The sequence below is a fragment of the Pinisolibacter aquiterrae genome (genome assembly GCF_019160155.1).
Lineage (GTDB): Bacteria > Pseudomonadota > Alphaproteobacteria > Rhizobiales > Ancalomicrobiaceae > Pinisolibacter > Pinisolibacter aquiterrae.
Genome location: NZ_JAFNIH010000021.1, coordinates 1 through 45532, shown reverse-complemented (window position 1 = coordinate 45532; position 45532 = coordinate 1). Strand labels below are relative to the sequence as shown.

Below are 45532 nucleotides of genomic sequence, written 5' to 3'. Positions count from 1 at the left end.
ACAACACCCTCCGCCCCCATTCGAGCCTCGGCGGCCTCGCGCCGTCGGTGTTCGCCACCCGGTCCGATCAGGGCCAGATCACCGCCGGACCAAACTTATGACCGGCAGGAAAATGGGGAGCACGTCAATCAGCTTGTGGGGCGTGGTGCGTTTCCTACGATTGATATGCCCGACACGTCCTTCCCGGATACGATGATCGCTCTGCGAGGAGTGTGGTCGCGCCTCGACCCGGCTTACCTCTCCGCTCTGTGGGCAACCGCCTTCATGCGTGCGCAGATCGAAGGAGCGGCACGAACGACGAACGGGACCTTCAAGATCAGCCAAGAAGCGATCTCCAAATTCCGGGTCCTTCTTCCCCCCTTGCCCCTCCAAACCGCCTTCGCCGAACAGGTGACCCGCATCGAGGCCGTCGCCCGAGCCCTCGATGCCGCCGCCGCCAAGGCCGAGGCGATGGCCGCAGCGCTTTCCGCCGAGGTGTTCGGATGACCGCACTCGTTCAACCCACCGACACGATCCCCGACTATCAGAGCCTGATGCTGCCGGTCCTGCGGGCGGCCGTGGGCGGCGAGGTCCGGATCGGCGAAGTCGTCGCCCGGCTCGCCGACGCCCTCGCCCTCAGCGAAGCCGCACGGACGCAGTCGATCCCCTCCGGCGGCCAGACGCTCTTCGGCAACCGGGTGCACTGGGCCAAGACCTATCTCGCCAAGGCCGGTCTCGTGGAGAACACCCGGCGCGGCCACTTCCGCATCACGCCGCGCGGGACCGACGTCCTCGCCACCGATCCGGAGCGGATCGACAACCAGTTCCTCGGGCGCTTCGCCGAGTTCCGCCAATTCGTCGCCGCCCCGACCGAGACCGGCACCGCAGAAGCCCCGGCCGCTCCGACCGCCACGGCGGATCAGACGCCCGACGAGGTGATGCGCGCCGCGCACCGGCGCATCGAGATGGCGCTCGCCAAGGATCTCGTCGATCGCGTCCGTACCGCCCCACCCGAATTCTTCGAGCGCCTGATCGTCAAGCTCCTCCTCGCCATGGGTTACGGCGGCTCGGCCGAACAGGCGGGCCGTTCGCTGGGGCGCAGCGGCGACGGTGGCGTCGACGGCGTCATCGATCAGGATGCCCTCGGGCTCGATCGCGTCTACATCCAGGCCAAGCGCTACGCCGAAGGCAACACCGTCGGCGCCGGGGCGATCCGCGACTTCTTCGGCAGCCTCGACCGCCACAAGGCGACCAAGGGCCTGTTCGTCACCACCTCGACCTTCACCGCCGACGCCCGCCAGACCGCCGAATACCTGAGCAAGCGCATCGTCCTCGTCGACAGCGACCAACTCGCCACCCTCATGGTCCGCTGGAACATCGGCTGCCGGATCGAGGAGACCCTGCACCTGAAGCGGCTCGACGAAGACTTCTTCGAGTGAGGTGGTCCGGGCGGGAACCGGACGGCGGTCTCGTGCAACCGGGTGCAATGCGCCCGATCCGGGTGAAAGGTCGACGGCGAGTCGACCCGTCGGGAGGAAGACGTGCAGCCAATCCTCTTGAGTCGGTTCCGCGAGTTGCTCCTGCTTCGCGGAGAGACGGCCAAGCTCGCGCCGGAGACCCTCCTGGCCTCGAACGGGCGGGATGAACTCTTCTATGTCCCCTTCGAGTACGTGAACCGATCCGCGCGCCTCGTCATCGTCGGCATCACCCCCGGGCCGAACCAGATCGCCGAAGCCTATAAAGCCGTCCGAGCACAACTTCGCGTAGGAGCCGACGAAGATACCGTTCTGCGTGAAACCAAGCGCATCGGCTCATTCGGCTCCCCAACGATGAGACCCAACCTCGTCAAGATGCTCGATGCGATGGGCTTTTCCGAGCTGCTGGGTCTCCGATCGTCCGCGGCGCTCTGGGAGGAGGCCTTCGTCGTGAACGTCAGATGGAAGGCATCGCCAAGGCGAAGCGCGAGGGCAAGTACAAGGGGCGTCGCCGGCTTTTGGTATCAGAGGACGTTGCTCGACTAGCCGCCGAGGGACATGGCCCGACTGCCATTGCGAAGACGCTCGGTATCGGTGTTGCGACCGTTCACCGCCGCATTGCGGAGCAGCGCACGGGAACCCGTTGTTCCGCGTAGTAATATTCCCTCGAGGCTGTTGATTTCGGGCCCGCCGCCAAGGCTGCAGTCCAACCTGCGCGGACGTCCGTGCAACTGGTTGCACCGCCGCTCGTTTTGACTTGCCGGAATGACCACGACGCGTCCGGCACCCGTCGATCGGCTGCCATTGGCGTCCGAGGGAGGCGCCGCCGGTCTCGGCATCTGCACCTGTGGCCGGTTCGGTGACTGCTTCGGACGCTTGTCGTCGGTCGGAAAATCGGTCACGACGGTGACGGGGCAGAGACCGGAGGCAAGGCGAGACGTGGCGGAGACGCTCGGGTACGACATCCTGCTCGTCGACGACGACGGTGAGATCCGCCGCCTCGTCTCGAAGCTGTTGCGGGAGGACGGCCACCGGGTCACCTCGGTCGGATCCGCCGTGGAGATGCGCGAGGCGATCGCGCGTTGCACGCCCGATCTCGTCCTGCTCGACGTCATGCTGCCCGGCACGGACGGGCTCACGCTGTGCCGCGAGCTGCGCGCCTCCTCGTCCCTGCCGATCATCATGCTCACCGCCAAGGGTGACGACGTCGATCGCATCGTCGGGCTCGAGATGGGCGCCGACGACTATCTCGCCAAGCCGTTCCATCCGCGCGAGCTCCTCGCCCGCATCCGCGCCGTGCTGCGCCGGGCGCGGCCGAGCGAGGGCGGGGGCGCGAAGACCGGACGCGAGATCCGGTTCGCCGGCTGGTGTCTCGACACGGCGCGGCGCGAACTCACCGACCCGCGCGGCGTCGTCATCGATCTGTCGACCGGCGAGTACGACCTGCTCCTCACCTTCCTGGAGACGCCACATCGGGTGCTGAGCCGCGAGCTGCTGCTCGACGCCACCCGAAACCGCGACGCCGAACCGTTCGATCGGGCGATCGACGTCCAGGTGAGCCGGCTACGGCGCAAACTCGAGACCGCCGGCGAGGTGATCAAGACCGTGCGCGGCGCCGGCTATCTGTTCGTTCCCGACGTCGAACGCACGTGAGGGGCTCCATGCGCGCCTTCGCCTCGAGCCTCGCCGCCCGCACCATGCTGGTGTTGTTCCTCGGCATCGGCGCCGTGCATCTCCTCAGCCTGTGGACCTATCGCCATGCCCTCGACCGCGAGGCGGCGACGGCGGACGTGACCCGTCTCGCCGATCGCCTGTTGACCATCCGTCGCGCCGTGATGCGGGTCGTGCCGAGCGAGCGCGAGGCGGTGGCGCACGATCTCTCCGGCGGGCCGATCGATGCCCACTGGAGCCGCAGCGAACACGCGGTCGCCGGCGGGCCGGGCAGCGGCGAACTCGCCGGTCTCGCCGAGCGCTTGGCGACCCTCGGTGACGACCTCGCGCCCGGCGACGTGGTGGTCGGCGCCAACCGCGACCGTCACGACGACCCCCATCTCGCCGCCGTCTCGCTCGCCCTGCCCGATCGGACGTGGATCAACTTTTCGCTGGTCGAGCAGGCGTCCCGCCACGAGGACGGTCACGGCACACTGCTGTCGACCTCGCTGATGGCGCTCGGGGCGATGGTGCTGTCGATGCTGCTGGTGCGTTGGCTGACCCGGCCGCTCCTCGGCTTCGTCGACGCCGCCCGCCACATCTATCGCGGCGGCGAGGCGGTGTCGGTGCCCGAGGACGGACCGACCGAGATCCGCACCCTGGCCGTCGCCTTCAACGAGATGCAGCGGCGGATCAAGCGGATGATCGACGACCGCACCCATGCGCTCGCTGCCGTCAGCCACGATCTGCGCACCCCGATCACCCGCCTCAGGCTGCGCCTCGGCGAGGTGGAGAGCGCGGCGACGCGGGGCGCGATCTCCGGCGATCTCGACGAGATGGAGCGGATGATCGACCAGACGCTCGCCTATCTCTCCGGCGACCGCGACGACGAACAGGTGAAGCCGGTCGACGTCGCCGCCATCCTCGCGACGCTGGTCGACGACCAGACCGACGCCGGCCGCGACGTCGTCCTCGACGGCGACCACGGTGTGGTGGTCGAGGGCCGGCGGCTGGGACTGAAGCGCGCCTTCGCCAATCTCCTCGACAACGCGGTGAAATACGGCGGCCGAGCCGAGATCCGCGTCGCGGCGGAGGCGGGTGGCGTCACCGTCACCATCGCCGACCACGGCCCGGGCATTCCGGCAGCCGATCGCGCCCGGGTGCTCGATCCCTTCGTGCGGCTGGAGCCGTCGCGCAACCGCGACACCGGCGGTTGGGGCCTCGGCCTCGCCATCGCCCGCCGCATCGTCGACAGCCACGGCGGCTCGCTCGAACTCGCCGACAACCCGCCCACCGGCCTCCTGGTGCGCGTCCATCTGCCGGCGGGAAGCTCCCGGCCGGGCTGAAACAATTTGTTACGGAACTGAAATCCTGCGACGGGTGCCATCGGGCAGGGTCACGGTCGGGACACTCCGCATCGGAACCGACATGCACCGCAGCCTCGCCTTCGCCTCGTTCGCCCTCGCCCTCGCCCTCCTCGCCGCTCCTGCGGCCCGAGCCCACGACGGGCACGATCACGGCGCCCCGCCGCCGCCGATCTCGACCACGGTGGCGCCACGCGCCGACGCCTCTTCCGACGATCTCGAGATGGTCGTGGTGGCGCGCGCCGGGGCGCTGGAGATCCTGATCGACCACTTCCGCGACAACCAGCCGGTGACCGACGCGATCGTCGAGGTCGACGGGCCGGCGGGGCTCGTCAAGGCGACGGCCGAGGGCGGCGTCTATCGCCTCCCCGCGCCCTGGGCCGAGCCGGGCCGGACGATCGATCTCGCGGTGACCGTGCAGGCCGGCGACATCGTCGACGTGCTGACGACGACGCTGACTCTGCCGCCGGTCGCGGCGAAGCCGGCCGCCGGATCGGTGGTCATGCCGGCGCGGGCGAGCGACGGCGGACCGGCGGGTGTCGGTGATGTGCTCGGCGGGTGGGGCCTGGCGCTCGCCGGCTTCGCGGCAGGGCTCGCCTTCGCCGGTGCCTTCGGACGGCGCAGGATCGCCACCGCCGCCCTCGCCGGGCTCTTCCTCCTCGGGATCGCGCCGGGATCGCCGGTCGAGGCGGACGAGGCGCGCGATCTCGCCCAACGTCTGCCCGACGGCACGCTGTTCGTGCCGAAGTCGAGCCAGCGCATCCTCGGCCTGCGCACCCTCTTCACCGAGATCGCCGATCACCCGACGACGGTGGAACTGCCCGGCCGGGTCATCCCCGATCCTGACGGATCGGGCGTCGTCCAATCGTCGCTCGCGGGGCGGCTGAAGCCGCCGCCGGGCGGGTTCCCGCGGCTCGGCACGACGGTCGCGGCGGGCGACGTCCTCGCCTATGTCGAGCCGGCGGTGGCGGCGGCCGACGTCACCACCCAGCACCAGCAGGCGCGCGAACTCGACCAGCAGATCGCCCTGATGACGCAACGGCTCGAACGCTATCGCCAGATCACCAACTCGATCGCCCGCGCCCAGATCGAGGACACCGAGGTCGAGCTGACCGGACTGAAGGCGCGCCGCGCCAACCTCGAAAAGCGCGAGCGCGCCTCGGAGGCGCTGGTCGCGCCGGTCTCGGGGGTGGTCGCGGCGCTGGCCGCCACCACCGGGCAGATCGCCGAGCCCAACACCGTCGTCTTCCGCATCGTCGATCCCCGCCGCTTCTGGGTCGAGGCGCTGGCCTATGAGGCGCATGTCTTCGCCGCACGGGCGACCGGCCGGCCGTCGGGCGGCGAGAGCTTCCCGCTCACCTTCGTCGGCAGCGGCCTCTCCGACCGCGCCCAGGCGGTGCCGGTGCATTTCGCGGTCGACGGCGAGGCCAAGGGGCTGCGTGCCGGACAACTCCTCACCGTGTCGGCGAGGCTCTCCGAGACGCGTGGCGGCATCGCGGTGCCGCGCTCCGCGGTGTTGCGCGGCTCGAACGGGCGATCGCTGGTGTGGGAGCACACCAACCCGGAGCGCTTCGTGCCGCGCGAGGTCCGCGTCGAGCCGCTCGACGGCGAGCGCGTGCTGATCGTCGCCGGGGTCGAAGCCGGACGGCGGATCGTCACCGGCGGTGCCGAACTCCTCAATCAGATCCGGTGAGGCGGCATGTTCCAGTTCCTCGTCTCGCAGTCGCTGAAGAACCGGATCTTCGTCGTGGCGATCGCCGCGGCGCTGGTCGTGTGGGGCGCGCTCACCGCCACCCGGCTGCCGGTCGACGTCTTCCCCGATCTCAACCGGCCGACGGTCACCATCATGACCGAGGCCGAGGGGCTGGCGCCCCCCGAGGTCGAGCAGCTCGTCACCTGGCCGATCGAGACGCAGATGAACGGCCTGCCCGGCGTCTCGCGCGTCCGCTCGGTGTCGGGGGTGGGGCTCTCCATCGTCTACGTCGAGTTCGACTGGTCGACCGAGATCTTCCGCAACCGCCAACAGGTCGCCGAGAAGCTGACGCTCGTCCAGGCGCAGCTGCCGACCGGCGTCGTGCCGCAGATGGGCCCGGTCGCCTCGATCATGGGCCAGATCGTGCTGATCGCCGTCACCGGCAGCGACGCGGTCTCGCCGATGGAGCTGCGCGAGACCGCCGACTTCGTCCTCAGGCCGCGGCTCCTCACCATCCCCGGCGTCGCCCAGGTCATCCCGATCGGCGGTGAGGTGCGGCAGTTCCGCGTCTCGCCCGATGCGGCGGCGATGCGGGCGCTCGGCGTCGACCTCGAGCAGATCGAGAAGGCGGTCGCCCGCTTCGGCTCCAACACCGGCGGCGGCTTCACCGACCAGTACAGCCGCGAGTTCCTGATCCGCGCCATCGGACGCACCAAGAGCCTCGCCGATCTCGGCGGCCTCGTCGTCGCCACCGTCGACGGCCGGCCGGTGACGCTCGAACAGGTCGCCACCGTCGATCACGCCGCGAAGCTGAAGCGCGGCGAGGCCGGGTTCATGGGGCGGTCGAGCGTCATCGTCTCGGTGGAAAAGCAGCCGGGCGTCGACACGGTGCGGCTGACCCGCGACATCGAGGCGGCGCTCGCCGATCTCGCCCCGGCCCTCCCGGCGGGGATCACGGCGAAGGACCTCTTGTTCCGGCAGGCGAACTTCATCGAGGCGTCGATCGGCAATGTCGAGAAGGTGCTTCTGGAGGCGGTCGTCGTCGTCGCCTTCGTCCTCTTCGCCTTCCTGCTCAACGTGCGGACCACGGCGATCTCGCTCACCGCCGTGCCGGTGTCGATCCTGGTGACGGCGATCGTCTTCCACCTCGCCGGCCTCACCATCAACACCATGACACTGGGCGGCCTCGCCATCGCCGTCGGCGAGCTGGTCGACGACGCGGTGGTCGACGTCGAGAACATCTTCCGCCGCCTGCGCGAGAACCGCGAAGCGGGCAATCCGCGCTCGATCTTCGACGTGGTGGTCGACGCCAGCCGCGAGGTGCGCTCCGGCATCGTCTACGCCACCATGATCATCGTGCTGGTCTTCGTGCCGCTGTTCTCGCTCGACGGCATCGAGGGCCGGCTGTTCGCGCCGCTCGGTCAGGCCTATGTGGTGTCGATCGCCGCCAGTCTCCTGGTCTCGATCACTCTGACGCCGGTGATGGCCTATTGGCTGCTGCCGGGGATGAAGCGGCTCGATCATTCGGACGGCGCCCTGGTGCGCGTCCTCAAACGGGCGAACGCCCGGGCGCTCGCCTTCGTCTTCGCCCGGCCGGCGCTGCCGCTCGCCGGCGCCGGGCTCGGCGTCGTCCTCGCCGTGGTCGCCGCGACGCAGCTGCCGCGCACCTTCCTGCCGCCCTTCAACGAGGGCACGCTGACCATCAACCTCCTCTTCGATCCCGGCATCTCGCTCGCCGAGAGCCACCGCGTCGGCCTCGTCGCCGAGCGGCTGATCATGGAGGTGCCGGAGGTCAAGCTGGTCGGCCGGCGCACCGGCCGGGCCGAGCTCGACGAACACGCCGAGGGCGTCCACTCCTCGGAGGTCGAGGTCGATCTCCATCCCGGCGGCCGCTCGAAGGACGAGATCGCCGCCGACATCCGCGCCCGCCTCGCGGTGCTGCCCGTCGCCACCAACGTCGGCCAACCGATCTCGCACCGCCTCGACCACATGCTCTCCGGCGTGCGCGCCCAGATCGCGCTGAAGATCTTCGGCGAGGATCTCGACACGATGCGCGCCGTCGCCGCCGAGTTCCGCGAGAAGCTCGCGACCGTCCCCGGCGTCGTCGATCTCCAGGTCGAGAAGCAGGTGCGCATCCCGCAGCTCGAGGTGATCGTCGACTACCGCCGCGCCGCCCTGCACGGGCTGCAGCCGGCGGCCGTCACCGACCAGCTCGAGCGCCTCTCCAACGGCCGCCTCGTCAGCCGCATCGTCGACGGCAATCGCCGCTTCGACGTGGTGGTGCGGCTCGAGGACGACCGGCGCACGACGCAGGCGCTCGGCGACATGCTGATCGAGACCCCCGAGGGCTGGATCCCGCTGCGCCAGATCGCCGACGTGGTCGAGACCGACGGCCCCAACCAGATCCTGCGCGAGAACGGCCATCGCCGGGTCGTCGTCTTCGCCAACACCGCCGGTGGCGCCGACATGGGCGAGGTGATCGGCCGCATCCGCGCCATCGTCGCCGCGACGCGCCTGCCCGAAGGCCTCTCCACCGGGCTCGACGGCACGTTCCGGGCGCAGGAGGAGAGCATGCGCAAGATCGGCCTCCTGTCGATCGTGTCGCTGGTGATGGTGGTCGCCATCCTGTGGAGCCGCTACCGCTCGGCGGTCTTCGTCGGCGTGATCATGGCGAGCGTGCCGCTCGCCCTCATCGGCTCGGTGGCGGCGCTGTGGTTCGCCGGGCAACCGCTGTCGGTCGCCTCGATGATCGGCTTCGTGACGCTCACCGGCATCGCCACCCGCAACGGCATCCTCAAGATCAGCCACATCCTCAATCTGGCGATCCACGAGGGCCTGCCCTTCGGGCCGGAGCTGGTGACGCGCGGCTCGCTCGAACGGCTGACGCCGGTCTTGATGACCGCGCTCTCCGCCGGCGTGGCGCTGCTGCCGCTGATGATCGACGCCCACGCGCCGGGCAAGGAGATCCTCCACCCGGTCGCCGTCACCATCTTCGGCGGCCTCGTCACGGCGACCGCGCTCGACACGCTGGTGACGCCGGTGCTGGTCCTTCTCTTCGGCCGCCGCTCGCTCGAGCGCGCCGTCGCCGAGGCCCGCGCCCAGACCGTGCCGACCGACGCCCTCACCACCCCCACCCGGCCGATCGAGGCCTATTGACCCATCACCGAGGCATCCATGATCCGTCCGTCGACCCTCCTCGCCGCTCTCGCCCTCGCCGCCCTCCTCACCGCAGGCCCGGCCGCCGCCCATCAGCCGCGCCTCGGCCCGCACGGCGGCGCGCTGGTCGACGCGGGAAGCGGACACCACGCCGAACTCGTCGCCGACGGCACCACAACGGTCGCCGTCCATCTCTCCGACATGTCGGATGCGGCGGTGGCGACGACGGGCTTCAAGGCGGAGGCGATCCTCGTCGTCGACGGAAAGCCGGTGCGCTTCGCGCTCGACCCGGCCGAACCGTCGCGCCTCGTCGGCACCGCGCCGGTGCCGGTTCCGAAGGGCGTCAAGGGTGCCGTCCGCATCACCGCACCGGACGGCGCGACCGCGCAGGCGAAGTTCTGAACCCGGACCATCGCGACCGGCGCAATGCGCCGGCCGCTCGCGAAAGGCACGAACCATGATCGAAAGACGCCGCTTCCTCACCCTCATCGGCGGCCTCGCCGTCGCCGCCACCCCGCTCGCCGCGGTCGGCCCGGCGCGGGCGCGACCGGCGATGCGGGTCCACCGCGATCCGAGCTGCGGCTGCTGCGAGGCCTGGGTCGCCCACATGCGCGGCTCGGGCTTCGACGCCCGCATCGAGGCCGCCGCCGACATCGACGCGGTCAAACGCCGCCTCGGCGTGCCGGACGCGCTCGCCTCCTGCCACACCGCCGAGATCGACGGCTACGTCGTCGAAGGCCACGTGCCGGCGGCGGCGATCGAACGCCTCCTCGCCGAGCGGCCGGCCTTCCGCGGTCTCGCCGTCCCCGGCATGCCGATCGGCTCACCCGGCATGGAGACCCCCGGCATGGCGCCCGAGCCGTTCCAGGTCATCGCCTTCGCCGCGAACGGCCGGACGTCCGTCTTCGCCGACTTCCCGCGCGGCTGGGGCGGCTGAGGCGTCCGGCCGCCCGCGCCCGTCCCTCGTCTCCCCCGCCTCCTCGGAGTACCGCCATGACCCTCATCCCTTCGCCCCTCTCGCTCGATCGCCGCCGACTTCTCGTCGGGTCGTCGGCACTGCTCCTCGGCGGACTCGGCGGGCTCGGCCGCGCCCGGGCCGCCGCGCCGCTCCTCACCGTCGGGTCGCGCACGCTCGAGGTGAAGGGAAAGGCGGCGACGGTCTTCGGCCTCACCGGGCCGAACGGACAGCCGGGGCTGGTGGCCCGCGAAGGCGAGCGCTTCGCCGGCGAAGTGGTGAATGCCACCGGCGGGCCGCTGATCATGCACTGGCACGGCCAGGTCTTCGCCGCCTTCGACCAGGACCGCGCGCGCCCCGGCGGCGGCGAGACCCCTGTCGGCGGCCGTGACGTCCACGACTTCCTCCTCACCCCCGGCACCCACTGGATGCATTCGCACCAGATGACCGAGCAGCGCCTGCTCGCCGCGCCGATGGTGACGATCGAGAAGGACGCCGGCGACGTGCAGAACGTGGTCGTCATGCTGCACGACTTCGCCTTCCGCGCACCGGAGGAGATCCTCGCCGAGCTCGGTGGCGGCGGCAGCGCTCATGGCGCCCATGGCGCGGCGGCAGCCCCGGTACAGGACCCGCATGCCGGCCATGGGGCCGCGCCGACCCCGGCGCCGCGATCCGGGGCGATGCCCGGCATGCCGATGGGACAGATGAACGGTCACGCCATGCACGGCCCCGGCGCCATGCCGGGGATGGGACCGGGCATGATGCAGGGGATGGGCCCGGGCGCGATGATGGGCATGATGGGCGCCGCCCCGCATGCCAACGACGTTCGCTACGACGCCCATCTCGCCAACGACCGCACCCTCGACGATCCGCAGGTGGTGCGCGTCGAGCGCGGCGGCCGGGTGCGGCTGCGCCTCGTCAACGGCGCCACGGCGACGGCCTATTTCGTCGACACCGGTGGCCTCGCCGCCGAATGCGTCGCGGTCGACGGCTCACCCTGCCGGCCCCTCGCCGGCACCCGCTTCCCGCTCGCGCAAGGCCAACGCATCGATCTCGTGGTCACCGTGCCGCGCGAGGGCGGCGCCTTCCCGATCCTGGCGCAGGTCGAGGCCGACCGGGCGCTGACCGGCATCGTGCTGGCGACGGCGGGCGCCGAGGTGAAGCGTCTCGGCGACACGGCCGAGACCGCCGCCGCGCACGCCGACCTCTCGCTCGACCAGCGTCTCGTCGCGGCCCGTCCGCTCGCCGTCCGTCCAGCCGATCGCACCTTCCACCTGATGCTCGGCGAGGCGCCCGGCTATCGCTGGACGCTCAACGGCGCGGTGCACGGCGAACACACGCCGCTCGAGGCCAAGGTCGGCGAGCGCATCGAGATCATGTTCATGAACCCCACCTCGATGATGCATCCGATGCATCTGCACGGACATCATTTCCAGGTGGTCGGCAGCCGTGGCGGCCGCTTCGCCGGGCCGATGCGCGATACGGTGATCGTGCCGCCGCACACGCCGGTGGTGGTGGCCGTCGACCTCGACAAGCCGGGCGACTGGTTCCTCCACTGCCACCACCTCTACCACATGGCCACCGGCATGATGACCGAGCTGAAGGTGAGGTGACCGCCGGGTTCGAAGATCGGTGATCACGCTGTGCTCGCGGCAGCCCGATGGCGGGCTGCGAGCCGCAGCGTAGGCTCGCTCGGCTCTGCGATCCTCCGACTCGGGTGTCGTGGTGGTGGTGGGGATGGCGGACGTGCCGAGGACGGCGTGTCATGCAATCGCGGCATGCCCCCTTGTCGAAGCCGTTGGAACGGCCGACCGTCGTCGGCTTGGTCCGCGCCTCCCACATCGAAGGCCCGCGGGTCGGACGTGCCAAGGCGCGCGAAAAACGAACGGGCCGAGCGAGGCTCACGCATCGATCGGCCCGAGGTGGGAGTGGTCGCCGGTGGACGTCTCGCCGCCCGCCGGTCAGGGCGTTCGATCACTTGTCGAAGATCAGATGCAGCGGTTCGCGCACCTGCGAATGGCGGACCTGAGCGTTGTCGAAGAAGGCGACGCCGAAGCCGTAGACCTTGGTGAGGTCGTTGAACTGCACGTCGAACTTCGAGGCGGTGGTCAGCGGACGCTCGATCAGGATCGTCCACTTGCCGGCCTTCCACTTGGCCGAGGTCTTGATGACGCCGCGGTCACCCGTGAAGGGCTCGACCAGGATCGAGGCGACCTCGTCGCCGGCGACGTACTTCGAGTCGTCGAAGGGTGCCTTGTCGGCCTCGCGCAGCCAGTAGGTGCCGCCCTTGTTGGCCGCCTGCCCGGACTTGTTCATGAATTGCGGCTTGCCGTCGACGAGCTTGATGTCGGCATAGCCGCCGCCGGTCTTGGCGTCGGACTTGCGGCCGGCTTCCGGCGATTTCTGCGGGTCGAAGCGGGTGCTGTCGAGATACTGGTTGTCGATCTGGCCGAGGAAGCCGCCGCGGACGTACTTCAGGTGCCAGATGTCGCCGAGCTCACCCTCGTCCTCGGTGTACTTGTTGCCGTAGGACTTGCCCGGTTCACCGGCATGGCACGCTGCCTGGCAGCCGAACTTCTCGTCGAAGCCGAAGATCGACTTGTCGATGTTCCAGATGATGGCGAGTTTGTCCTCGTAGAACTTGTTGTTGTCGCCGCCCTTGTCGTCCGGATCGGTGAGCTTCTTCCACGAACCGTCGGCTTGTTTGACGTAGGGGCTACGGCGCACCGACAGGGTCGGATCGTCGTAGACGAGGCGCAGATAGACCGCCTTGTCGTCATAGGCCGCCTGGACGGTGCCGCCGGTCTCGCCGAGATTGTCCTTGAAGTTCACGCCCTTCTGCGCCTTCACGGCAGTGGCCGGCGCCTTCTCCCACACACCGCTGGCGACGTCGGCGTCGAGCACCGGGGCGGCGGTGGCCTTGATCGCATGGACGGGCACGGGCTTCAGCGGAACCTTCTTCTCTTCTTGCGCCAGGGCGGTGCCGGCGAGGAGCGACAGGGGGAGCACGAGGGCGGCGGTGCGCAGCAGGGTCTTCATGGGTCGCAGTCCTTCTGTTCGGGTGCGCGGCGAGGATCACTCTTCGTGCCAGCCCGTGATCATCATCTTGAAGAGCGAGGTGGGTCGGACACCGGTGGTGCCGAGGTAGATGTGCGCCAACATGAACAGGATCACGGCGGCGCCGGCGAGGTAGTGGAGCATCGCCACCGGCAGGAGGCCGTCGAGACCGAAGATCTTCGCCGGGGCGAGATCGGGAAAGAGGAAGACGACGCCGGTCAGGATCACCACCGGGACGACCACATACATGATCACCCAGTAGACGATGGCCTGGAGAGCATTGAAGTTGGCTTCCTCGGTCGGCGGATAGGGATGGGGCGCGCCCCAGAAGATGCCCCATCCGTAGAAGACGATCTGCTTCCAGCAGCGGGCGAGGACGCCCGGCGGCTTCGGCACGTATTGCCACCAGTTGCCGGTGACGATGTTGGCCAGCACGAAGAAGCCATAGGCGACGAGCAACGCCACGCCGGCGATGTCGTGGATCTTCGCGGCGAGGCTGAAGGGCACGAGATGGAGCCCCGGATCGGCGAAGTGCAGGCTCGCCCCGGTCACCGCCAGCACGATCATCAGCGTCGCGTTGGTCCAATGCCAGATCCGCAGCCACGGCGGCAGGAGATAGATGCGATGGCTCATGACGCCCTCCTGCGGCGGAAGAAGGCCATGACGATCCGCACGGCGCCGTGGCCGAGGAGGCCGAGGACGGTGAGGCCGAAGAGACCGATCACGGCGCGATCGATCAGCGGATGGCGGGTGGCGCCGACCACATAGGCCGAGCCGAGCACGGAAGCGTTGGCGAAGCCGAGATCGCTGCCGACGTTGGTGGCGGCGAAGCGATAGAGCCGCGTGGCCAGCACCGAGTCCTGCGAATGGCAGGTGACGCAGGCCTTCTCCGCCTTGTCCTTGGCCAGGATCTCGTGGGAGGTGGCGAGGCTCTTCACCGGCGACATCGGCGTGTGGCACTCGATGCAGCGCACCGCCGACCAGTGCAGCCGGGGGTTGGGCAGCCAGTCGTGGGTGGCGTAGAGATCGGGCCGGACCTTCTTGGTCGGCAACGCCGCCGAGATGGCGCCATAGCGCAGATCGGAGTTGTGGCAGTCGACGCACATGGCGTTGTCCTGGGCCACGATCTTGCGCGGATCACCGACCTTCGCCGCCACCTTGTAGACGTGGGGGTCGTGGCAGGTCTGGCAGGTGAAGCGGTCCGCCAGGTTCTTGGCGTGGACCGAGTCCTTGAACTGGGTCTCGACCCTCAGCGCCTTGGTGGCGTGGCATTCGCCGCACTCGCTGATCGACTTCTTCGCTTCCGGCGCGTGCGGGAAGGCGACGTAGCCCTGTCCGTGACAGACCTTGCACTCCATGCCGGTGTGGTTGGAACCGTCGAACTGCTTCGGATCGTGGAGAAACTTCGCCAATTCCGCGAGGTTCATGTCGGCGCGCGGCGGGTTCTTCAGGCCGGCTTCGGTGTGGCAGACGTAACACTCGGCGTTCGACTTGCGGATCTTCTCGATCAGGGCGGGATCGGTCGGCGCCGCGCCCTTGACGTCGGCGGCCGTCGCCGCTCCCGGTGCGGTCGCCAGCATAGCGAAGGCGGCAAAGAGCGATTTCGAGGCGGGCCTCATGAGGCGTTCCCCCTTCCGGTCGAAGGGAGAACCGCAAAACCCGGGCCAGTCGGCAAGAATTTCGGAAGTCGCTGTTTCGCGCCGGTTTCCGGGCGCCGCGCCGGGCGTCCCCGAGGCGCTGGGGTGTCACGATTTCGCGACAGGTGTCGTCAATCGATGACGATGCCCCAGCGCTTCATGCGAACGTAGAGGTTCTGCCGCGGGATGCCGGAGAGGCGTGCCGCTTCCGAGACGTTGCCACCGGCCGCGACGAAAAGGCGACGCAGGTAGTCCTGCTCGAAGTCCTCGCGGGCGTCGCGATAGGCGGCGACCTCGCGCCCGCCCGCCCCGGTGCCGGCCGCCGCGGCGGCGGCGGGCACGGCCGCCGGCTCGATCACCGCGGCGACGTGCGAGACGTCGATCGGCCCGCCCGGATGCAGCGCCACCAGCCGCTCGACCGCGTGCTTCAGCTGGCGCACGTTGCCCGGCCACGGCTGGGCCTCGAGCAACCGCAGCGCCTCCGGCGACCACGGGCCGACCACACGGCCGAACTTCGCCTGGAAATGCTCGAGGAAATGGGTGGCGAGCAGCACCACGTCGCCGGCGCGTTCGCGCAGCGGCGGCGGGCGCAGCACCACCACGTTGATGCGGTAGAAGAGGTCCTCGCGGAAGGCGCCGGTCGCCACCAGCCCGGCGAGCGGCCGGTTGGTGGCGGCGATCAGCCGGAAGTCGCTTCGCCGTCGCTCGGTCGAGCCGACGCGCGAGAAGCAGCCGTCCTGGAGGACGCGCAAGAGCGCCGACTGCAGCTTGGGGCTCATGTCGGCGATCTCGTCGAGGAAGAGCGAGCCCCCGTCGGCCTTCTCGATGGTGCCGGCGGTGGTCTTCGCGGCGCCGGTGAAGGCCCCCTTCTCGTAGCCGAAGAGCAGGCCCTCGAGCAGGCTCTCGGGCAGCGCCCCGCAGTTCACGTCGAGATAGGGGCCGGGCGCCCGCCGGCTCTCGGCGTGGATCAGCCGGGCGACGACGTCCTTGCCGGTGCCGCTCTCGCCCTCGAGCAGGACGGTGGTGTCGAGCGTCGCCACTTGCCGGATCTGGTCGACGAGGCGGGCCATCGCCGGTGATCCGGCGATCAGCCTCGGCCCGGCGACGGCCGCCCGCAGCCGATCGATCTCGCGATAGGCGCGGTCCATCTCCAGCGCCTTGTCGATGACGCGCTCCAGGTCGTCGAGATCCTCGAACGGCTTGGTGCGGTAGTCGAAGAGCCCCTCGCGCACCGCCCGCATCGCGTCCTGCACGTCGGCGTGGCCGGTGATCATGATCGCCACCAGTCGCGGCCGCTGGGCGCGGAATTCGCGCAAGAGGTCGAGGCCGTCGGCGTCGGGCAGGCGTTGATCCATCAGGATCAGATTGAAGTCGTCGCTCGCGAAGGCGGCGCGCGCCTCCGCCCCGGTCTCGGCGAGGCGGAGCACTGCGCAGCGCTCGCGCAAGAGCCCGTCGAACAGGGTCCGGGTGAAGTGGTCGTCGTCGACGACGAGAATCCTGGGCTGCGTCATGCGGGCGTTCCGTCCGGCGCTTTCGGGGCGGCAGAGACCGCCTCCGGCAACCACAGAGCAAGAGCCGCACCACCTTGCCGCCGGTTGGCGGCGCCGACCTCGCCCTCGTGCAGCAGCACGATGTGTTGGACCACCGCGAGGCCGAGGCCGGTGCCCTCCTTGCGGGTGGTGAAGAACGGCGTGAACAGCCGGCGCATCGCATCTTCGGAGATCCCCGGCCCGTCGTCCTCGACGGTGAAGCGCCAGCCGGCGCGTCCATCGGCATGGGTGGCCGGCGCCAGAGAGATTCGGACCCACCCGCGTTCGCCGGTCGCCTGCGCGGCGTTGGTGAGCAGGTTGAAGATCGCATGGCCGAGGAGGTTGGGATCGACCACCGCGATCGCCGGCGCCTCCGGCATGTCGCGCTCGACCGAGACCTTGCGGCCGATGCTCTGGTTGAAGAGGGCGAGCGCCTCGTCGGCGACGGTCCTGAGGTCGGTCGACCGGCTGTCGAAGCGGGTCACCCGAGTGAAGTCGAGCATGCGCTTGACGAAGGCGGAGCAGTTCTGCCCGGCCTTGCGGATCTCGCCGAGCATCTCCCTGACCCGATCCGGCTTGTCGATCGAGCGCTCGGCGAGCTGCGCCATGTTGACGACCCCGACCAACGGGTTGTTCAGCTGGTGGGCGATCTCGCCGACCATCGTGCCCATCGCCGAGAGCTTCTCCAACTGGACGATGCGCTGGTGTTCGTCGGAGATCGTCAGCAGGCGACGCTCCAGCTCGTGCTGGCGCCGATAGGCGGCCTCGACGCCGGCGAGCGCCCGGTTGAAGGAGAAGAACACGCCGGCCCCGGCGGCGAGGCTCGCCAGCGTGGCGAGGATCATCCAGTTGGTGAAGGTCGCCTGGGCGCGGCTGCGATCGGCGAAGATCGCCAACACGCCGACCACCCGCCCCGAGGCATCCGCCAGCGGCGCCGTCGCCATCGACAGCGGCCCGTCCGGCGACTGGACGGTACGGATCGATCCGTCGCGCAGCAGGTCCGGGAAGAGCGCCCGTTCTGCGGCGAGCACCTCCCGCGGCGACTGCGACACCAGCACGTGGTCGCCGACCTCGACGAGGCTCGCCGGCTGGCCGGGCATGCGCCGCCCCTGCCGCCACGGCGCCGGTTCGGTCGTGCCGCGGCGGATCAGGGCGTAGAGATGGACGCCGAGCGACAGGCCGGTGTCGGCGAGCAACGGGCCGATCTCCTCGCCGAGCTCGATGAGCCCGATGGTCTCGCCGTCATGCCGCCAGGGCGTCACCGACCGCAGGGTCAGCGTGCCGAAGGCGCCGAGTTCGATGCCGGAACTCGGCCGGCCGGTCTCCGCAGCGGCCTTCATGGTGAAGCGGTCGATGACGTCGCCGTGGCTCTCCGGCTCGTGCAGCCGCAGGAAGTTCACGCGATCGAGGCCGGTGAAATAGAGGTGGGTGATGCGATGGTCTCGATGCAGCGTCTCGAACAGTGGCGCCGCCAGCGTCCTGAGCTTCGCCCGATCCCGCGCCCGGAACGCCCTGGCGATCTCCTCCGACGTGCCGAGACCGGCGACCGTCGCGCGCATCAGGCCGATCGAGGTGTCGATCTTCTGGGCGAGCAGCGTCTCGACCGAATGGACCGCGGCGGAGAATTCGTCGTCGCGGGTGCGCCGCTCGATGACCCAGACGGTCATGACGAAAGCGACGACGACGAAGCCGATCAGCCCGGCGAGCCGCGCCAGGATGTGGCGGCGGACCGGCGGAGCCGCGATGTCGTTGCCGCCGCGCCGGACGAGGGCCATGGACGTATCACCTCGAACCCGATGGAGATTTTCCGCCCTTCAGATAGCACGCACGACGGCCATTGAGGAAACGACTCTCGCACAGGGTCGTCGGACGCGGCGCGTGGTAGGCTTCGAAGCGATCTGCGAAGGTGGGCGCGGCCGCGGTGAACCGAGAGACACACCTACGGTGCTACACGGTCTTGCTGCACAAGTGGTTGTGACCGCGCGTATTTATGTTCAATTTTCAAATAGAACGACGAGCGGCTTCGTCTCCCTCCCTCTCCGCCATTTCAGTCCCAAAGTGGGCACGCCGATTCCCGCCGATTTCCCGCTAGAGACTGAAGTAAGGGCGCGCAGCAGTTCGCCCTTCGATCCCATGATGCGAACATGCTCTTCTCCGACTTCGACGCGCTGGGCAAAAGCGCGCAGATGATCCCGCCGGTAGCCGCCCTCCAGCCTGAGCCGACGCCGCGCGGTCGTGGCGAACTTTCGTAAAACGGCCGGCGTCACCGCCATGCTGCCGGTGCTTTCGAGCATGGCCTGTGCTCGCTCGGAATCGACCTGCGCTTGGTCGCGGAGCGCCCGGAGGGCGACGATGCGCTCCTTCGAAGCCGGATCGTTCAGATCGGCCACGCCCGCTTCGATGGCCTCGTGGAGGCGTTTCAGGCGAAGCTCGGTCTCGGCCGCGCGCCGGTTCAACTCGGCGATATGCTCCCTGCGCCGATCCGCCCGCTCCTCGCGTCGATCGAGGATCTCCTCCAGCCGCTCGGGCTGGAGCAGCCGGTTCACTGAGGTGGTCCCGTCCGGCTGGACAGATTGGCGGCCTTCGTAAGCTTGGGCCTATGGTCCGTCACGCCGCCAGTCTGATGTCGCCGGCCTCCTCGTGGACCTCGACGGGCGTTCGCCCGCCGTGCGTCGAGTGAGGTCGGTCGAAGTTGTAGTAGTCGATCCACCGTCCGATGCCGGCACGGGTTTCCGAGCCGGTCTCGTAGGCACGGAGGTAGACGCACTCGTAATTGGCTTCGCCGGCCTTCGGCTCATCGACCGCCATAGCCGTTCGATGAAGACGTTGTCCATCCACCGGCCCCGCCCCGTCCATGGATATTCGAACGCCTGCGTCGGTCAGAACCTCCGTGAACCGTGGGCTGGTGAACTGGCTGCCCTGGTCGGTGGCGAAGATCTCCGGTCTCCCATGTGTCGCCATGGCCTCCTCGACCGCGGCGATGCAGAAGTCGGCGTCCATCGTGTTCGACAGTCGCCACGCCAGCACTCGCCGGCTCGCCCGGTCCATCACGGCGACGAGGCAGAGGAAGCCGCGGCGCATCGGGATGTCGGTGATGTCGGCGCACCAGACGTGGTTCGGCCGGCGAATGTCGAGATCACGCAGCAGATACGGCCATTTCTTGTGCTCGGGATGCGGGACGGTCGTCTTCGGCCGCCGATAGACCGCCTGCAACCCATCAGCCGCCGGATCCGCTTTCGGCCGACCGTATGGCCGTGCCGACGCAGATGACGAGCCATCTGTCGCGAGCCGTACCACGGCGTTTCCAGAAACCGCTCGTCGATCAGCCGCATCGGCGACAGGTTCAACGCCGTCTCGGCCGCTGCCGGTCCGTAGAAGGTCGAGCGGCTGATGCCGACGAGTTCGCACTGCCGCCGGATCGTGAGCCTGGGGTGGTGGGTTCGATCATCTCGCGCCTCCGGACGACGCTCAGCGTCCGGAGGCTCGTTTCAAAAAATCCCGCTCCACGACGAGTTGGCCGATCATCGCGTGCAGCTTTTCGACCTCGCCATCGCGGGCCGCCTCGAGTGCCTCCGACTTGCCCGAGAAGACATCGGCCATCCGCTCGACCGCCTGCTTCTTCCAGGCGTTGATCATCGTCTGATGGACGCCGGACTTCACCGTCAGCTGCGCCACCGTCGCCTCGCCGCGGATCGCCTCCAGGGCGACCTCGGCCTTGAACTCTCCCGAGTACCGTTTCCGCTTCCCCGTCATCGGGATCGTCCTTCTCTCAGGTCGACCCAAGCTCATCGAACTGCCCGTCGGACGGGGACCACCTCAGTGCGAAAGGGCACGATCGTGGATCGCCGCTCCGGCCGGACCGGCATCGATCACTTGAAATGTTTCACCAAAAGTGGTTGTCCTGCCGGCATTTACTCGACCGTTACGGTCTCCGTCTACGGTCCACGAAAGCTGCGGCATCTCGGGGCTCGTCTCCACCTCCAACGTCATCGGAGACGGATCGTCACCCTGCCGAAGCGCGGCATGAACCATGAACAAGACGGGCGGGATTGCTCATGGAAATCGTCTTCATTGCTCTGCTGTCGTTCTATGTCTTCAAGGTTCATCGGCAGGTGGGGCGCCTTCGGGCGACCGAACGGGAGCTCGCCGACCGGGTCTCCCTCCTTGAACGGCAATCCCGAGAGCTGATCGAACAGTGGGGTGAACCGAAGCCGCTCGTCGTAGGCACCGCCACGTCCCCCACCACACCCGAGGCGACGGCGAGTGAAACGGCGACAGCCGTGCCCGTCGTGGACGAACCTGCGGTGGTGCCCGACGTTTCGACGGCGGCGCCCGAATTCGAGTCGCGACCGGCGACCATGAAGTCTTTCGCGGAGATCGTGTCCAGACCGATCGGCGTCGCACCCTCGACGGAAGCGCCGGAGAGCCGCGGCGCCGGGCCGACCGCGCCGCCGCGCCGACCGGATATCGCCGATGCCGTCGTCGGCTTCGTCCGGGAGTGGCTCTTCGGCGGCAATCTCGTCGTTCGCATCGGCATCGTCGTGTTGTTCTTCGGCGGTGCCTTCCTTCTGAAATACGCCAGCGACAACAGTCTCTTGCCGATCGAACTCCGCCTCGCCGCGACGGCGCTGGCGGCGACGGCTCTGCTCGCCGTCGGTTGGCGTCTCGCCCCGCGGCGGCGCGGCTACGGCCTCACGCTGGAGGGCGGCGGCGTCGGCGTGCTCTACCTCACCGTCTTCGCCGCGGCGCGGCTCTACGATCTGGTGCCGCCGAGTTTCGCGTTTCCGTTGCTGATCGTGGTCTGCGCCCTCGCGGCCTTCCTGGCCGTGCGGCAGGATGCTCTCGCGCTGGCGGTGTTCGGCAGCGTCGGCGGTTTCCTGGCACCGATCCTGATGTCGACCGGCAGCGGCAGCCACATCGGGTTGTTCGGCTATTACGCCGTCCTCGATGCCGGCATCCTCGGCATCGCTTGGTTCAAGGCGTGGCGACCGCTGAACCTCGTCGGCTTCGTGTTCACCTTCACCGTCGGGGCTGCCTGGGGGGCGACGCAGTATCGCCCGGAGATGTTGGTGAGCGTCGAGCTCTTCCTCATCCTCTTCGTCGTGATGTTCGTCGGGATCGCGCTGCTCCATGGATTGCGCCGCGATCTCTCGATCAGGCACTACGTCGACGGCACGCTGGTGTTCGGCGTCCCGATCGCCGCCGCCGGACTGCAGGCGCAGTTGACGAAGGACATCCCTTTCGGCCTCGCCTTCAGTGCCGCGGGCCTCGCCACCTTCTATCTCGCCGTCGCCGGGGTGCTCAGGCGACGGCCCGAAGCCCGTCCGTTGTTCGAGGCGATGCTCGGCGTCGGCATCGTCTTCGCCACTCTGGCGATCCCCTTCGCCTTCTCCGGCACGACCACCGGCGCGGCCTGGGCGATCGAGGGCGCGGCGCTGGTCGGCCTCGGCCTGCGACAGGGGCGGGCGAGCCAGTTCTGGTTCGGCCTCCTGATGCAGGTCGCCGGCGCCATCGCCGTGCTCACCGCGCACCGCGTTTCGAACCAGTTCTTCGCCGTCGAGTTGGTGCCGTTCCTCAACGGCGATTTTCTCGCCCGCAGCCTCGTCGCCGTGGCGGCCTTCTTCACGGGCTGGATGCTCCACACCCGTGGGCGCGTCGCATTCCTGCCGGAGGGAGGGGCAGCCGGCGCCGCCGTCTGGCCGTTGGCCTGGGCCCTGCTGTGGTGGGTCGGCGGCGGTCTCGTCGAGGCCGATCGCTTCGCCTACGTCGTCGCCGGCGTGCGCCGCGCCGTCGACCTCGTCGCCTCGCGGGAACACGCCCGCGATCTCCTGATCGCGGCTCTGCTCGTCTTCTTCGCACTGAGCGCGGTGCTGCTCGACGTCCTGAGCCGTCGGCTCGATTGGGGCGCGGTGCGTCGGCCGACGCTCGCCCTCGTGCCGGCCGTGACCGTGGTGATGATGCTGGCGGTCGAGTTGCCGTCGCCGCTCGCCGGCTGGCGCGTGCTCGGCGTGCTCGTCGCCTTCACCGTCGCCTACGGATTGCTGCGTCGACAGGAGGCGAGGGTACCCGAGCGCCTGTCGGCGGCGCTCCATGCGTTGGCCTTCTTCGACATCTCTCTTCTCGTCTGCATCGAAGCGATCCACCAGCTCGGCGCGGTTCTGCCATCGGACACTTGGCGCTTCGCCGCCGATGGGGCGTTGCCGGGTCTCCTGCTGCTGGTGCTCTCGCGATGGGGTCACCGCCTCGCCTGGCCGATCGGCCGGTATCCCGTCGCCCATCAGGTCTGGGCGGCGACGCCCGGGGCGGTCTACCTGATCCTTTGGGGAGTGCTCGGGCTGGCAAGCGACGGCAACGACCAGCCGCTCGTCTGGTTGCCGATCCTGAACCCGCTCGATCTCGCGGTGGTGCTGGTCGGGTTGGCGCTCGTCGCCTTCCATCGCCGCTTGGCCGCACTCGGTCAGCCTTTCCCTGCTTCGGCGAACATATTGGGTCTCTTCGCCGGCTTGGCGGCCCTCTGGGGCGCCTTCTGGCTGCGCGTTTTGCATCACGGCTTCGGCGCGCCCTATCACCTGCCCGAGGCGTTGATCCCCTTCGATCATCAGCTCGGGGCGATCGTCGTCTGGTGCGGATTCGTCGCCGCCGCGCTTCGCTTGTCGCGCGACACGAGCGGGCGACGCTCGGTGACGATCGGGGCCGGCGCGATCCTCGTCGGCGTCTGGCTCTGGGTGTTCGCGGCAGGCCTCGTCGCCGACGGCGGTCGCTGGACGGTGGTGCCGCTCGCCAATCCCTTCGATCTGGTGCAGGGACTCGTCTGGGGCGTGACCGCGATCTGGCTCGCCCGGTCGAAGCGGGACGGCCTGCCGGTCGAGACCTATGCTCGGGAGATCCGCGCCGCGGCGATCGCCATGGGCTTCCTGTGGATCAACGCCATGCTTCTGCGCGGTCTGCACCATTGGGGCGACATTCCCTACACACCGTTCGATCTGGCGCGCTCGACCGTGGTGCAGGCGACCCTGTCCATCTTCTGGACGATCTGCGCCCTGATCGTCATGGTCGGCGCCTCTGTGAAGGGGCTGCGCCCGGTGTGGTTCGTCGGGGCGGGGCTTCTCGGCGCGACGATCGCCAAGCTGTTCGTGTTCGATCTGTCACACCTCGAAGGGGTGACGCGGATCATTGCCTTCATCGGCATCGGCATGTTGCTGCTCCTGATCGGATACTTCTCGCCGTTGCCGCCGAAGGTCGCTGCGCCGAATGGGGAGAGCGCATCATGAGACGGATCGGCCCTCTCGGCGCTCTGGTCCTATTCGCCCTGTCCGGCGCGCAGGCGGCGGAGCCTCGCCTCGAAATCCGCCACGCCCTGGAGATCTCCGGCGACACGGGCTTTCACGCCTTCGTCGTGCCGCCGCAGATCTACGCCGAGAGCCGTGCGGCCGGTCTCGGTGATCTCGTCGTCCGCAACGGCGCCGGCGAGAAGGTGCCGTTCACGTTCGAGACGCCGAAGCCGGCGCCGACCGAGGAACCAGCCGAGACGCGCGACGTCAGATGGTTCGAAGTGCCTCTCTCGCTTCCGGCGGAAGTTCGTCCAGGAAGCGGCCTGGCCATCCGCCCGGACGGTACGCTGGTGGCTGTCGGCTCGCCCGTCTCTCCCGGTCAACCGCAGCGGATCGACGTGGTCGACCTCGGCAACGGCAGTGATCTCGCCCGGACGCTGAAGTTCGATCTCGCGCCGGCGCCCTATCAGGGACGGGTGAAGATCGACGCCGCCGTCGATCTCGAGCACTGGTTTCCGGTCACAGAGGTGACGCTGACCCGCCTCGGCGAAGGCGACGATGTCATCGAACGGAGCCGGGTGAGCCTGTCGGTCGGCGGGGCGCGCTACCTGCGCCTGCGCTGGGTCGATCCCGCACCGGCGATCCGGCGGCTCTCGGTCGGTTACGCGGCGCGCGACCCGGAACCGGCGCGAGATTGGATCCGGAACATTCCGGTACGCGAGGTCGAGGACGGCGTCTACGAATTCGACGCCGGCGGTCGCGCCCCGGTCGATCGAGTGCTGGTGCATCCGCCGCAGGCCAACACGGTGGCGGCAGTGCGCCTGTCGTCCCGCACCGACGTCTCTGCCCCCTGGCGCTTCGCCGGGCTCGGTCCGGTCATGGTGGTGAAGACCGGGGTCGAGGAGGCGACCGTCAGACCGATCGCGGTCGCACCGACCGGCGATCGGCTGTGGCGCATGCAGGTCGACACGCGATCGGGTGGCTTCGGCAAGGGTGAGCCGACGGTCGACATCGGGTGGCAACCGGCGACCGTCACCTTTCTGGCGCGCGGCGCCGGACCGTTCGAACTCGCACTCGGTGGGGTGGGCGGGCCGTCCGGAGCGATGCCCAGGGCGGCCTTGCTGCCGCCGGGCGATGTAGCGATCGGCGTCGCCCGGCTCGGTGCCCGGCTCGATCCGACATCCCAGCCGCCGATCTCGTCCGAGGGCGGCGACGTGATCCGGCGCATGTTGCTGTGGATGGCGCTGATCGTCGCGGTGGCGTTCCTCGCCTTCATGGCGCGGCAGATGATGAAGGATCCGCCCTCTCCGTCGGACACTACGACACCTCCGGTTTGACTCACTCGACGGCGGTCCACCCCCAGCAAGCCGCCGCATGAACGATGGTGTTCCTGGTGGCTGCCCCAACGGTGAACCCAGGTGCAGTAGTTCGACGACGGCATGTTGGCGGTGGTGCTCGCGGTCGTCGAGGCGCGGGCTCGGTCCGCGAACGCGCTATACATCGCCGCTACACAACAGTCGGCAAGAACGCCAAAACTCTCTTATAATTCAACGATTGTATCCGAGCGGCTTCGTCTCCCTCCCTCTCCGCCATTCCCCCCGATCCCGAGATCGAAGTGCCACGCGGACGTCCTTCGTCCACGCCGTCGCTCTCCGGCGTGACGCAGCCCGCGGTAGATGTTCGCCGCCGCCGTGAGGCGCGCGTCTTCTCCGCGGCCGGTGGCCGCCATGATCCACGGTATCGAACCCCGCGACCGCCCCGGAGAGGCGCACGACGGATGATCGTCGCCGCCGTGACGCGCTCGGAGCCGCCGGCCACGACGAGATCCGCGCCGTCTCTCCGCTCGGGGCCTCAGGGGGACTGATGGTCGCGCCAATGGCGGGCGATCTCGGCGCGCGTGGCGATCCAGACCTTCGGCGTCGCGGCGACGTGATCCAGGAACCGTTCCAACGCCGCCATCCGCCCCGGCCGGCCGGAGATCCGGCAATGGAGCCCGAGCGACATCATCTTCGGCGCGCCGCGTCGACCCTCCTCGAGGAGGACGTCGAACGTATCCTTCAGATAGGCGAAGAACTGATCGCCCGAATTGAACCCTTGCGGCGCCACGAAGCGCATGTCGTTGGCATCGAGCGTGTAGGGAACGATCAGATGCGTCCGTCCCTCGCGCCGGACCCAATAGGGCAGGTCGTCGCAATAGGAATCGGAGGAATAGAGTAGGCCGCCGTGGTCCATCACGATGTCGAGCGTCTGCTCGGAGATCCGCCCGGTGTACCAGCCCGAGGGCGGCGTGCCGGTCACCTCCTCGTGCATCCGGAGAGCCGAGAGGAAATGCGCCGTCTCCTCGGCGCGGGTGAAGTCCTTGTAGTCGATCCATCGCAGACCGTGCGACGCGAGCTCCCAGCCGGCCTGGACCATCGCCGTGACCGCCGCCGGATTGGCGGCGAGCGCCGTCGTCACGCCGAAGACCGTCACCGGCAGGTCGCGCGCCTTCATCGCCCGGAAGATCCGCCAGAATCCGGCGCGGGAGCCGTATTCGTAGAGGGATTCGACGTTGAGGTTGCGTTGCCCCTCGTAGGCGGCGACGCCGACGAGCTCGGAGAGATGGGATTCGGAGACCGCGTCGCCGTAGAGCGGCGATCTCTCTCCTCCCTCCTCGTAGTTCAGCACGATCTGGAGCGCGACGTGAGCGCCCCCCGGCCAGCGCGGATCCGGCGGCGTCGCCCCGTATCCGATCATGTCGCGGTTCTGCATGGCGTCGCTCTCCTCGGTTCGTCGATGACGGATGGATCGTGGTGAAACCGGCCGGGCCTCAGTCCTTCACCGTCGGAACCGGGCCGGAGAAGTCGATCCACGGGTTGGTGCCCAGGATCTCGGCCCCGGCGACGCTCGGGTCGTCGTAGCGCATGCGGAACGTCTTCGGTCCGATCGCATGAGCGACCGTCAGGCCGTGCGGCGCGGCGATGAAGGCGGCATGGGGCACCAGGCCGGCGTAACTCACACGGATCGCCTTTCCGTTCGGCCGCAGCGGTCCGACCGTCAGCTTGACGAGCTCGCCGTCGGTCAGTCTGAAGAACCACACCCACGGTCCGCCGGAGACGACGGTCATGAGTTCGTCGAGCCCGACCCCCTCGTCGGAGGTGTTGACGTGGAACTTCCCGTACTTGGCCTTGGCGATCGGCCGGAAGTCCTCGGGAATGGCCTTCATGTCGAAGAGTTTCGGATAGGGCGTATCGCCGACGTCGGAGGTCGTGAGCGAACCGCCGCGATGGGCTTCGGGCCGCCGGCCGGCCTTCGCGATCTCCTCGAGCAATTGCCCGCGATGCAGCGCGAAGGCCGCCATGACGCGCCGACCCTCCTCCTCGCTCAGCGCCCGGGTCTCGGAGATCCGGACGAGCGGGACCACCGAGGCCGGGATCGCGACGGTGCCGAGATGCGCGCCGATCGGGGCGAGAACCCGGTTCACCGGATCGAGCCCGACCGTCGGAGCGCGCCCGTCGAGATGGGTGATCGTCACGGGCGTGCCCTCCTCGTTCGCGCGCGCCGCGATCGAGGCGGCCGATATGGCGAGGAGGGAAGCGACCGCGAGGCCGGTCATCGTCTTCAACATGTCCGTCGTCTCCTTTCGGCGCGGCGCGACGAAGGCGTCCGCCCGCGATGGTCTCGGCTGTCGCCCGGCCGGCGGCGAGCGGCCGACGCGGGGGGAGGCGGCCCTCGGGGCCGCCGGTGTCGGGGGGATCTAGGCGAGCGGGTGGAGCCGCTCGGACGCCGCGACGGCCAACCGGCACAGGAACGCGATGCCATGGCCGATCGCCGCGTCGGCGAAGTCGAACGCGGGCGAATGGAGCGGCGCGCTGGCGCCGTTTCCGATGAAGACGAAGGCGCCGGGACGCTCCGCCAGGAAATAGGCGAAGTCCTCCGACCCGAGCATCGGCCGGGTCGATCCGTCGACCGCCCGCGCCCCGACGATCGATGCGGCGACCTCGACGGCGAAGGCGGCGCGGCCGGCGTCGTTGACGGTCGCCGGATATTCGCGCGTGGAACGGACCTCCGCCGTGACGCCGAACCCCGCCGCGATCGCGGTCACGGTGCGCTCGATCTCCGTCTCGATCCGCCCGCGCGTGGCCTCGGCGAGCGTGCGGACGGTGCCCCGGATCGTCGCGCGGGCCGGCATGACGTTCTCCCGTTCGCCCGCATGGAAGCAGGTGAGGGAGACGACCGCCGGCTCGAGCGGGTCGATCACGCGCGCCGCGATCCGCTGCACCGCCTGGACGGCGGCCGCCCCGGCCAGCACCACGTCGTCGGCGAGATGGGGCGTGCCGGCATGGCCGCCGCGTCCGGTCAGGGTGATCTCGACCAGATCCGAGGAGGCCATCAGCGCGCCGGCGCGGGTGGCGAAATGCCCGATCGGCAGACCCGGCATCGCATGGAGGCCGTAGATCTCGGCGATGCCGAACCGCTCCAGGACGCCGTCGTCGATCATCGCCTTCGCCCCGGCGCCGCCCTCCTCGGCGGGTTGGAACACGAGCGCGATCGTGCCGGGAAAGTCGCGGGAGGCGGCGAGGCGCCGGGCGGCGCCGAGCACCATCGCGACGTGTCCGTCGTGGCCGCAGGCATGCATCCGTCCGGCGGCGCGGGAGGCATAGGGAAGGTCGGTCCGCTCGCCGATCGGCAGGGCGTCCATGTCCGCGCGCAGCGCCACGGTCCGGTCGGATCGCCCGCGCCCGTGGATCGAGGCGACGATGCCGCAGCGGCCGATCCCGGTCTCGATGGCGTCGACGCCGATCTCGCGGAGCCGATCGACGACGAAGCCCGTCGTCGCCGGCAGGTCGTAGAGAAGTTCGGGGTTGGCGTGCAGGCGCCGCCGCCATTCGGTGGCGAGCCCGACGTCGTCCTTCGTCGCCGTCATCCCTCGCACTCCTCCAGAGCCTCGGCGACGGTCTTGCCGGTCGCGAGCGCGCGCCGGGCGATCGCCGCCGCCTTGGCGTATCCGAGACGGGGAACGAGCTCGGTCGCGGCGGCTGTGCTGCGGTCGAGGTGACGGGCGCAGGCCTCGGCATCGACGGCGATGCCGCGAATGCACTTCTCGGCGAGCGCGCGGCTTCCACGCGACAGGAGGTCGATGGAGGTGAGCACGTTGTACATCATCACCGGCTCCATCGCGTTCAGCTGGAGCTGCGCCGCCTCGGAGGCCAGGGACACCACGAGATCCGAGCCGATCACCTGAAACGCGATCTGGTTCACCATCTCCGGGACGACCGGATTGACCTTGCCCGGCATGATCGACGACCCCGGCTGCATCGGCGGGAGCAGGATCTCGCCGAGCCCGCCGCGCGGCCCGCTCGACAGGAGACGGAGGTCGTTGGCGATCTTCGACAGCTTGATCGCCGTCCGCTTCAACATGCCCGAATAGAGGACGATGCCGCCGGTGTCCCAGGAGGCCTCGACGAGGTCCTGCGCCGGGACGAGGGGGAGGCCGGTGAGTTCGGCGAGTTCGGCGACCACGATGCGGCCGAACGCCTCCGGCGCGTTGACGCCGGTTCCGATCGCGGTGCCGCCGAGATTGACCTCGCGCAGCAGCGCCCCGACCTCCGCGAGCCGCGCCACGTCCTCCCGCAGGGTGACGGCGAAGGCGCGGAACTCCTGCCCGACGGTCATCGCGACCGCGTCCTGGAGCTGGGTTCGGCCGAGCTTGCGCACTTCGGCGAAGGCGCGGGCGCGGCTCTCGATCTCTTCGGCGAGGAGAGCGAGCGCGTCGCGCAGCCGCTCGTTCCCGATCAGGATCGCGATCCGCAGGGCGGTCGGATAGACGTCGTTGGTGGATTGGGAGAGGTTGACGTGGTCGTTGGGATGGATCGTCTCGTAGCGTCCACGCGGAGAGCCCAGCCGGTCCGCCGCGAGATTGGCCACGACCTCGTTCATGTTCATGTTCGAGGAGGTGCCGGCGCCGCCCTGAAGGACGTCGACCGGAAAGGCGTCGCGATGCCGACCGGAGGCGACGTCGTCGCAAGCCGCCTCGATCGGCGCCGCGAGCGCCTCCGGCAGACGGCCGAGACGCCGGTTGGCCCGTGCCGCCGCCTTCTTGACCAGCGCCAGCGCGCGGACGAAGTCGGGGAAATGTCCGATCGGAATGCGCGAGGCGTCGAAATTGGCGAGCGCCCGCGCCGTCTGCGCCCCGTAGAGCGCGTCCGCCGGCACGCGGATCCGGCCGAGCGTGTCGTGCTCCTCACGCGTCGTTTCGTCTTCGAGATTCACGATTTTGCCCCTCGGTTGAAATGGGCCGCGCCGACGCGCGCCCGAAATTCGGCTTCGACCTCGTCCTTCGTGCCGCCCGCCATCAGGAGGAGGGTCAGCAGCAGTCGCGCCTCGAGCCCGCCGAGATCCCCCGCGCCGAGGACACCGGCGGCGAGAAGATCGACCTCCGAGCCGCGATAGCCGTAGGTGCGGCTCAGAACCGGCCCCTCCGCGCAGCGGCTCGCCAGGACCACCGGCATGGCGCGAACGAGATCGCGGATCGCCGGCATCCATCCGGCCGCGACATGGCCGCCGCCCGCGCCCTCGATCACCAGCCCGCGATAGCCGAGATCCGGCAGGGCCCTCAGCATCCGGTCGTCGGCGTCGAGGGCGAAGCGGACGAGCGCCACCGGCATGGCGCGGGAGGGATCGATCGGCGGCATCGCGGCGGCGCGTCCGGCCGGGACGAGGAAACGAACGGCACCCTCGACGATCTCTCCGAGCACGGGCCCCCGGCGCGAAACGAAGGCGGTCGAACGCAGCGTGTGCGTCTTGCGGACCGCCTCGGCGGCGTGGATCTCTCCGGCGAAGACGACCAGCGTCCCCCGGCCCCGGCTCGACGGCGCCGCCGCGACCAGCAGGGCGTCGGCGAGATTGGCGAGCCCGTCGGCGCCGAGACAGTCGGGACCTCGCATCGCCCCCGTCACGACGACCGGCCGATCCTCGGGAACGAGGAGATCGAGGAGAAAGGCCGACTCCTCGATCGTGTCCGTCCCCTGGACGACCACGGCCCCGTCGCAGCCGTCGCCGAACCGGCGGCGGAGTTCGTCGGCGACCCGGACGACGTCGGAGAGGGTCAGCGAGGCGCTCGGCACCTTCATCGGCGACCAGTCCTCGACCGTCACCGGCACCGCGCCCTCGGGGATCCGCCGGAGCAGATCCTCGGCGTCGAGACTGGGCGCGAGGCCGGCCTCGGTCGCCGTCATGGAAATGGTCCCGCCGAGCGAGACGACGAGAATGCGCTTGGACATGGTTCAGCCGCCACTCATGGTTCGCCGGGGAAGGGAGCCGGCCGTCTCACGACCCGGCCGCGACACGCGCCGTCTCGCCGAAGTGAGCGACCGCCCGGGCATCGTCGATCGCCACCTCGGTTCCCATGGTCCGCGACAGCCGCCCGAACCGCTCCAGGACGACACGGGCCGCGGCGGCGTCGTCGACCAGGATGGGCAGACCGGCGGCGTCGCATTCGGTCGCGCGGAACTCGATCGACCGTACGCCGCCCTTCTCGAGCTCGATCCGGCAGACGAGGGACCACGGGTCGATCTGTGCGAAGATCGCCTTCTGCAGCGGATCGGCGTTCGCCCGGTCCTGTTGGGCGATGTGATTGCCGAGGCTGTAGAGGATCGGCTTGCCGAGATGGGTCTCGACGCCGGCGGGGCTGTGCGAGTGATTGCCGAGCACCATGTCGGCGCCGGCCTCGATCAGCGCATGACCGAGCGGGCGTTGATATTCGGCCAGGGGATCGCCGTCCCCGTAGCCCCAGTGGACGCTGACGACGACCGTGTCGACGAGGGGCCGCAGCGCGCGAACCGCGTCGGTGAGCCGGTCGAGGGCGGCCGGGCGCACCTTGCTGCGCACCTTCAGCGGTGCCCCGGGCTCCGTCGCCAGCATGATGGGATGGAGGTCCACCCACTGATCGACCTCGAGCGGCGCGACGCCGGGCCGGGTGTCCGTCGCCGCATAGCCCGGCGGCAGGAGGCAGGAAACGGCGAGAAAGCCGACGCGAAGCCCCTCGATCTCGACGATCTTCGGCGCCAGCGCCTCGTCGATCGTGCGGCCGCCGCCGACGGTGACGACCCCCGCGGCCTCGAGCCCGCCGATCGTCTCGAGGAAGACCTCCGGGCCGAAGTCGCAGGTGTGGTTGGTCGCGACCGTCATGATGCCGAAACCGCAGCGCCCGAGGTCGACGGCGATCGCGGGATCGGCGAGATAGGCGATCGGCGAGTCGGTCCGGTAGCCGGTCCGGCCGAACTGAACCTCGCAGGATCCCCACACCAGAGCGTCCCGCCGGAGATAGTCGAGCGTGCGCTCGTACGCCGGGTCGACCGGCCCCCGATCGTCGAACAACCTGTGACGGATCACGATGTCGCCTGCGGCGGCGAGAACCGGGTGGTGAGGCATTCCCATCTCCATGTTTTTTTGATGCATCATGAAATGCGGAGAATCGGGATGCGAGTCAATGCGAAATCGCGGAATTTTCGACAAGATGGCGATCGAGTGCCGCGGATGCAGGATTTCAGGTCGAGCTCGAACGGAGCCTGGTTGACAATAAAAGTTTTTTTGATGCCTTATGAGTGGAGCGCAGACGCGCCTCTTCATCCGCAGAATCCGGGAGGTTCGAAACATGAGCAGCATTGCGGCGTCGGCGACCGTCGACGCGACCAGTGATCCAGGCCCGATCTACCGAAAAATCGCCTTTCGGCTCATCCCGCTCCTGATGCTCTTGTGGGTCATGGCCTGGGTCGACCGCGTCAACATCAGCTTCGCCAAGCTCCAGATGATGGACGAGCTGAAGTTCAGCGAGGCGGTCTACGGCCTCGGCGCGGGGATCTTCTTTCTCGGCTATCTCGTGTTCGAAGTGCCGAGCAATCTTCTTCTCCAGAAGATCGGCGCGCGCGGCACGATCGCGCGGATCGCGATCGGCTGGGGGGTGACCTGCGCGCTGATGTCGGTGGCCACGACCCCGACGATGTTCTATCTGCTGCGCTTCGTGCTCGGTTCCTTCGAGGCGGGCTTCTTTCCCGGCGTCATCCTCTATCTGACGCTGTGGTTCCCGAGCGATCGCCGCGCCAAGGTCTTCGGCATCTTCATGTCCTCGGTGGCGCTCTCCGGCGTCCTCGGCGGGCCGATCGCCGGCGTCATCATGAGCGAGATGCACACTTGGCTCGGCCTGTCGGGCTGGAAATGGCTCTTCATCGTCGAAGGCATTCCGACCGCGCTGATCGGTCTGTTCAGCCTGTTCTACCTGACCAATCGGCTCGACGAGGCCCATTGGTTGACGCAGCGCGAGCGCGAGATCGTCGCCGACGACCTCGAGCGCGATCGCGCCCGGCTCGGCGACCGGGAGCACGACCTGATGTCGGCGCTGCGCGATCGCCGCCTGTGGCTCTTCACCTTCATCTATTTCTGCATCGTGATCACCAATGCGACGGTCGCCTTCTGGGGGCCGACGATCATCAGGACGGCCGGCATCACCGGCATTTCGACGATCGGCTGGATCATCTCCGGCGCGTCGTTGCTCGGCTCGGCCGGCATGATCCTGAACGGCTTCGTCGCCGATCGCACCGGGCGGCCGTTGATCCTCGGCGTCGTCCTCCTCGTGATCGCGGGGCTCGCGTTCTGCGTCGTCGCCGGTGCCCTCCATCGCTCGCTGGAGATCACCGTCGTGGCCTTCGCCTTCGCGCTCGCCGCCGCCTATTCCACCGTCCCGATCTTCTGGCAGCTCCCCAATCGCCTGTTCGTCGGGACCGCCGCGGCGGGCGGCATCGCCATCATCAACTCGTTCGGAAACCTCGGTGGTTTTCTCGCTCCCTACGCCCTCGGCGTCGCCGCCACGCGCACCGGCGACATCACCGCCGGCCTCGTCGTGGTGGGCGCCGTCGCGGCGATCGCCGCTCTCCGCATCCTGATCACGCGGCGCTTCTTCGCGCCCGGTACGGTTTAGCTGGCGGCGCGATCTCTCCGCCGTCTAATCTGATCGCCGTTCCTTGCGGTCGCCGGCCCCCCGGCGGCCGCGAACCGCTCGGAAAACCGGAGTCTGAAGTCCCGATGACCAGAGAGAGTTCCACGGATCGGATGTCGTTGGGCGAGAGGGTCTACGAGGATCTCCGCGTCGCGATCGTGCTCGGCGAGATCCCGCAGGGCCGGGTGTTCAACGAGGCCGACCTGATGGCGCGCTACAAGGTGAGCACCTCCCCCTTGCGCGAGGCGCTGACGCGACTGCGGCAGGACGGTCTGGTCAAGGTCATTCCGCGACGGGGCTATTCCGTCACCGAGCTCACCCTGCGCGACTTCCACGAACTCGTTCAGATGCGGATGATCGTCGAGGGGGCCGCCGCCGAACTGGCGGCCCCGCACATCCGCGACGAGCACGTTCTGGAGATGCGCCGCCTCTCCTCCGCCACGCTCGTCGTCGGCGACAAGACCAGCTATCGCGTGTTCATGCAGTCCAATCAGTCCTTCCACGAACTGATCGCCTCGGCCTCCGAGAACGGTCGCATCGTCAAGGCGACGAAACAGACCTTCGACGAGATCCAACGCGTCCTCTTCACCGACCTGACCGAAGCGGAAGACGGCAATCTCACCCATGATCACGACGAGATCATCGAGGCGCTCGCCAAACGCGACGGCGCGGCGGCGCGGCGGGCCGTCATCGAGCACATCAAGCAGTCGCGCGACCGCGTGATCCGCAGGATGCTGCGCCGCGACGACGTCCTGGAGCGGATGAGCCTCTTCACCTGAGGCCCGTCGCCGCGTCCGATCGACGATCCCTCACGCGCCGCAGGTCGGGGACCCGCGATCGCCGAGCGCGTCGCGGATGCGCCCGCCGGGCGTCCCGCCGGGGAGGAGGGCGCCGTCACGGGCGACGCTCAGAAGCGCGTCGAGGTCGACGCCGGTCTCGACGCCCATCTGCCGGAACATCCAGACGACGTCCTCGGTCGCGACGTTGCCGGTCGCGCCCGGCGCGAAGGGACAGCCACCGAGCCCGGCGAAGGCGGCGTCGAAGATGGTGACGCCGACGCGCCAGGCCGCGTGGATGTTGGCGAGGCCGAGGCCATAGGTGTCGTGGGCGTGGAAGGCCCATCGATCTTTCTCGGGGAACCGCTCCCGGGCGGCCGCGAAGAGCGCGGCGACGTGATCGGGCGTGGCCTTTCCGGTGGTGTCGCAGAGACAGAGTTCCGCGTCGGGCGCGACGGCGACGAGGCGGTCGAGGAGATCGAGAACGTCGCTCTCGGCCACGCGCCCGGTGAAGGGGCAGTCGAAGGCGGTCGCCACGTCGACGCGGACCTCGACGCCGGCCGGGCGGGCGGCGATCAGACGGGCGCACTCGCCGACCGACTCGGAGGGGTGCCGCCGCACGTTGGAGCGATTGTGCGCCTCCGACACCGAGACGACGAAGACGAGCACCTCGGCCCCCGCCTCGATCGCGGTCGCGCCGTAGCGCGCGTTCGGAACCAGGAACTGGGGCTTGAGACCCGGGATTTCCCGGCAGGCGGCGACGATCGCGCCGACGTCGCGCAGTTGCGGCAGCGCCGTCGGGCTGACGAAGGAGCCGGCCTCGATGCGCTCGAGGCCCGCCGCCGCCAGACGTTTCAGGAAGTCGATCTTGGTCTCGGTCGGGATGAAGGGACCGATGCCTTGGAACCCGTCCCTCGGTCCGACTTCGACGAGGGTCACGGGTTCGCTCTTTGCCACGCTCATCCGATCGCTCCTTCGTCTCTGAGGCTCGAAATCTCCGTCGCCGTCAGGCCGAGGAGCTCGTGGAGTACCTCGTCCGTGTGGGCGCCGACGGCCGGTCCCGTCCAGCGGATCGTCCCCGGCCCTTCCGGCACGTGCGGCACGATGCCCGGATGGAGCAGGCGGCCGAGCAACGGGTCCTCCACCTCGCGCACCATGCCGCGATGGCGGAACTGAACGTCGGCGGCGCAGTCGGCGGCGGTATAGACCCGGGTGTTGGGAATGTCCGCCTCGTTCAGGCGCCGGGTCACCTCCTCGGCCGGAAGACGCCGGGTCCAGGCCGCGATGATCGCGTCGAGCGTCTCGGCATGGGCGACGCGCGCGCGATTGCCCGCGAAGCGGGGATCCTCGGTCAGGTCCGGGCGTCCGATCAGGCGCGAGAGACGAGCGAAGAGCGGCTCGGAATTGGCCGCGATCAGGATCCAGGTGCCGTCGGCGGACGGATAGGCGTTGGACGGGGCTGCGGTCGGGATCGCCGAGCCGGTCGGCTGGCGCACCGTGCCGAGACGGCCGTATTCCGCCAGCATGCCCTCCATCAGGCTGAGGATCGAATCGGTCAGCGCCACGTCGAGGCTGCGCCCCTTGCCGTCGCCGCCGTGACGGTCGCGCTGCCACAGGGCCGAGACGATGCCGAAGGCGGCATAGAGGCCGGCGAGGCTGTCGCCGATCGAGACGCCGACCCGCACCGGCGGCAGGTCCGAGGTGCCGGGTGGATGGTCGGTCAGATGGCGGATGCCGCCCATCGCCTCGCCGATCACGCCGAAGGCGGCGCGATCGCGATAGGGGCCGTCCTGGCCGAAGCCCGAGATGTGGGCGAGGATCAGGTCCGGCCGCGCCGCGCGGAAGGCTTCGTCGCCGAGGCCGAGCCGCTCGAGGCCGCCGGGACGGAAATTCTCCACCACCACGTCGCATCCGGCGGCGAGGCCGAGGATGATCTCGGGCGCCCGCCGCGCCTTCAGATTCATGACCACCGAACGCTTGTTGCGGGCGTGGATCGACCACCAGAGAGACCGTCCGTCGACCTGCGCGCCCCATTGGCGGACCGGATCCCCGCCCGGTGGCTCGATCTTGATGACGTCGGCGCCGAGATCGCCGAGGAGGCGGGTGCAGAACGGAGCGGCGACGAAATGGCCGATCTCCAACACCCTCAATCCGGTCAGGGGACCGCCTGCGCTGGACTTCATGGGTCGTCTCTCTCCGAAGGGGCGGGGAAGCGGGCGGCGGCGGCGCCGCCGCGTGGGGTCAGGGGGCGAAGGTGTGGAGGTGGCGCAGCGGGCGGCCGGGTGTGGCCGCCTGCACGGCGCGCATGATCCCCTCCGCGTCGATGCCGTAGTGGCGGTGGAGGTCGGCGAGCGTGCCGGTCTGGCCGAAACGCTCGACCCCGAGCGCCCGCGTCCGGTGCCCGTGGACCGATCCGAGCCAGCCGAGGGTGGCGGGATGGCCGTCGATCACCGTGATCAGGGCGCAGGAGCCGGGCAGGCCGGCGAGCAGCCGCTCGACGTGGGACGAGGTCGTCGTCCGCCCGTTCTCGCGCGCCGCCTGGGCCGCCGTCCACGACGCGTGGAGCCGATCGGGGGAGGTCACGGCGAGCAGGCCGACGTCGCGGCGGCTCTCGCCGAGGAGGCCGACCGCCCGGATCGCCTCCGGCGCCATCGCGCCCGTGTAGACGACGACCGCCTCGGCGTTCGGACCCGGCCGCCGCATCCAATAGGCGCCCTCGACGATGTCGGCGCGCGTCTCCTCGCTCAGCGTGCGCGAGGGTTGCTCGATCGCGCGCGAGGAGAGACGCAGATAGACCGATCCGCCGGACTTGCCGTCGCGCTGCATGTGCTCGAACGCCCAGCGCATCACCACGGCCAATTCGTCGACGAAGGCGGGCTCGAAATAGGCGAGCCCGTCCTGCGCCATGCCGATCAGCGGCGTCCCGATCGACTGATGCGCGCCGCCTTCCGGCGCCAGCGTGATGCCGGAGGGCGTCGCCACCAGCAGGAAGCGGGCGTCCTGGTAGCAGGCGTAGTTGAGCGCGTCGGCCCCTCGGTAGATGAAGGGATCGTAGAGCGTGCCGATCGGCAGGAGCCGCTCGCCGAAGAGGGAGTGCGAGAGGCCGAGCGCCGAGAGGAGGGTGAAGAGGTTCGATTCGGCGATGCCCAGCTCGACGTGCTGCCCCTTGGGCGAGAAGTCCCAGGTGTAGGTCGAGGGGATCTTCTCCCGCTTGAAGAGATCGGCGATCGCCTCGCCGCCGAAGAGACCGCGCCGATTGACCCAGGCCCCGAGATTGGTCGAGACCGTGACGTCCGGCGAGGTCGTGACGATGCGCTGCGCCAGCGCCGTGTCGCCGCGGCCGATCTCGTTGAGGATCAAGCCGAACCCCGCCTGAGTGGAGAGCGTCTTCTGAACCGGCGCCGGCAGGGCCTCGGGCACGGGAATCGACGCCGCCTGCCCGCGCTCCTTGGCGCGCGCGGCGAAGGGCACCGCCTCGAGGAAGGCCCGGAGATCGCGTTCGCCGGCGCGAAGCCCCTCGAACCGATCCCATTCGTGGCCGGGGCGGATCCCGTGGGCGGCGCGCAGGGCCTCCATCTGATCGGGGAGGAGGAGCCCGGAATGATTGTCCTTGTGGCCCGCGAGCGGCAGCCCGAAGCCCTTGATCGTATAGGCGATGAAGCAGACCGGCCGATCGTGGGTCGCCGCCTCGGCGAAGGCGTCGAGCAGGGTCGGCAGGTCGTGGCCGGCGAGATTGCCCATCAGCCGGGCGAGACGCTCGTCGTCGTGGGAGGCGATCAGCGCGCGCGTCTCCGGCAGATGACCGAGGTCGAGCTCGAGTCGCCGGCGCCAGGCGGCGCCACCCTGGAAGGTGAGGGCGGAATAGAGCTGGTTCGGGCAGGAATCGATCCAGTCGCGCAGCGCGTCGCCGCCCGGCTCGCGGAACGCCGCCTTCATCAACTCGCCGTGCTTGAGGATCACCACGTCCCAACCGAAGGTCCGGAAGATCCCCTCGAAACGCTCCCACAGGCCCTCGCGGATCACCCCGTCGAGGCTCTGGCGATTGTAGTCGACCACCCACCAGGTGTTGCGCAGGCCATTCTTCCACCCTTCGACGAGCGCCTCGAAGATGTTGCCCTCGTCCATCTCGGCGTCGCCGACCAGGGCGATCATCCGTCCCTCGGGCCGCGACGCGCTCCAGTCCTTCGCCGCGAGATAGTCCTGGACCAGCGAGGCGAAGATCGTCTGGGCCACGCCCAACCCGACCGAGCCGGTCGAGAAGTCGACGTCGTCGACGTCCTTGGTCCGCGACGGATAGGACTGCGCGCCGCCGTAGCCGCGAAACCGTTCGAGCTTGTCGCGGGTCTGGTTGCCGAGCAGATATTGAATGGCATGGAAGACCGGGCCGGCATGCGGCTTGACGGCGACGCGGTCCTGCGGCCGCAGCGCGGCGAAATAGAGCGCCGTCATGATCGTCGCCATCGACGCGCAGGACGCCTGATGCCCGCCGACCTTCAATCCGTCCACGTTGGGGCGAAGATGATTGGCGTTGTGGACCGTCCACGACGCCAGCCAGAGCACCTTGCGCTCCAACTCCGTCAGGACAGAAAGCGTCTTCGCGGTGATGTCGTCCGAGGTATTCGAGGTTCGATGCTTGATCATCTTCTTCACCGATCATGACTCGCCGGTCCCGAAAATTAGCAGGACCAGGAGGGCAGTTTCTTGCAAAGTCGGTCTCGAACTGGGTTATGTGAGACCGAATATGCCAACTCGACGCGAAAGAAAGTACGATATGCCGAAATTCAAGCTCGATCGGATCGATTGCAGCATCCTGGCGTTGCTTCAGAAGGATGGTCGGATGACGAACTATGAACTGGCCGACCGGGTCGGGTTGTCTCCCTCGCCCTGCCTTCGGCGGGTGAAGGCGCTGGAGGACGCCGGCGTGATCCGCACCTATGTGGCGCTGGTCGACCCCGACGCCGTGAACCTGCCGGTGAACGTCTTCGTCAACGTCACGCTCGAGCGGCAGGTCGAGGACCGGCTGGATGTCTTCGAGGCGACCGTTCGGCAATGGCCGGAGGTGCTCGAGTGCTATCTCATGACGGGCGAGGCGGATTATCTCCTGCGCGTCGTGGTCCCGGACCTGTCGTCCTACGAGCGGTTCCTCAAGCAGTATCTGACGCGGGTGCCGGGCGTCGCCAGCATCAAGTCCAGCTTCGCACTGAAGCAGGTCCGCTATCAGACCGCCTTGCCGCTCGGCCAATTGGGGGTGTGAGCGGCACGCGACCGCTCACCCTGGGGCTTCCTCAGCCGAAGATCTCGTAGAATCCGAGCTTCCTCTGCATCGGGGCGTCGTCGACGACGAAGAGATGAGCCGGGGTTGTCGCCGAGGCGTTGGCGATCTCGACCTCGGCGTGGGTCGGCACCGCCATCGTGTCGAACGGGTCGAAGGAAAGCTCGACCCCGTCGATCCTCGCCGTGCCCGAACCATCGACGACGTTGATCACGCTCGACGCGGAATGACGCGGGAGACGCAGGGATTCGCCCGGCCGCAGGTGGACCGCCGAGAAGCCGAGGATCGGCATGCATTCCATGCCCGTCTCCGGGTTCACATAGGCGAGCCGGACGGCTTCGCCACGCGGCGTCACGGTGGCGAGATCGGCCAGCGCGCTCTTGACCTCGCGCCACGGGAACCGCACCAGCGGATAGTTCGCGCGCGGCCGCGTCACCGCCGCATAGGGCACGAGACCGGAGCGACGGTAGCGAGTCTGCGACCCGTCCGCTTCGTTGCGCACCGTCTGAGGTTTCCCTTCGATCCCATAGGACGCCTCGAGGGCATAGACCATCGGCAGGTCGAGCGCGTCCATCCAGATGACCGGGCCGGAGCCGGAATGGCCGTGCTCGTGCCAGAGCCCCGACGGCGTGAGGATCAGGTCGCCCGGCTCCATCGGGCACTTCTCGCCCTCGACGATGGTGAAGCCGCCCTCGCCCTCGATGACGAAGCGCACGGCCGACGGCGAATGGCGATGATTGGGGGCGATCTCGCCCGGCAGGATCAGCTGCATGCCGATGTAGATCGACGGCGTCGCCTGCATGTTGTCGAGGCCGAGACCGGGGTTGGCGAGCACCAGCACGCGCCGCTCGGCCTTCTCGATCGGGGTGAGACGCCCGGCTTCGAGCAGCTGCGGGCGGATCTCCTCGTAGCGCCAGAGGATCGGCTTGGTCTTGCGCGCGGGGATGCCGTAGGGCAGGGCGGCGCGCAGCGCCGGCCACAGCGGCACCAGATTGCGGGCGGTCAGGCCCTGGCGATAGTCGAGCGGCAGATCTTCGAGCGTGCCGAGCTGGGACATGGGTTCCTCCGATGAGTTCGTTCCCGCCGGCGGATCGGCGGAGGTCTCGGTCTTCCGCGAGCGGTCGCCCCGGCCGTCCCGTCTCCCCTCGGGGGAGAAGGTGGCGCGCGAGCACCGGATGAGGGGGCGCCGCGAGAGCGGCACCTGAGCATGCGGCCGAAGGCGCGGGACGGCGGACGATGGTCGTGCGGAACCGCCGCATCCCCTCATCCGCCCCTTCGGGGCACCGTCTCCCGCAAGGGGGAGAAGGGTCCTCACCTCCCTCGCGTCACCTCAGACGGTGAGCCCGTTGCCGCCGTAGAGCCACTCGAGGCCGTCGTAGAACTGGGTCGGGCTCTTCGAGCCGAGCCACTGATTGCGGACGAGACGCTCGACGCCCTGGGCATGATAGACCCGGCCGAGCTCACGGCTCGACAGCACGACGCGATAGGCGCGGGGGATCCGCGCGGTCTGATAGGCGAGGAAGGCGGCGTTCAAGTCGCCGTCGTGACGCTCGAGCTCATGGCCGAGGCAGACCGCGTCCTCGAGCGCCATGCACGCCCCTTGCGCGAAATACTGGTGGGTCGGATGGGCCGCGTCGCCGAGCAGGACGACGTTGCCGTCGGTCCAGTTCTCGATCGGGTCGCGATCGGCGAGCACCCAGCGCCGCCAGGTCTTCGGCACCTCGAGCAGGTTGCGCGCCCGCGGAACGACGTTGCCGAAGCGCGAGAGCACTTCTTCCGGCGTGCCCGGCTCGTTCGACCCGACGTTCTCGATGTCGGTGACGAAGGTGGCGACGAGGTTGAAGGTCTTCCAGCCCTGGAGCGGATAGTGGACCATGTGGCACTTCGGACCCGCCCACAAGGCGACCGCGTTCCAGCGCAGATCCTCCGGCATGTCCTCGATCGGCAGCACCGCCCGATAGGCGACGTGGCCGGAGAGCTTCAGCGCATCCCCGCCCGTCATCTGCTCGCGGATCTTGGAACGGACGCCGTCGGCGCCGACGACCGCGTCGCCGTCATAGGTGTTGCCGGCCTCGGTGACGACCTTGGCGCCGGTCGCGGTGGTCTCATAGGCGACGACGCGCTCGTTGTTGACGAGGGTGACGTCGGGATGGGCGCGGCAGCCGTCGTAGAGCACGCCGTGCAGGTCGGCGCGATGGATCACCGCATAGGGGTTCTTGAAACGATCGCGGAAGGGCTGGTCGATCGGGAGATTCGAGATCTCCTCGCCGGACATGCCGTCCATGATGATCAGCTTGTCGACATAGACCGCCTTGGCGCGCCCGGCGTCGCCGACCCCGAGCCAGTCCATGGCGTGGAAGGCATTGGGGCCGATCTGGATGCCGGCGCCGATCTCGCCGAACTGCGGCGCCTGCTCGAGAACGGTCACCGCGTAACCCTTCTTCGCCAGTGCCAGGGCGGCGGAAAGACCGCCGATGCCGCCACCCGCCACCACCACGCTCTGCTTCGCTCTGGACATCCGAACCTCTCCTCTGAGTCGCATTCTCGTTTCTGTCGGTGCGTCGCGCGCCGCCTCCACGCCGGGTGGGAACCACCCCCGGGAGCCGTCCCCGCTCGCGAAATCTTCCGAGGCGCGACCGTCATTCGCCCGCTCGCCGTCGCTCCTCCACGACAAATACGCGAGCTTGGTCGACGCGTCGGGAAGTGCCTCGAATCCCATATAAAATCGGTTAGATAGACCTTTTGACCGCACCTTTCGACCGCCACCGGCGTTCAGAGAAGCGCGATCGTTCCTCTATCTCCTTTTTTGATCCGTACACTGATCTTTTGTGAGGTGTCAAGCGTGTGGGTCGACTCGAATGCGGACCTCGAGGCATGGTGGAGTTTGCGAAATCAGAATAAAAGAACGAGCAAAACGGCGTCTCATGGGGCGGGATCGGATCGCAATCTCAAATAGACATGGTATAAATTTCTCGAAGGCCACAGCTTGACCACTCATGTCGGCATATCGGCGCCGGATCGATGATATGGGCGCCAAAAACGTGTGAAGACATGAAGAAAGCACTCGCTTTCGCCGTGTGGTGTCTCGCCCGGCCGTCGCGAACGGACGACAATCGAAAACAATCCAACAATGGATCGATTGACAGAGTAAGGGGTGACCCGTATGAAGGGGGAAAGAGCAAGGGAGGGTCCGTCGCGCGGTTTCGGCCGTGGGGCTCTCTCGCGACGAACTCATTCCAGGGAGCCGCTTCGATGCGCATCTGCCGATACGACGAGACGAAGATCGGAATCGTGAAGGACGGGGTGGTTCACGACATCTCCCACCTCTCGGATCGGCTCGGCCTTCACGGCTACCCGCTCCCCCGGCACGATCTCCTGATCGCCCGGCTCGACGAGCTCCGCGAGGAGATGGAGGCGGCCGCGTCGTCCGGCGCCGGCATTCCGGTCGGCGCGGTCCGGCTGGAGGCGCCGGTCGCGAACCCCGGCAAGATCGTCGCCGCGCCGGTGAACTACACCAAGCATTTCGACGAGGCTGCGGCCGATCCGGTCACCTTCCCCAAGGTCCATGTCCGCAGCATCCGGGAATCGGGCCTCTTTCTGAAGGCGACGAGTTCGGTCGTGGGGGCGGGGCAGGGCGTTCCGCTGCGCTTCGTCGATCGGCGCACCGACCACGAGGTGGAACTCGCCGTCGTCATCGGCAAGGAATGCGGCTTCGTCCCGGAATCGGGGGCACTCTCGGTGGTGGCCGGCTATTGCATCGGCCTCGACATGACCATCCGTGGCGCCGAAGAACGCAGCTTTCGCAAGTCGCCGGACGGCTACACGGTCCTCGGCCCCTGGCTGGTGACGCCCGACGAGATCGGCGACCCCTCCGCCCTCGAGATGACGCTCGCGGTGAACGGGGAGGTGCGTCAGCACACCAATACGCGCGATCTCATTCTCGGCATTCCGCAGCTGATTTCCCTGGCTTCGGCCTATTTCACGCTCCATCCCGGCGACGTCGTCCTGACGGGAACGCCGGAGGGGGTCGGCGAGGTCCTCGCCGGCGACGTGATCACCGCGACGATCGAAGGGATCGGAACCCTCGAGACCCGCGTTCGATCGACCCCCTGAGGGTCGGACCGGCCCGGGGGAGGGATCCCCGGTGGACCGCTTTCGCCGCCGGCAGCCCGCGTCGTCCCGTCGAGAAGGGAGATCTCGACGATGCGGGTGCCTCGCGCCTCGTCGCGCCGCAGACCGATCAGAAGCCGTTCAAGGCCACATTCAGGAAACTCGGGAGGAAGAACATGTCACGTTGGTTCACCGGACTGCTCTCGGCCGTCGGCCTCTTCGCCGTCACGGCGGCGACGGCCGAGGAGACGCCGATCAAGATCGGCTTCGTCACCACGCTCTCCGGCCCCGCCGCCAGCATCGGCCAGGAACTGGTCGACGGTTTCAAGCTCGGTCTGGAGAAGACGAAGGGGCGCCTCGGCGGCCGTCCGGTCGAGGCTTTCTACGCCGACGATCAGGCCAAGCCCGACATCGGCCGTCAGCACGCCGAGAAGATGGTCGAGAGCGACAAGGTCGACATCCTGACCGGCATCAACTTCTCCAACGTGCTTCTGGCGGCGGCCAAGCCCGCTCTCGACGCCGGCGTCCTCTACGTCAGCGCGAACGCCGGCCCCTCGCAATACGCCGGTCGTCAATGCCACCCGCGCTTCTTCGCGGCGTCGTTCCAGAACGACACCACCAGTGAGGCGATCGGCATCTACATGCAGGAAAAGGGCATCAAGGACGTCTATATCCTCGCCCCGAACTATCCCGCCGGCCGCGACATGGTCGCCGGCTTCAAGCGATACTACAAGGGCGCCGTTCTCGGCGAGGTCTACACCGCCTTCGGCCAGCTCGACTATGCCGCCGAGATCGCCCAGTTGCGCGCCGCGAAGCCGAGCGCGGTCTATTTCTTCTATCCGGGCGGCATGGGCATCAACTTCGTCAAGCAGTACGATCAGGCCGGCCTGAAGGCGCAGATCCCGCTCTACACCGGGGCCTTCGTCGTCGATCAGTCGATCCTGCCGGCGATGGGCGACGCCGCCCTCGGCATCAAGACCGCGACGCTGTGGAGCGAGGATTTCGACAACGTCGCCAGCCGTGAATTCGCCGCCGCGTTCGAGAAGGCCCACGGCCGCATTCCCTCGCCCTATGCCGCCGACGCCTACGACCTCGTCCTCATGCTCGACGCCGCCGTTCGCGCCAACGGCGGGCGCGTCGACGACAAGTCCGCCCTGGCGCGCGCCCTGGAGACGGTGAAGTTCGACTCGATCCGTGGCAACTTCCGCTTCAACACCAATCACTTCCCCATCCTCGACTACTATCTGACCACGGTCGAGAAGGACGCGAAGGGCCGGGTGGTCAACAAGCTCGGCGAGCGGATCGTCCACGATCTGAAGGACAATTACGCCGACATCTGCAAGATGGCGCGCTGAGGCGGGCTCTCGTCGCCGCCGCCGCCGACGCGCGGCGGCGACCGACTCCTCCCGCATTCGACCTTCTCGTGTGGCGCGAGCCGCCTCGGCCGACGGCGGCTCGTCGTCGTTTCGCCGTCCGGCCGGCGCCATTTTGATCGGAGACGTCGCAGACATGACCATCGAGCTCTTTGCGGAGCAGCTTCTCAACGGCGTCCAGTTCGGCGTGACGCTGTTTCTGATGGCGTCGGGGCTGACGCTGGTGTTCGGCATCATGAACTTCATCAATCTGGCGCACGGC

General features: G+C 68.7%; 34 protein-coding genes and 3 pseudogenes. 19 read left to right on the top strand and 18 right to left on the bottom strand.

The annotated features are described in order from the left end of the window. Positions 1 to 264: 264 nt before the first annotated feature. From J3S89_RS07550 to J3S89_RS07505, 10 genes are all read left to right on the top strand, one after another. Positions 265 to 486 (top strand): restriction endonuclease subunit S domain-containing protein, encoded by a 222-nt coding sequence (locus J3S89_RS07550; protein WP_217926886.1) that lies wholly within the window; start codon positions 265 to 267, stop codon positions 484 to 486. Then, entirely contained in the window at positions 483 to 1418 is a 936-nt protein-coding gene (locus tag J3S89_RS07545) for a restriction endonuclease (protein WP_217926885.1), read from the top strand. Before J3S89_RS07550 ends, J3S89_RS07545 begins: the two co-directional genes overlap by 4 nt. A gap of 102 nt (positions 1419 to 1520) precedes the next feature. Continuing rightward, entirely contained in the window at positions 1521 to 2000 is a 480-nt protein-coding gene (locus J3S89_RS07540; protein ID WP_217926884.1) for a hypothetical protein, read from the top strand. Between the two features lie 393 nt (positions 2001 to 2393). Further along, positions 2394 to 3107: a response regulator gene (locus J3S89_RS07535; RefSeq protein ID WP_230488983.1), complete on the top strand. Its 714-nt coding sequence runs from the start codon at positions 2394 to 2396 to the stop codon at positions 3105 to 3107. An 8-nt stretch (positions 3108 to 3115) separates the two neighbouring features. Next, on the top strand, positions 3116 to 4450 hold the full coding sequence (locus tag J3S89_RS07530; protein ID WP_217926882.1) for an ATP-binding protein: 1335 nt from the start codon (positions 3116 to 3118) through the stop codon (positions 4448 to 4450). Between the two features lie 82 nt (positions 4451 to 4532). After that, positions 4533 to 6161 (top strand): efflux RND transporter periplasmic adaptor subunit, encoded by a 1629-nt coding sequence (locus J3S89_RS07525; RefSeq protein WP_217926881.1) that lies wholly within the window; start codon positions 4533 to 4535, stop codon positions 6159 to 6161. Positions 6162 to 6167: 6 nt separating this feature from the next. After that, positions 6168 to 9317, top strand: a complete 3150-nt coding sequence (locus J3S89_RS07520; RefSeq protein ID WP_217926880.1) for an efflux RND transporter permease subunit — start codon at positions 6168 to 6170, stop codon at positions 9315 to 9317. Positions 9318 to 9335: 18 nt separating this feature from the next. Then, the gene (locus J3S89_RS07515) at positions 9336 to 9719 is read left to right on the top strand and encodes a hypothetical protein (RefSeq protein ID WP_217926879.1); all 384 of its coding nucleotides are present in this window, start codon (positions 9336 to 9338) and stop codon (positions 9717 to 9719) included. Between the two features lie 55 nt (positions 9720 to 9774). Then, a complete protein-coding gene (locus tag J3S89_RS07510; protein ID WP_217926878.1) occupies positions 9775 to 10254 on the top strand; it encodes a DUF411 domain-containing protein in 480 nt (159 codons plus the stop codon). A gap of 56 nt (positions 10255 to 10310) precedes the next feature. Further along, on the top strand, positions 10311 to 11885 hold the full coding sequence (locus tag J3S89_RS07505; protein ID WP_217926877.1) for a multicopper oxidase family protein: 1575 nt from the start codon (positions 10311 to 10313) through the stop codon (positions 11883 to 11885). A 361-nt stretch (positions 11886 to 12246) separates the two neighbouring features. Here J3S89_RS07505 and J3S89_RS07500 read toward each other — a convergent pair whose 3' ends face one another. From J3S89_RS07500 to J3S89_RS07470, 7 genes and pseudogenes are all read right to left on the bottom strand, one after another. Then, positions 12247 to 13311, bottom strand: a complete 1065-nt coding sequence (locus J3S89_RS07500) for an ethylbenzene dehydrogenase-related protein (protein ID WP_217926876.1) — start codon at positions 13309 to 13311, stop codon at positions 12247 to 12249. Positions 13312 to 13347: 36 nt separating this feature from the next. Beyond that, positions 13348 to 13962, bottom strand: coding sequence for a cytochrome b/b6 domain-containing protein (locus J3S89_RS07495; RefSeq protein ID WP_217926875.1), 615 nt, complete (start codon positions 13960 to 13962; stop codon positions 13348 to 13350). Continuing rightward, complete coding sequence (locus tag J3S89_RS07490) at positions 13959 to 14948, bottom strand: cytochrome c3 family protein (protein WP_217926874.1); 990 nt, start codon at positions 14946 to 14948, stop codon at positions 13959 to 13961. Before J3S89_RS07490 ends, J3S89_RS07495 begins: the two co-directional genes overlap by 4 nt. 149 nt (positions 14949 to 15097) lie before the next feature. After that, entirely contained in the window at positions 15098 to 16477 is a 1380-nt protein-coding gene (locus J3S89_RS07485) for a sigma-54-dependent transcriptional regulator (protein ID WP_217926873.1), read from the bottom strand. Beyond that, entirely contained in the window at positions 16474 to 18270 is a 1797-nt protein-coding gene (locus tag J3S89_RS07480) for an ATP-binding protein (RefSeq protein ID WP_217926872.1), read from the bottom strand. Before J3S89_RS07480 ends, J3S89_RS07485 begins: the two co-directional genes overlap by 4 nt. A gap of 219 nt (positions 18271 to 18489) precedes the next feature. Beyond that, a complete protein-coding gene (locus J3S89_RS07475; RefSeq protein WP_217926871.1) occupies positions 18490 to 19041 on the bottom strand; it encodes a hypothetical protein in 552 nt (183 codons plus the stop codon). Between the two features lie 61 nt (positions 19042 to 19102). Next, positions 19103 to 20248, bottom strand: a pseudogene (locus tag J3S89_RS07470) (IS3 family transposase). 626 nt (positions 20249 to 20874) lie between these two features. On the opposite strand from J3S89_RS07470, the gene J3S89_RS07465 reads away from it, so the two are divergent. Together J3S89_RS07465 and J3S89_RS07460 are read left to right on the top strand one after the other, a co-directional pair. Continuing rightward, positions 20875 to 23766 carry a DUF2339 domain-containing protein gene (locus tag J3S89_RS07465; protein WP_217926870.1) on the top strand — a complete coding sequence of 964 codons (2892 nt, stop codon included), beginning with the start codon at positions 20875 to 20877 and terminating at the stop codon, positions 23764 to 23766. Next, positions 23763 to 25103 carry a DUF3999 domain-containing protein gene (locus tag J3S89_RS07460; protein ID WP_217926869.1) on the top strand — a complete coding sequence of 447 codons (1341 nt, stop codon included), beginning with the start codon at positions 23763 to 23765 and terminating at the stop codon, positions 25101 to 25103. The genes J3S89_RS07465 and J3S89_RS07460 overlap by 4 nt, the downstream gene beginning before the upstream one ends. 517 nt (positions 25104 to 25620) lie before the next feature. Here J3S89_RS07460 and puuE read toward each other — a convergent pair. The 6 genes and pseudogenes from puuE to J3S89_RS07430 form a co-directional block, all read right to left on the bottom strand. Next, positions 25621 to 26517, bottom strand: a pseudogene (puuE, locus tag J3S89_RS07455) (allantoinase PuuE); the annotation flags it as partial. A 58-nt stretch (positions 26518 to 26575) separates the two neighbouring features. Beyond that, on the bottom strand, positions 26576 to 27373 hold the full coding sequence (locus J3S89_RS07450; RefSeq protein ID WP_217926867.1) for a hypothetical protein: 798 nt from the start codon (positions 27371 to 27373) through the stop codon (positions 26576 to 26578). Between the two features lie 129 nt (positions 27374 to 27502). Continuing rightward, positions 27503 to 28672 carry an amidohydrolase gene (locus J3S89_RS07445; RefSeq protein ID WP_217926866.1) on the bottom strand — a complete coding sequence of 390 codons (1170 nt, stop codon included), beginning with the start codon at positions 28670 to 28672 and terminating at the stop codon, positions 27503 to 27505. Beyond that, positions 28669 to 30018, bottom strand: coding sequence for an aspartate ammonia-lyase (locus J3S89_RS07440; RefSeq protein WP_230489082.1), 1350 nt, complete (start codon positions 30016 to 30018; stop codon positions 28669 to 28671). Before J3S89_RS07440 ends, J3S89_RS07445 begins: the two co-directional genes overlap by 4 nt. After that, positions 30015 to 31028, bottom strand: a complete 1014-nt coding sequence (locus tag J3S89_RS07435) for an asparaginase (protein ID WP_217926865.1) — start codon at positions 31026 to 31028, stop codon at positions 30015 to 30017. The genes J3S89_RS07440 and J3S89_RS07435 overlap by 4 nt, the downstream gene beginning before the upstream one ends. 46 nt (positions 31029 to 31074) lie before the next feature. Then, positions 31075 to 32178, bottom strand: coding sequence for a CapA family protein (locus J3S89_RS07430; RefSeq protein WP_217926864.1), 1104 nt, complete (start codon positions 32176 to 32178; stop codon positions 31075 to 31077). Between the two features lie 223 nt (positions 32179 to 32401). Here J3S89_RS07430 and J3S89_RS07425 point away from each other — a divergent pair, with 223 nt between their 5' ends. After that, the gene (locus J3S89_RS07425; protein ID WP_217926863.1) at positions 32402 to 33721 is read left to right on the top strand and encodes an MFS transporter; all 1320 of its coding nucleotides are present in this window, start codon (positions 32402 to 32404) and stop codon (positions 33719 to 33721) included. A gap of 104 nt (positions 33722 to 33825) precedes the next feature. Further along, positions 33826 to 34518, top strand: a complete 693-nt coding sequence (locus tag J3S89_RS07420; protein ID WP_217926862.1) for a GntR family transcriptional regulator — start codon at positions 33826 to 33828, stop codon at positions 34516 to 34518. Positions 34519 to 34548: 30 nt separating this feature from the next. Here J3S89_RS07420 and J3S89_RS07415 read toward each other — a convergent pair whose 3' ends face one another. The 3 genes from J3S89_RS07415 to J3S89_RS07405 are packed head-to-tail and all read right to left on the bottom strand — an operon-like array spanning position 34549 to position 39156. Next, entirely contained in the window at positions 34549 to 35454 is a 906-nt protein-coding gene (locus J3S89_RS07415) for a hydroxymethylglutaryl-CoA lyase (protein ID WP_230489081.1), read from the bottom strand. A 20-nt stretch (positions 35455 to 35474) separates the two neighbouring features. Beyond that, complete coding sequence (locus J3S89_RS07410) at positions 35475 to 36698, bottom strand: CaiB/BaiF CoA transferase family protein (RefSeq protein ID WP_217926860.1); 1224 nt, start codon at positions 36696 to 36698, stop codon at positions 35475 to 35477. Between the two features lie 58 nt (positions 36699 to 36756). Next, entirely contained in the window at positions 36757 to 39156 is a 2400-nt protein-coding gene (locus J3S89_RS07405; RefSeq protein ID WP_217926859.1) for a transketolase, read from the bottom strand. Positions 39157 to 39286: 130 nt separating this feature from the next. Here J3S89_RS07405 and J3S89_RS07400 point away from each other — a divergent pair, with 130 nt between their 5' ends. Continuing rightward, on the top strand, positions 39287 to 39769 hold the full coding sequence (locus tag J3S89_RS07400; protein WP_217926858.1) for an Lrp/AsnC family transcriptional regulator: 483 nt from the start codon (positions 39287 to 39289) through the stop codon (positions 39767 to 39769). Positions 39770 to 39800: 31 nt separating this feature from the next. Here the strand turns inward: J3S89_RS07400 and J3S89_RS07395 are convergent, their stop codons facing one another. Beyond that, entirely contained in the window at positions 39801 to 40844 is a 1044-nt protein-coding gene (locus J3S89_RS07395; protein WP_217926857.1) for a cupin domain-containing protein, read from the bottom strand. On the opposite strand from J3S89_RS07395, the gene J3S89_RS07390 reads away from it, so the two are divergent. Next, on the top strand, positions 40843 to 40992 hold the full coding sequence (locus tag J3S89_RS07390) for a hypothetical protein (protein WP_217926856.1): 150 nt from the start codon (positions 40843 to 40845) through the stop codon (positions 40990 to 40992). The two genes, J3S89_RS07395 and J3S89_RS07390, sit on opposite strands and share 2 nt — an antisense overlap. Before the next feature lie 125 nt (positions 40993 to 41117). Here J3S89_RS07390 and J3S89_RS07385 read toward each other — a convergent pair whose 3' ends face one another. Next, positions 41118 to 42305 carry a 3-hydroxybenzoate 6-monooxygenase gene (locus tag J3S89_RS07385; RefSeq protein ID WP_217926855.1) on the bottom strand — a complete coding sequence of 396 codons (1188 nt, stop codon included), beginning with the start codon at positions 42303 to 42305 and terminating at the stop codon, positions 41118 to 41120. 734 nt (positions 42306 to 43039) lie between these two features. On the opposite strand from J3S89_RS07385, the gene J3S89_RS07380 reads away from it, so the two are divergent. From J3S89_RS07380 to J3S89_RS23090, 3 genes and pseudogenes are all read left to right on the top strand, one after another. Further along, positions 43040 to 43900: a fumarylacetoacetate hydrolase family protein gene (locus tag J3S89_RS07380; protein WP_217926854.1), complete on the top strand. Its 861-nt coding sequence runs from the start codon at positions 43040 to 43042 to the stop codon at positions 43898 to 43900. Positions 43901 to 44073: 173 nt separating this feature from the next. Continuing rightward, positions 44074 to 45252, top strand: coding sequence for an ABC transporter substrate-binding protein (locus J3S89_RS07375; protein ID WP_217926853.1), 1179 nt, complete (start codon positions 44074 to 44076; stop codon positions 45250 to 45252). Positions 45253 to 45406: 154 nt separating this feature from the next. After that, a pseudogene (locus tag J3S89_RS23090) lies at positions 45407 to 45532 on the top strand (branched-chain amino acid ABC transporter permease); the annotation flags it as partial.

Excerpts from the sequence above, each read along its gene's own strand:
- J3S89_RS07550 (WP_217926886.1), top strand. The coding sequence starts at position 265 with ATGCGTGCGCAGATCGAAGGAGCGGCACGAACGACGAACGGGACCTTC.
- J3S89_RS07545 (WP_217926885.1), top strand. The coding sequence starts at position 483 with ATGACCGCACTCGTTCAACCCACCGACACGATCCCCGACTATCAGAGC.
- J3S89_RS07530 (WP_217926882.1), top strand. The coding sequence starts at position 3,116 with ATGCGCGCCTTCGCCTCGAGCCTCGCCGCCCGCACCATGCTGGTGTTG.
- J3S89_RS07525 (WP_217926881.1), top strand. The coding sequence starts at position 4,533 with ATGCACCGCAGCCTCGCCTTCGCCTCGTTCGCCCTCGCCCTCGCCCTC.
- J3S89_RS07520 (WP_217926880.1), top strand. The coding sequence starts at position 6,168 with ATGTTCCAGTTCCTCGTCTCGCAGTCGCTGAAGAACCGGATCTTCGTC.
- J3S89_RS07515 (WP_217926879.1), top strand. The coding sequence starts at position 9,336 with ATGATCCGTCCGTCGACCCTCCTCGCCGCTCTCGCCCTCGCCGCCCTC.
- J3S89_RS07510 (WP_217926878.1), top strand. The coding sequence starts at position 9,775 with ATGATCGAAAGACGCCGCTTCCTCACCCTCATCGGCGGCCTCGCCGTC.
- J3S89_RS07505 (WP_217926877.1), top strand. The coding sequence starts at position 10,311 with ATGACCCTCATCCCTTCGCCCCTCTCGCTCGATCGCCGCCGACTTCTC.
- J3S89_RS07500 (WP_217926876.1), bottom strand. The coding sequence starts at position 13,311 with ATGAAGACCCTGCTGCGCACCGCCGCCCTCGTGCTCCCCCTGTCGCTC.
- J3S89_RS07495 (WP_217926875.1), bottom strand. The coding sequence starts at position 13,962 with ATGAGCCATCGCATCTATCTCCTGCCGCCGTGGCTGCGGATCTGGCAT.
- J3S89_RS07490 (WP_217926874.1), bottom strand. The coding sequence starts at position 14,948 with ATGAGGCCCGCCTCGAAATCGCTCTTTGCCGCCTTCGCTATGCTGGCG.
- J3S89_RS07485 (WP_217926873.1), bottom strand. The coding sequence starts at position 16,477 with ATGACGCAGCCCAGGATTCTCGTCGTCGACGACGACCACTTCACCCGG.
- J3S89_RS07480 (WP_217926872.1), bottom strand. The coding sequence starts at position 18,270 with ATGGCCCTCGTCCGGCGCGGCGGCAACGACATCGCGGCTCCGCCGGTC.
- J3S89_RS07460 (WP_217926869.1), top strand. The coding sequence starts at position 23,763 with ATGAGACGGATCGGCCCTCTCGGCGCTCTGGTCCTATTCGCCCTGTCC.
- J3S89_RS07450 (WP_217926867.1), bottom strand. The coding sequence starts at position 27,373 with ATGTTGAAGACGATGACCGGCCTCGCGGTCGCTTCCCTCCTCGCCATA.
- J3S89_RS07445 (WP_217926866.1), bottom strand. The coding sequence starts at position 28,672 with ATGACGGCGACGAAGGACGACGTCGGGCTCGCCACCGAATGGCGGCGG.
- J3S89_RS07435 (WP_217926865.1), bottom strand. The coding sequence starts at position 31,028 with ATGTCCAAGCGCATTCTCGTCGTCTCGCTCGGCGGGACCATTTCCATG.
- J3S89_RS07430 (WP_217926864.1), bottom strand. The coding sequence starts at position 32,178 with ATGCCTCACCACCCGGTTCTCGCCGCCGCAGGCGACATCGTGATCCGT.
- J3S89_RS07425 (WP_217926863.1), top strand. The coding sequence starts at position 32,402 with ATGAGCAGCATTGCGGCGTCGGCGACCGTCGACGCGACCAGTGATCCA.
- J3S89_RS07420 (WP_217926862.1), top strand. The coding sequence starts at position 33,826 with ATGACCAGAGAGAGTTCCACGGATCGGATGTCGTTGGGCGAGAGGGTC.
- J3S89_RS07410 (WP_217926860.1), bottom strand. The coding sequence starts at position 36,698 with ATGAAGTCCAGCGCAGGCGGTCCCCTGACCGGATTGAGGGTGTTGGAG.
- J3S89_RS07405 (WP_217926859.1), bottom strand. The coding sequence starts at position 39,156 with ATGATCAAGCATCGAACCTCGAATACCTCGGACGACATCACCGCGAAG.
- J3S89_RS07400 (WP_217926858.1), top strand. The coding sequence starts at position 39,287 with ATGCCGAAATTCAAGCTCGATCGGATCGATTGCAGCATCCTGGCGTTG.
- J3S89_RS07390 (WP_217926856.1), top strand. The coding sequence starts at position 40,843 with ATGGGTTCCTCCGATGAGTTCGTTCCCGCCGGCGGATCGGCGGAGGTC.
- J3S89_RS07395 (WP_217926857.1), bottom strand. The coding sequence starts at position 40,844 with ATGTCCCAGCTCGGCACGCTCGAAGATCTGCCGCTCGACTATCGCCAG.
- J3S89_RS07385 (WP_217926855.1), bottom strand. The coding sequence starts at position 42,305 with ATGTCCAGAGCGAAGCAGAGCGTGGTGGTGGCGGGTGGCGGCATCGGC.
- J3S89_RS07380 (WP_217926854.1), top strand. The coding sequence starts at position 43,040 with ATGCGCATCTGCCGATACGACGAGACGAAGATCGGAATCGTGAAGGAC.
- J3S89_RS07375 (WP_217926853.1), top strand. The coding sequence starts at position 44,074 with ATGTCACGTTGGTTCACCGGACTGCTCTCGGCCGTCGGCCTCTTCGCC.